This is a genomic window from Pseudosporangium ferrugineum, from assembly GCF_003002065.1.
GTDB lineage: Bacteria > Actinomycetota > Actinomycetes > Mycobacteriales > Micromonosporaceae > Actinoplanes > Actinoplanes ferrugineus_A.
Genome location: NZ_PVZG01000006.1, coordinates 230,687 through 287,488 on the forward strand (window position 1 = coordinate 230,687; position 56,802 = coordinate 287,488).

General features: G+C 72.2%; 54 protein-coding genes and 2 riboswitches (2 of these 56 only partly in view). Of the genes, 32 read left to right on the top strand and 22 right to left on the bottom strand.

Annotated features, from left to right (window positions below):
• A protein-coding gene (locus CLV70_RS15130; RefSeq protein WP_106127117.1) for a TetR/AcrR family transcriptional regulator crosses the window boundary here: on the bottom strand, positions 1-570 show its 5' portion. It extends 75 nt beyond the left edge of the window; 570 of the gene's 645 nt are visible here — the first part of the coding sequence; it begins with the start codon at positions 568-570; its stop codon lies off the left edge, out of view.
• Positions 567-1,133 carry a sugar O-acetyltransferase gene (locus CLV70_RS15135; protein ID WP_106127118.1) on the bottom strand — a complete coding sequence of 189 codons (567 nt, stop codon included), beginning with the start codon at positions 1,131-1,133 and terminating at the stop codon, positions 567-569. Before CLV70_RS15135 ends, CLV70_RS15130 begins: the two co-directional genes overlap by 4 nt.
• A gap of 64 nt (positions 1,134-1,197) precedes the next feature.
• Between CLV70_RS15135 and CLV70_RS15140 the strand changes: the two genes are divergently transcribed.
• Positions 1,198-2,331, top strand: a complete 1,134-nt coding sequence (locus CLV70_RS15140; RefSeq protein WP_106127282.1) for a geranylgeranyl reductase family protein — start codon at positions 1,198-1,200, stop codon at positions 2,329-2,331.
• A 180-nt stretch (positions 2,332-2,511) separates the two neighbouring features.
• On the opposite strand, the gene CLV70_RS15145 is transcribed toward CLV70_RS15140, so the two are convergent.
• Both CLV70_RS15145 and ku read right to left on the bottom strand, forming a co-directional pair.
• Positions 2,512-3,000 carry an NUDIX domain-containing protein gene (locus tag CLV70_RS15145; RefSeq protein ID WP_106127119.1) on the bottom strand — a complete coding sequence of 163 codons (489 nt, stop codon included), beginning with the start codon at positions 2,998-3,000 and terminating at the stop codon, positions 2,512-2,514.
• 9 nt (positions 3,001-3,009) lie between these two features.
• Positions 3,010-3,909, bottom strand: coding sequence for a non-homologous end joining protein Ku (gene ku / locus CLV70_RS15150; RefSeq protein ID WP_106127120.1), 900 nt, complete (start codon positions 3,907-3,909; stop codon positions 3,010-3,012).
• Positions 3,910-4,002: 93 nt separating this feature from the next.
• Here ku and CLV70_RS15155 point away from each other — a divergent pair, with 93 nt between their 5' ends.
• The 4 genes from CLV70_RS15155 to CLV70_RS15170 are packed head-to-tail and all read left to right on the top strand — an operon-like array spanning position 4,003 to position 7,300.
• On the top strand, positions 4,003-4,950 hold the full coding sequence (locus CLV70_RS15155; protein WP_106127121.1) for an ATP-dependent DNA ligase: 948 nt from the start codon (positions 4,003-4,005) through the stop codon (positions 4,948-4,950).
• The gene (gene ligD, locus CLV70_RS15160) at positions 4,943-5,845 is read left to right on the top strand and encodes a non-homologous end-joining DNA ligase (RefSeq protein WP_106127122.1); all 903 of its coding nucleotides are present in this window, start codon (positions 4,943-4,945) and stop codon (positions 5,843-5,845) included. Before CLV70_RS15155 ends, ligD begins: the two co-directional genes overlap by 8 nt.
• A gap of 40 nt (positions 5,846-5,885) precedes the next feature.
• A complete protein-coding gene (locus CLV70_RS15165; RefSeq protein WP_106127283.1) occupies positions 5,886-6,227 on the top strand; it encodes a PadR family transcriptional regulator in 342 nt (113 codons plus the stop codon).
• A complete protein-coding gene (locus CLV70_RS15170; RefSeq protein ID WP_106127123.1) occupies positions 6,224-7,300 on the top strand; it encodes an HAAS signaling domain-containing protein in 1,077 nt (358 codons plus the stop codon). The genes CLV70_RS15165 and CLV70_RS15170 overlap by 4 nt, the downstream gene beginning before the upstream one ends.
• Positions 7,301-7,363: 63 nt before the next feature.
• On the opposite strand, the gene CLV70_RS15175 is transcribed toward CLV70_RS15170, so the two are convergent.
• Entirely contained in the window at positions 7,364-9,025 is a 1,662-nt protein-coding gene (locus tag CLV70_RS15175; RefSeq protein WP_106127124.1) for a DNA repair helicase XPB, read from the bottom strand.
• Between the two features lie 148 nt (positions 9,026-9,173).
• A complete protein-coding gene (locus tag CLV70_RS15180; RefSeq protein ID WP_106127125.1) occupies positions 9,174-11,603 on the bottom strand; it encodes a helicase-associated domain-containing protein in 2,430 nt (809 codons plus the stop codon).
• A gap of 84 nt (positions 11,604-11,687) precedes the next feature.
• Between CLV70_RS15180 and CLV70_RS15185 the strand changes: the two genes are divergently transcribed.
• The 3 genes from CLV70_RS15185 (at position 11,688) to CLV70_RS15195 (ending at position 12,971) form a co-directional block, all read left to right on the top strand.
• Positions 11,688-11,897, top strand: coding sequence for a hypothetical protein (locus CLV70_RS15185; RefSeq protein WP_106127126.1), 210 nt, complete (start codon positions 11,688-11,690; stop codon positions 11,895-11,897).
• Positions 11,894-12,523, top strand: a complete 630-nt coding sequence (locus CLV70_RS15190; RefSeq protein WP_281260458.1) for an HAD family hydrolase — start codon at positions 11,894-11,896, stop codon at positions 12,521-12,523. Before CLV70_RS15185 ends, CLV70_RS15190 begins: the two co-directional genes overlap by 4 nt.
• Positions 12,524-12,584: 61 nt before the next feature.
• Complete coding sequence (locus tag CLV70_RS15195; protein ID WP_106127127.1) at positions 12,585-12,971, top strand: cold-shock protein; 387 nt, start codon at positions 12,585-12,587, stop codon at positions 12,969-12,971.
• Positions 12,972-13,122: 151 nt separating this feature from the next.
• On the opposite strand, the gene CLV70_RS15200 is transcribed toward CLV70_RS15195, so the two are convergent.
• The 3 genes from CLV70_RS15200 to CLV70_RS15210 form a co-directional block, all read right to left on the bottom strand.
• Complete coding sequence (locus CLV70_RS15200) at positions 13,123-13,941, bottom strand: 1,4-dihydroxy-6-naphtoate synthase (protein WP_106127128.1); 819 nt, start codon at positions 13,939-13,941, stop codon at positions 13,123-13,125.
• 173 nt (positions 13,942-14,114) lie between these two features.
• The gene (locus CLV70_RS15205; RefSeq protein ID WP_245908236.1) at positions 14,115-14,777 is read right to left on the bottom strand and encodes a futalosine hydrolase; all 663 of its coding nucleotides are present in this window, start codon (positions 14,775-14,777) and stop codon (positions 14,115-14,117) included.
• Positions 14,778-15,022: 245 nt separating this feature from the next.
• Entirely contained in the window at positions 15,023-16,858 is a 1,836-nt protein-coding gene (locus CLV70_RS15210; protein WP_106127130.1) for an MFS transporter, read from the bottom strand.
• 210 nt (positions 16,859-17,068) lie between these two features.
• On the opposite strand from CLV70_RS15210, the gene CLV70_RS15215 reads away from it, so the two are divergent.
• A complete protein-coding gene (locus tag CLV70_RS15215; RefSeq protein WP_106127131.1) occupies positions 17,069-17,911 on the top strand; it encodes a DUF3027 domain-containing protein in 843 nt (280 codons plus the stop codon).
• A gap of 160 nt (positions 17,912-18,071) precedes the next feature.
• Here CLV70_RS15215 and CLV70_RS15220 read toward each other — a convergent pair whose 3' ends face one another.
• A complete protein-coding gene (locus CLV70_RS15220) occupies positions 18,072-18,296 on the bottom strand; it encodes a DUF2530 domain-containing protein (protein WP_106127285.1) in 225 nt (74 codons plus the stop codon).
• A gap of 371 nt (positions 18,297-18,667) precedes the next feature.
• Between CLV70_RS15220 and CLV70_RS15225 the strand changes: the two genes are divergently transcribed.
• The 3 genes from CLV70_RS15225 (at position 18,668) to CLV70_RS15235 (ending at position 22,101) form a co-directional block, all read left to right on the top strand.
• Positions 18,668-20,146, top strand: coding sequence for an NCS2 family permease (locus CLV70_RS15225; protein WP_106127132.1), 1,479 nt, complete (start codon positions 18,668-18,670; stop codon positions 20,144-20,146).
• A 100-nt stretch (positions 20,147-20,246) separates the two neighbouring features.
• A complete protein-coding gene (locus CLV70_RS15230) occupies positions 20,247-20,690 on the top strand; it encodes a MarR family winged helix-turn-helix transcriptional regulator (protein WP_106127133.1) in 444 nt (147 codons plus the stop codon).
• Positions 20,691-20,760: 70 nt separating this feature from the next.
• Positions 20,761-22,101, top strand: coding sequence for an MFS transporter (locus CLV70_RS15235; protein WP_106127134.1), 1,341 nt, complete (start codon positions 20,761-20,763; stop codon positions 22,099-22,101).
• On the opposite strand, the gene CLV70_RS15240 is transcribed toward CLV70_RS15235, so the two are convergent.
• The 3 genes from CLV70_RS15240 to CLV70_RS15250 are packed head-to-tail and all read right to left on the bottom strand — an operon-like array spanning position 22,098 to position 24,756.
• A complete protein-coding gene (locus CLV70_RS15240) occupies positions 22,098-23,537 on the bottom strand; it encodes a WD40 repeat domain-containing protein (protein WP_106127135.1) in 1,440 nt (479 codons plus the stop codon). The genes CLV70_RS15235 and CLV70_RS15240 overlap by 4 nt on opposite strands.
• The gene (locus CLV70_RS15245; protein WP_106127136.1) at positions 23,534-24,043 is read right to left on the bottom strand and encodes a SigE family RNA polymerase sigma factor; all 510 of its coding nucleotides are present in this window, start codon (positions 24,041-24,043) and stop codon (positions 23,534-23,536) included. Before CLV70_RS15245 ends, CLV70_RS15240 begins: the two co-directional genes overlap by 4 nt.
• Before the next feature lie 50 nt (positions 24,044-24,093).
• A complete protein-coding gene (locus CLV70_RS15250; protein ID WP_106127137.1) occupies positions 24,094-24,756 on the bottom strand; it encodes a FadR/GntR family transcriptional regulator in 663 nt (220 codons plus the stop codon).
• 23 nt (positions 24,757-24,779) lie between these two features.
• Between CLV70_RS15250 and CLV70_RS15255 the strand changes: the two genes are divergently transcribed.
• The 3 genes from CLV70_RS15255 (at position 24,780) to thpR (ending at position 26,998) form a co-directional block, all read left to right on the top strand.
• The gene (locus tag CLV70_RS15255; RefSeq protein ID WP_211303765.1) at positions 24,780-25,979 is read left to right on the top strand and encodes a CynX/NimT family MFS transporter; all 1,200 of its coding nucleotides are present in this window, start codon (positions 24,780-24,782) and stop codon (positions 25,977-25,979) included.
• 74 nt (positions 25,980-26,053) lie between these two features.
• Entirely contained in the window at positions 26,054-26,497 is a 444-nt protein-coding gene (locus CLV70_RS15260; protein ID WP_106127139.1) for a hypothetical protein, read from the top strand.
• Positions 26,498-26,506: 9 nt separating this feature from the next.
• Entirely contained in the window at positions 26,507-26,998 is a 492-nt protein-coding gene (gene thpR / locus CLV70_RS15265; protein WP_106127140.1) for an RNA 2',3'-cyclic phosphodiesterase, read from the top strand.
• Position 26,999: 1 nt separating this feature from the next.
• Here the strand turns inward: thpR and sepH are convergent, their stop codons facing one another.
• Entirely contained in the window at positions 27,000-28,079 is a 1,080-nt protein-coding gene (gene sepH / locus CLV70_RS15270; protein WP_106127141.1) for a septation protein SepH, read from the bottom strand.
• 190 nt (positions 28,080-28,269) lie between these two features.
• Between sepH and CLV70_RS15275 the strand changes: the two genes are divergently transcribed.
• Positions 28,270-28,707, top strand: coding sequence for a GNAT family N-acetyltransferase (locus CLV70_RS15275; protein WP_106127142.1), 438 nt, complete (start codon positions 28,270-28,272; stop codon positions 28,705-28,707).
• On the opposite strand, the gene CLV70_RS15280 is transcribed toward CLV70_RS15275, so the two are convergent.
• From CLV70_RS15280 to CLV70_RS15290, 3 genes are all read right to left on the bottom strand, one after another.
• The gene (locus CLV70_RS15280; protein WP_106127143.1) at positions 28,708-29,967 is read right to left on the bottom strand and encodes a pyridoxal phosphate-dependent aminotransferase; all 1,260 of its coding nucleotides are present in this window, start codon (positions 29,965-29,967) and stop codon (positions 28,708-28,710) included.
• A gap of 62 nt (positions 29,968-30,029) precedes the next feature.
• Positions 30,030-31,151, bottom strand: a complete 1,122-nt coding sequence (serC, locus tag CLV70_RS15285) for a phosphoserine transaminase (RefSeq protein WP_106127144.1) — start codon at positions 31,149-31,151, stop codon at positions 30,030-30,032.
• 27 nt (positions 31,152-31,178) lie between these two features.
• On the bottom strand, positions 31,179-32,285 hold the full coding sequence (locus CLV70_RS15290) for a citrate synthase 2 (protein ID WP_106127145.1): 1,107 nt from the start codon (positions 32,283-32,285) through the stop codon (positions 31,179-31,181).
• A gap of 205 nt (positions 32,286-32,490) precedes the next feature.
• Between CLV70_RS15290 and pdxH the strand changes: the two genes are divergently transcribed.
• From pdxH to CLV70_RS15325, 7 genes are all read left to right on the top strand, one after another.
• Entirely contained in the window at positions 32,491-33,117 is a 627-nt protein-coding gene (gene pdxH, locus CLV70_RS15295) for a pyridoxamine 5'-phosphate oxidase (RefSeq protein WP_211303786.1), read from the top strand.
• The gene (locus tag CLV70_RS15300; RefSeq protein WP_106127147.1) at positions 33,114-34,427 is read left to right on the top strand and encodes an MFS transporter; all 1,314 of its coding nucleotides are present in this window, start codon (positions 33,114-33,116) and stop codon (positions 34,425-34,427) included. The genes pdxH and CLV70_RS15300 overlap by 4 nt, the downstream gene beginning before the upstream one ends.
• 10 nt (positions 34,428-34,437) lie before the next feature.
• Positions 34,438-35,367, top strand: a complete 930-nt coding sequence (locus CLV70_RS15305; RefSeq protein ID WP_106127286.1) for an aldose 1-epimerase family protein — start codon at positions 34,438-34,440, stop codon at positions 35,365-35,367.
• Between the two features lie 3 nt (positions 35,368-35,370).
• Positions 35,371-36,000, top strand: coding sequence for a nitroreductase family protein (locus CLV70_RS15310; protein WP_106127148.1), 630 nt, complete (start codon positions 35,371-35,373; stop codon positions 35,998-36,000).
• Between the two features lie 121 nt (positions 36,001-36,121).
• Positions 36,122-36,418 (top strand): type II toxin-antitoxin system VapB family antitoxin, encoded by a 297-nt coding sequence (locus CLV70_RS15315; protein WP_106127149.1) that lies wholly within the window; start codon positions 36,122-36,124, stop codon positions 36,416-36,418.
• Between the two features lie 18 nt (positions 36,419-36,436).
• Positions 36,437-37,606 carry an acyl-CoA dehydrogenase family protein gene (locus tag CLV70_RS15320; RefSeq protein ID WP_106127150.1) on the top strand — a complete coding sequence of 390 codons (1,170 nt, stop codon included), beginning with the start codon at positions 36,437-36,439 and terminating at the stop codon, positions 37,604-37,606.
• 72 nt (positions 37,607-37,678) lie between these two features.
• Positions 37,679-38,455: a DUF4230 domain-containing protein gene (locus CLV70_RS15325; RefSeq protein WP_106127151.1), complete on the top strand. Its 777-nt coding sequence runs from the start codon at positions 37,679-37,681 to the stop codon at positions 38,453-38,455.
• A gap of 57 nt (positions 38,456-38,512) precedes the next feature.
• Here the strand turns inward: CLV70_RS15325 and CLV70_RS15330 are convergent, their stop codons facing one another.
• Positions 38,513-38,695 (bottom strand): PspC domain-containing protein, encoded by a 183-nt coding sequence (locus CLV70_RS15330; protein WP_106127287.1) that lies wholly within the window; start codon positions 38,693-38,695, stop codon positions 38,513-38,515.
• Between the two features lie 218 nt (positions 38,696-38,913).
• On the opposite strand from CLV70_RS15330, the gene CLV70_RS15335 reads away from it, so the two are divergent.
• From CLV70_RS15335 to CLV70_RS15365, 7 genes are all read left to right on the top strand, one after another.
• Positions 38,914-40,929 (top strand): DUF5941 domain-containing protein, encoded by a 2,016-nt coding sequence (locus tag CLV70_RS15335; RefSeq protein ID WP_106127152.1) that lies wholly within the window; start codon positions 38,914-38,916, stop codon positions 40,927-40,929.
• Positions 40,926-43,100: a bifunctional glycosyltransferase/CDP-glycerol:glycerophosphate glycerophosphotransferase gene (locus CLV70_RS15340; protein WP_106127153.1), complete on the top strand. Its 2,175-nt coding sequence runs from the start codon at positions 40,926-40,928 to the stop codon at positions 43,098-43,100. The genes CLV70_RS15335 and CLV70_RS15340 overlap by 4 nt, the downstream gene beginning before the upstream one ends.
• 213 nt (positions 43,101-43,313) lie before the next feature.
• A complete protein-coding gene (locus tag CLV70_RS15345; RefSeq protein WP_106127154.1) occupies positions 43,314-44,612 on the top strand; it encodes an ABC transporter ATP-binding protein in 1,299 nt (432 codons plus the stop codon).
• 106 nt (positions 44,613-44,718) lie between these two features.
• A complete protein-coding gene (locus CLV70_RS15350) occupies positions 44,719-45,621 on the top strand; it encodes a hypothetical protein (protein ID WP_106127155.1) in 903 nt (300 codons plus the stop codon).
• Positions 45,622-45,682: 61 nt separating this feature from the next.
• Positions 45,683-46,171, top strand: a complete 489-nt coding sequence (locus tag CLV70_RS15355; RefSeq protein ID WP_106127156.1) for an ATP-binding protein — start codon at positions 45,683-45,685, stop codon at positions 46,169-46,171.
• Between the two features lie 109 nt (positions 46,172-46,280).
• Positions 46,281-47,021, top strand: a complete 741-nt coding sequence (locus CLV70_RS15360; protein WP_106127157.1) for an HAD family hydrolase — start codon at positions 46,281-46,283, stop codon at positions 47,019-47,021.
• Between the two features lie 45 nt (positions 47,022-47,066).
• Positions 47,067-49,433: a glycoside hydrolase family 65 protein gene (locus CLV70_RS15365; RefSeq protein ID WP_106127158.1), complete on the top strand. Its 2,367-nt coding sequence runs from the start codon at positions 47,067-47,069 to the stop codon at positions 49,431-49,433.
• 971 nt (positions 49,434-50,404) lie between these two features.
• Here the strand turns inward: CLV70_RS15365 and CLV70_RS15370 are convergent.
• Complete coding sequence (locus tag CLV70_RS15370; protein ID WP_106127159.1) at positions 50,405-51,424, bottom strand: coiled-coil domain-containing protein; 1,020 nt, start codon at positions 51,422-51,424, stop codon at positions 50,405-50,407.
• A 4-nt stretch (positions 51,425-51,428) separates the two neighbouring features.
• Positions 51,429-51,565, bottom strand: a riboswitch (cyclic di-AMP (ydaO/yuaA leader).
• A 281-nt stretch (positions 51,566-51,846) separates the two neighbouring features.
• A riboswitch (cyclic di-AMP (ydaO/yuaA leader) is annotated at positions 51,847-51,984 on the top strand.
• Between the two features lie 39 nt (positions 51,985-52,023).
• Here CLV70_RS15370 and CLV70_RS15375 point away from each other — a divergent pair.
• Positions 52,024-53,070, top strand: coding sequence for a coiled-coil domain-containing protein (locus CLV70_RS15375; protein ID WP_245908237.1), 1,047 nt, complete (start codon positions 52,024-52,026; stop codon positions 53,068-53,070).
• A 42-nt stretch (positions 53,071-53,112) separates the two neighbouring features.
• Here the strand turns inward: CLV70_RS15375 and CLV70_RS15380 are convergent, their stop codons facing one another.
• Positions 53,113-53,883, bottom strand: a complete 771-nt coding sequence (locus CLV70_RS15380) for an ABC transporter ATP-binding protein (RefSeq protein ID WP_106127161.1) — start codon at positions 53,881-53,883, stop codon at positions 53,113-53,115.
• Positions 53,876-54,772 (bottom strand): ABC transporter permease, encoded by an 897-nt coding sequence (locus CLV70_RS15385; RefSeq protein ID WP_106127162.1) that lies wholly within the window; start codon positions 54,770-54,772, stop codon positions 53,876-53,878. Before CLV70_RS15385 ends, CLV70_RS15380 begins: the two co-directional genes overlap by 8 nt.
• Positions 54,773-54,943: 171 nt before the next feature.
• Here CLV70_RS15385 and CLV70_RS15390 point away from each other — a divergent pair, with 171 nt between their 5' ends.
• On the top strand, positions 54,944-55,543 hold the full coding sequence (locus CLV70_RS15390; RefSeq protein WP_106127163.1) for a TetR/AcrR family transcriptional regulator: 600 nt from the start codon (positions 54,944-54,946) through the stop codon (positions 55,541-55,543).
• Here the strand turns inward: CLV70_RS15390 and CLV70_RS15395 are convergent.
• A protein-coding gene (locus CLV70_RS15395; RefSeq protein WP_106127164.1) for a glycoside hydrolase family 76 protein crosses the window boundary here: on the bottom strand, positions 55,540-56,802 show its 3' portion. Its footprint extends 174 nt past the window's final position; only the last 1,263 of its 1,437 coding nucleotides appear in the window; its start codon lies off the right edge, out of view; the stop codon is at positions 55,540-55,542. The genes CLV70_RS15390 and CLV70_RS15395 overlap by 4 nt on opposite strands.

Genomic DNA, 56,802 nt, shown 5'->3' on the forward strand with positions numbered 1-56,802 from the left:
CCCGGAGGTGGTGGCCAGGACCTTGTGCATCACGAGGCCCTCGATCAGGGCGTCGACGCCGCGGGCCGTGGTGGGGTCGGTGAAGCGTTCGAGGACGGCGCGGCTGGTGCGCATCCAGGACTCGGTGACCTCGCGCAGCGCCGGGTCGCGCAGGGCGGCGAGGTAGAGCTCGTAGGCCACGGCCCAGTCGTGGGAATCCGCGTCGGCGTCGCTGTGGATCAGGTCCGTCACGGCCTCGATGAACTCGGCGCGGGTGCGTACCTGGGCGAACGCCGCCGCGTAGGAGCGGGACATGCGGTCCGCGTGCCGGCGGAAGGCCTGGGCCAGCAGGTCGTTCAGGCCGTCGAAGTGATAGGTCAGCGACCCCAGGGGTACGTCGGCAGCCGCCGCGATGCGCCGGTGGGTGGTGCCGGCGAGGCCGTGCTCGGCGATGATCTCCACGGTGACGTCGACGATCCGGGACTTGCGCTCGGGATCGTGCCGCCGGGCCGACCGCGCCGGGGCGGGCACGGCCGGGCGCGCCGCAACCGGGGGAGAAGCGGCGGGGAGCGGGCCCGCCGGGCGGGTCATGGCTCCACCTCGCGGACGATGCGGGCCGGGTTGCCGACCGCTACCACGTTCGCCGGGAGGTCGCGGGTCACGACGGAGCCCGCGCCGACGACGGTGTTCTCGCCGATTGTCACGCCCGGGAGCACTATCGCGCCGCCGCCCAGCCAGACGTTGTCGGCGATGGTGATCGGGCGGGCCGCCTCCCACTTGGCGCGGCGGGGGCCCGCGGCAACCGGGTGGGTCGGGGTGAGGAGCTGCACGTTCGGGCCGATCTGGACGTCGTCGCCGATGGTGATGCGGGCGACGTCGAGGCAGAGCAGGCCGAAGTTGGCGAAGGTGCGGGCGCCGATGAACGTCTGGTAGCCGTAGTCGCAGTAGAACGGCGGGCGGAGCTCGCTGTCCTCGCCGAACGCGCCCAGCAGCTCGGTCAGCACGGCACGCCGGCCCGGCCCGTCGGTGGGATCCATGGTGTTGTGCCGGTGTCTGAGCGCGGTGGCGCGCTCCATGTCCCGGAACAGCTCGGGGTCGTCGGCGATGTAGAGCTCGCCGGCGAGCATCCGGTCGCGCATGCTCGGCTCCGTCATGTGTACGAGCGTACATACTATGTGTACGCCTGTACACACCGGCGCTGGATAGACTCCGCTGGTGGTGGCGGAATGGGACGTGGCCGTGGTCGGCGGAGGTCCGGGCGGTCTGGCGGCGGCGCGGGCGGCGGCCGCGGGCGGGGCACGGACGATCGTGCTGGAACGCGCGGAACACCCGCGCTACAAGACCTGCGGCGGCGGCCTGATCGGCACCTCGCTGGCGCTCGCCGGCGCGGCGATCACGGTGCCCGCACGGGACGCGGTGGACGCGATCACGTTCACGGACCGGGGGCGCCGGGCGTTCACCCGGCGGGCGGGCCGGCCGTTGCTGACCATGGTCCGGCGCGACGACTTCGACCTCGCCTGGTACGGGGCCGCCGTCGGCGCGGGGGCGACCGTACGCCAGAACGCCCAGGTCCGCGCGGTCGACCAGGACGCGGACGCCGCGCGGGTGACGCTCGCGGACGGAGCGGTGATCACTGCCCGTACGGTGATCGGCGCCGACGGGTCCGCGGCGATCACCTCTCGCTACGTCGGCGTCACCTTCGAGCAGCAGGATCTGGGGCTGGAGGTCGAGCTGGCCGCCACCGCCGAGGACCGGGCCGCGTACCGGGGCCGGGTCTTGCTCGATTGGGGTCCCGTGCCGGGGTCCTACGGCTGGGTGTTCCCGAAGGACGACGAACTGACCGTGGGCGTCATCATGGCGAAGGGTAAAGGCGCCGAGACGAAGCAATACCTCTCGCGGTTCGTGGAGCAGCTCGGGCTGACCGGCCGGCGGGTGGTGCGCGACTCCGGTCACTTGACCCGCTGCCGTGATGCCGCCGCGCCGCTGCGTCGTGGGCGGGTGCTCGTGGTCGGCGACGCCGCCGGCCTGCTGGAGCCGTGGACCCGCGAGGGCATCAGCTACGCACTGCGCTCCGGCTCCTGGGCGGGAGAGGCCGCGGCGCGGGCCCGGACGCCCGAGGACCTCGCCGGGTACGAGCAGCTGGTCGCGGAACGGCTCGTGCCCGAGATGCGGGCCGGCCGCCGGCTGCTGCACGTGTTCTCCCGGCACCCCCGGCTGGTGCACGCGGCGATGCGGACGCCGCTGGGCTGGCGGGCGTTCCAGTCGTTCTGCCGCGGCGAGCTGTCGATGGCCGAGGTGCTGCACCGCAGGCCCATCCACCTGGCCGTGGCCGCGGTCGGCGGCCGGCCCTGAGAGAGCGACCGGTCCTGAGAGAGCGCCGGTCCTGAGAGAGCGGCGGCCCTGAGAGAGCGGCGGCCCTGAGAGAGCGGCGGCCCTGAGAGAGCGACCGGTCCTGAGAGAGCGCCGGCCCTGAGAGAGCGCCGGCCCTGAGAGAGCGGCCGCGCCGGGGAGAGCAGCGCGGGAGGCGGGGCGCTACTTCAGGATCAGGCGGCCGGTGCGCTCGAAGGTCGCCAGGTCCGCCAGCGTCTCCTCGATGATCAGCGAGCGGGGCCCGGGCAGCGCGTCCACCGGGAAGAAGCCCGCGTCGACCGACTCGTCCGTGACCTTCTGCAGTTCGCCCTCCCAGGTGTGGATCCGGAAGGACATCAGGATCTGCTGGTACGAGTGCCCCCACTCGTTGGTGTACGTGGCCGAGCTGTGGAACGCGAACGGCGTCAGGGACGTGGCGCGCAGGCCGGTCTCCTCCCACACCTCGCGGATCGCGCACTGCTCCATGCTCTCGCCGAGCTCCATCGCGCCGGCCGGGATGGCCCAGCGGTGGTTGTCGGAGCGCTGGATCAGCAGGAGCCGTCCCTGTTCGTCGAGGATCACGCCCCGCGCTCCCACGAACAGCAGGGTGTCGGCGTCCCCGACACTGCTGCGTACCCGACCCAGATAAGACTCAGCCCACGTCAACGCCACACCACAAGACTAGGACGCCTTCTTCGTCGCCTTCTTCGCCGGTGCGGCCTTCTTGGCCGCGGTCTTGGCGGCGGTCTTCTTGGCGGGTGCCTTCTTCGCGGGAGCGGCCGGGGCGGACGGGCCGGACTCGCCGCGGGCCTTCTTCGCCCGCTCGACGGAGGCCTTCAGCGCCGCCATCAGGTCGACCGCCGCGGCCGGTGCCTCCTCGGCCTCCTCCGGCGCGACGACCTCGCGGCCCTCGACCTTGGCGTCGATGACCTCCTGGAGCGCCGCCCGGTAGTTGTCGGTGAACTCGTCCGGCTTGAAGCTGCCGGCCATCGAGTCGATCAGCGAGGACGCCATGGCGAGTTCGGCCGGGCGGGTCTCGATGTCGTCGTCCAGGAAACCGAAGTCGGGGGTGCGTACCTCGTCGGGCCAGAGCATCGTGTTGAGCACCAGGACGTCGTCGTGGACGCGGAGGGTGGCGAGCTGCTCCCGCTGGCGGATCGCGATCTTGACGATGGCGACCCGGTCGGCCTCGGTGAGGGCGTCGCGCAGGAGCACGTACGGCTTGGCGGCCTGGCCCTCCGGCTCGAGGTAGTACGCCTTCGCGAACAGCAGCGGGTCGATCTGCTCCGCCGGCACGAACTGCAGCACGTCGATCGCCCGGGACGTGGTCAGCGGCAGCTCGGCGAAGTCCTCGTCGGTCAGGATGACCATCTCGCCGCCGCCGATGTCGTACCCCTTGGCGATGTCGTCGTAGCTGACCACCTCGCCGTCGATGGAGCACGTGCGCTGGTACTTGATCCGGCCCCCGTCGGTGCGGTGCACCTGGTGGAAGCGGATGTCCTTCTCCTCGGTGGCCGAGTACAGCTTGACAGCGATCGACACCAGGCCGAACGAGACCGCGCCCTTCCAGATCGCCCGCATTGCCGCCTCCTACCCCCGTGAGCTGCTGCTCGATCAAGGATTGCATTACTGAGACGCCTGCGTAAGGTGTTCGTCCCTGCCTATGGTGATCAGGTGCCGGATGCGCCGTTGTCTCCGATGCTCGCGATGGCGGGGCCGCTCCCGCTCGGCGCGGGCTGGAGCTACGAGTTCAAGTGGGACGGCGTCCGCGTCCTCTCCTCGTTCCCGGGCGGCCCCCCGCGGCTGTGGGCCCGCTCCGGCACGTCCGTGACCCTCGCGTACCCGGAGATCGCGCCGCTGTCGCTGCCACCCGGCTCCCTGCTGGACGGCGAGATGGTCGTCCTCGACGCGGCGGGACGGCCGTCCTTCACCGCCCTGGCCGAGCGCATGCACGTGCGCGACCCCGGCAAGGCGGCGCGCCTGGCGGTCACGCTGCCGGTCACCTACATGATCTTCGACCTTCTCCGGTACGCGGGTGAGCCGCTTCTCCACCTCCCGTATTCCGAGCGGCGCGCCCGCCTCGAGCGCCTGGACCTGGGCGACGGGCCGTGGATGGTGCCGCCCGCCTTCACCGACGGTTCCGCCACCGAGGCCGCCGCGCGGGAGAACCACCTGGAGGGCGTGGTCGCCAAGCGGCTCGACACGCCGTACGTGCCCGGCGCCCGCTCGCCCGACTGGGTCAAGGTGAAGTTCGACCGGACCGGCGACTACGTCATCGGCGGGTGGCGGTCGGGCGCGCGGCGGCTGGGCGGCCTGCTGGTGGGGGTGCCGGGACCGGGCAGCGGGCTGCTCTTCCGGGGCCGGGTCGGCGGCGGGATCGGCGCGGCGGCCGAGCGTGAGCTGCTGTCCGTGCTCGCACCGCTGGCGGCGGCCAAGTCACCCTTCGCCGCCGGGGCGGTGCCCCGGGAGGATGCGCGCGGCGCGCACTGGGTAAGCCCGGATGTGGTGGTCGAGGTGCGCTACGGCAACCGTACGCCGGACGGCCGGCTGCGGTTCCCGCGCTTCCTGCGGCTGCGCCCGGACAAGTCGCCCGAGGAATGTGCCGAGGAGGACGATGCCTGAGCGATTCCCGGTCCAGATCGAGGGCCGCGACCTCGAGTTGTCGAACCTGGACAAGCTGATGTACCCGGCCGCGGGGTTCACCAAGGGCGAGGTCGTCGACTACTACACGCGGGTCGCGCCGGTGCTGCTGCCGCACCTGCGCGGCCGGGCGCTGACCCGGATCCGCTACCCGAACGGCGTCGACGGTGCCCACTTCTTCGAGAAGAACGCGCCGGGCGGAACCCCCTCCTGGGTACGCCTCGAGACACTGCCGGTGCCGGGGTCCACGAAGGCGCGCGAGACGATCGACTTCGTGGTGGTCGACGAGCTGGCCACGCTCGTGTGGGTTGCCAACCTGGCGTCGCTGGAGCTGCACACCCCGCAGTGGCGGATCGGCGAGCACCCCGACCTGATGGTGGTCGACCTCGACCCGGGCGCGCCGGCGGGGCTTCAGGAGTGCTGCGCGGTGGCGATGCTCATGCGGGATCGGCTCGGCGAGGACGGGCTGAGCGCGTACCCGAAGACGTCCGGGAAGAAGGGCATGCAGCTGTGCGTACCCATCTCCGGTATGCAGGATTCGGAGGCGGTGTCCGGCTACGCGAAGCGGGTGGCGGAGGAGTTGTCCGCGCGGGTGCCCGGTTCGATCACGGCGAAGATGGCCCGTGCGATCCGGCCCGGCAAGGTGTTCATCGACTGGAGCCAGAACGCGGCGGCGAAGACGACGGTGGCGCCGTACTCGCTGCGCGCCCTGGCGGAACCGACCGCTTCCACGCCTCTGACCTGGGAGGAAGTGGCGGCGATGGCGCTCGGGGACGAGCCCGCACGGCAGTTCGGCGCCGCGGAGGTACTCGAGCGCGTCGATGCGTACGGTGATCTGCTCGAGGATCTGCTGCGCCCCGGACCGGCTCTGCCCTGACGTCTTGAGGTACCTTGCGACGCAAGGTACCGTGTGCCGCATGGCAGAGGTGGCGCAGCTGTCGACCGGCCTGAGACGCGGCACTTTGGAGTTCTGCGTCCTCGCCATGGTCGAGCACGAGGACCGGTACGGCACCGAGATCGTGCGATGCTTCGGCGCCGAGACCAACCTCGCCGCCTCGGAAGGCACCATCTACCCGTTGCTGTCCCGGCTGCGCCGGGTCGGCTGGCTCGATAGCAAATGGAGCGAGTCGCCGTCGGGGCCGCCGCGGCGCTACTACGCCCTGACCGACAGCGGCCGGTCGGCGCTGGAGCACTTCCGTACGGAATGGGTTTCGTTTCGACAGACTGTCGACCGTCTCGTGGGGACCGGTGGGGAATGAGCAGCGACCGATTCGACGTAGTCGTCGCCGAGTACCTGCGCGAGGTCGAGCAGCGGCTCTCGGGCCTGCCCGTCCTGCAGCGCCGGGAGTTGCTCGGCGACCTGGAGGCACACATCGCCAACGAGCGCGCCGAGAGCGGCGTGTCCTCCGAGACGGAGTTGCTCCAGGTCCTGGAGCGGCTCGGCGCCCCCGAGGTGGTGGCCTCGGCGGCGTACGAGGAGGCCGGCCTCCCGGAGCCGACGATGCCGGTCCCGGTGGTGTCGGTGGGCGCGGTCCCGATGCCGGATGCGGTCGCGGCGGCGTCCGGCGGTCAGGTGTTCGCGGGGACGGTGACGTTCGCGGCGTCGTCGCGGTTCAGCGGGCGGGCGGAGCGCACGGCCTTCGTCGACACGTCCGAGGTCGCGGCGATGGTGGCCGCCTCCGACCCGGCCGCTCCCGCTGCTCCGGCTTCTGGGGCCCCGGCTTCTGGGGCTCCGGCTTCGCCTGGTCCGTTCTCGTCCGTGGCGGCGGTCGCGGCGCCGGGGTCCGCGCCGCCGGCCTGGGTGCCGCCCGCTCCCACCCCGCAGGCCTACCAGCCGCCGCCCTCGCCCGCGGTGATCCCGCCCCCCGACGACCTGCTGCGGAAGCGGCCCGGGCCCTACCCGCCCAGCGGCCCCGGACGCGCCTCGGCCGGCGCGATCCCCGGGTCCTCGCAGCCGGGATACTCCTCGGGCGTGCCGCCGTTCGGCCAGCCGCCGTACGTGGGGGGCCCGCCGCTCGCGCCGCCGCCCGCTCGATCCGGCAGTAGTCTGGGCTGGCTGCGCGCGGCGATCGCCGGTGTGGCCGTGCTCTTCTTCCTGGTCGCGCTCAGCTGCGTCGGCGGCGCGTTCCTGATGCGCAGCGGCTCGGTGGAGGAGGCGCCCGCCGTGGGCGTTCCCGTCCAGACCTTCAGCCAGGAAGCGACGGACGAGCCCACGGTCGCGGACACCACCGACGCGGTCCCGCCGCCCGGCGTCACCACCCCGCCGACCCAGCCGCCCACGCCGGAGGCCCCCACCACGCCCCCGCTGCCGACCGCCACCGCGACGGAGTAGCCGCGGCCGTGGCTACCACGCCGCCTGCGTGACAGCCACGCCCGCAGGCGGTAGCGCGCCCTGTCAGTCGATCTGCGGGAGGGGCGGGCCGAGCACGTCGTCCGCGTCGACGATCGTGTACGCGTAGCCCTGCTCCGCCAGGAACCGCTGGCGGTGCGCCGCGTACTCGGTGTCGATCGTGTCGCGGGAGACCACCGTGTAGAAGTGGGCCTGGCGACCGTCCGCCTTGGGGCGCAGGACGCGGCCCAGGCGCTGGGCCTCCTCCTGGCGGGAGCCGAACGTGCCCGACACCTGGATCGCCACCGCCGCCTCCGGCAGGTCGATGCTGAAGTTGCCGACCTTCGAGATGACCAGGGTGCGCAGCGTGCCGGCCCGGAACTCGTCGAACAGCCGCTCGCGTTCCTTGTTGGTCGTGGAGCCCTGGACGATCGGGGCGTCGAGGTATTCGCCCAGCTCGTGCAGCTGGTCGATGTAGCCGCCGATGACCAGCGTCTGCTCGCCGGCGTGCTTCTCCACGAGCGCGCGGACCACGGGCAGCTTGGTGCGGGCGGTGGCCGCGACCCGGTAGCGCTCCTCGGCGTCGGTCACGGCGTACGTCATCCGCTCGGCGTCCGTGAGGGTGACCCGGACCTCGGTGCACTCGGCCGGGGCGATCCAGCCCTGCGCCTCGATGTCCTTCCACGGCGCGTCGTAGCGCTTCGGGCCGATGAGCGAGAAGACGTCGCCCTCGCGGCCGTCCTCGCGCACCAGCGTCGCGGTCAGACCGAGCCGGCGGCGGGCCTGCAGGTCCGCGGTGAAGCGGAAGATCGGCGCGGGGAGCAGGTGCACCTCGTCGTAGATGACCAGGCCCCAGTCGCGGGCGCCGAACAGGTCCAGGTGGGTGAACGCGCCGCCGCGCCGGGACGTCAGCACCTGGTACGTCGCGATGGTGACCGGGCGGATCTCCTTGCGCTCGCCGGAATACTCGCCGATCTCGTCCTCGGTCAGCGACGTGCGGGCGACGAGCTCGCGCTTCCACTGCCGGCCCGCGACCGTGTTGGTCACCAGGATGAGCGTCGTCGCCTTCGCGGTGGCCATCGCCGCGGCGCCGACCAGCGTCTTGCCGGCGCCGCAGGGCAGCACCACCACGCCGGAACCGCCGGCCCAGAAGCCGTCGACCGCCTCCTGCTGGTACGACCGCAGCGTCCAGCCGTCCTCCGCCAGGTCGATCTCGTGCGCCTCGCCGTCCACGTACCCGGCGAGGTCCTCGGCGGGCCAGCCCAGCTTGAGCAGCGCCTGCTTGAGCCGGCCACGCTCGGAGGGGTGCACCACGATCGTCTCGTCGTCGATGCGGGCGCCGAGCATGCCCGCGAGCTTCTTGCTCTTCGCCACCTCCACCAGCACGATCTTGTCGAGCCCGCGCAGGACGAGCCCGTGCGTCGGGTCGTTGGCGAGCTGGAGGCGGCCGTACCGATCCATGGTGTCGGCGACGTCGACCAGCAGCGCGTGCGGCACCGGGTAGCGGGAGAACTTGATCAGAGAGTCCACGACGCTCTCGGCGTCGTGGCCGGCGGCGCGGGCGTTCCACAGCCCGAGCGGCGTCAGCCGGTAGGTGTGCACGTGCTCGGGTGAACGCTCCAGCTCCGCGAACGGCGCGATGGCCATCCGGCAGGCCTGGGCGTCGGGGTGGTCGACCTCCAGCAACAGGGTCTTGTCGGACTGCACGATCAGGGGTCCGCCGCTCACCGAGGTGCCCTTCCACGAACGAAAAAGACCCTCCAGTGTGACACGGCTCCGGGCGTACCCGGGGAGGGTTGACCGGCCGTGCCACGCTTTCGCAGAGGTCGGCGAAGGATCCGCGCGCGACGGGGGAAACGGGGGCGCGCGGTCCCGATCATTCCTCCAGGACGGCCGCGGTGACCCGGTGCAGGGCGAACGTGTGCAGCGTCTCGGTCCGTTCGTCCTCCGCGCGCAGGTAGCCGGCGCTCAGCGACACCGGGCGGACCAGCCGGGACAGCGTCGCACCGTGCGCGTCCACGTAGCCGACCCAGACCCGCGCCTTCTCCCGCACCGCCTGCTGCAGCACCGCCATGGCCTGAGTGTGCGCCTGCACCGATGTGAGACCGGGCACACTCTGACCGTTCGCGGCCCGCACCGTGACGGGTGCCCGCCGGGCCGCGCGGGTGGCGATGTCGCCGCGCCGGATCTGCTCCACGACCCCGGCCAGTCGCGGGCCGGCCAGCAGCGGCCCGGCGGGCTCGGCGAGGCGGGCGGAGACGGGGGTACGGCTGGGAGCCCGCCGGGCCTTGGGGCGGGACAGGACGGCGGCGCCCGCGGAGTCCTCGGCGACCGGGGCGAACCCGGCGTCCCGCAGCGAACCCAGCAGCCGGGCCAGTTGCAGGGGGCTGACCAGCACCGTGGGGGCGAGCCGGCGCAGCGCCGCGTGGCCCAGCCGCTTGTCCGCGAGCACCTCGGCGACCAGCGCCTCGTCGTCGCTGCGCACGTAGGAGCCGGCCGAACCCGCGCGCAGCCCGCCGTGCTTGCGCGCCGCGTCGTCGATCAGATAGGTGAGGGCCTGCGGGATCGGCGTGCGGGATCGGCGGCGGAAGAGGGCGTGCAGGTCGGTGGCGGCGTACCCGACGTCGAGGGCCCGCCGGACGCTCGCCGCGGTGACCCGGTGCACGCTGGCACCGCCCGCCGACTCCAGCTCCGCCACCACGTCCAGCTCGGCCGCCAGCTCGGGCTCGGGCGGGCCCGGCACCACCACGGACAGGTCGGCCTGCACGAGGACGTGGTCGACCGGGGCGGGCAGGAGCGCGTCGAGCGCGCGGACCGGCTCCGAGGCGCCGGGCAGGCGTTCGCCGCCCGGACCGGTGCCCAGCGGATCGCCGCCGGGTTCGTCGTCGTCGCTCTCCAGGAGCCTTCCGTACGACGTGAGCGCCCCGAGCCCGGTCAGGCCCAGCATCGCCGCGCCGGTCAGGGCGTCCCGATGCGCCTGCTCCCGGCCCCGGGCCCGGCGCGGTGCCTGCCAGGCGAGCAGGGCCAGCACGTCGTCCGCCCGCGGCGCGGTGCCCGGGGGCATGCCGGCCAGCGCCGCCAGCACCTCCCGCCGGGCCTGCGGTGCGCCCGCCCGTTCGGCGTCCGGTGCCAGCGCGTTGATCGGGCGGTCGCGGTCGTCGCGCTGCCCGACCAGGCCGGGCTGGCGGGTCATCGCCAGCCACGCCGTCGCCAGGGCCGACCAGCGCTGGGCGGTGCTCAACGCCCGCCACAGGTCGTACGTGCCGGTGGGCAGGAAGATCTCGTCGGCCGTGCCGGTCGCGCGGCTCGTCGACACGCCCCGGCCGGTGCCCGCGACGTCGGACTCGCCGAGCAGGCCGGCGGCGTGCGCCACCTCCAGCAGCAGGGCCGTGGCGGGCTCCTCCAGGCCGACCGCGCGGGCGAGACGCTTGAGGTCGCGTACGCCGAGACCCCCGGTCTTGAGCACGGCGGCGGGCTCGACCGCCAGGGCCTCCAGCAGCGACTCCGTGGTGCGCACCGCCTCCATGACCTGGCCGGCCCCCGCCGAGTCGACGGACTTCGGGTCGCGGACCTGGCCTTCCGGGGCCGGCGGGAACGGCCGGAGCGCACCCAGCGGCCCCGAGTCGCGGCGCAGCAGCAGCCCCACCTCGCGCGGCAGCTCCACCAGCTCGCCGTCGGCCCGGGGAGCCCGCCCCGCGTCGGAGACCGGGACCAGGATGTGGTTGTCGATCAGCCACCGCACCGGCTCGGCGACGCTGCCGCCCGAGCCGAGGGTGCCGACCGGCGGGCCGGCCGCGAGCCGGTCCAGCACGGCCCTTGCGCCCGGAGGAGCGGCCAATACCGTACGGCGGAGCTTGGCCTTGTCCGCACACAGCGCCGCCGCCTGAGCGTCCAGGTAGTCGGCGGGACGGCCCAGCCCCGCCGGGTACGGCGACGTCACCTCGTCGACCGCACCGACCACCTGCAGCGCCTCCTCGGGACCGTGCAGCAGGAACCGGGCCCGCAGCCGCCCGACGGCCACCCGGACGTCCTCGGGGTCGGCGGCCGGGGCCAGCGCCAGGATCGCGGCGACCGAGGTCAGCGCGGAATCCTCGGCCCGGCTCAGCCGCGCGGCGTCGAGCACGGCCAGGGTGAACTCGTCCAGGCCGTCCAGGCACCGGGCCACCGAGCCGCGGGACTGGGCGCGTACGGCGAGGGCGGAGACGTCGGACGGCACGGGCACGACGAGATCGGGGCGCAGCTGGATCAGCGCGCCCAGGGCGTCGTCGGACAGGGACCGGAGCTGGTCGGCGAATGCGGTGGCCATCGTCGTCAACGCTAGCCGCCGTGGGACGATTGGCGGGGGTCCGGGCCGTGACCGGATTGACAGAGCGACCAAGGGGAGTGACCTGTGGGGGCGGACAACAAGATGCCGGGTACGGCCGTGGAGGCCGGGGCGGCCACCCAGAAGCCGGGCCGTCAGTCCTCGATCAAGGAGGGGCACCTGGCCGTCTCCGAGCTGATCAGCGACCGTGCGGCGGCGCCTTCGCCGTTCGGCGACGACCAGACCTTCCCGCTGCCGGTGGAGCGCCTGACGTACACCCCGACCACGACCCCGTGAGGCCCGGCGCGGGCGGGCGCCCGGCCGTCGGGTTCGACCTGGACATGACCCTGATCGACTCGCGGCCCGGCATCCGGGCGGCCTACCTGGCGCTGACCGAGCGCACCGGGGTGCACGTCGACGCCGATCTGGCGGTCAGCCGGTTGGGGCCGCCGCTGCGGACGGAGCTGCGCGAGTGGTTCCCCGAGGCGGACGTCGAGCAGGCGGTCGACACCTACCGGGCGCTGTACCCGGACTACGCCATCGCGCCGACCGTTCCCATGCCGGGGGCGGTCGCCGCGCTGGCCGCCGTACGGGAAAAAGGTCTCCGGGTGGTGGTTGTCACATCGAAGCTCGGCCGGCTCGCGGAGCTCCACCTCGCCCACCTGGGCCTGGACTACGACGAGCTGGCCGGTGACCTCTTCGCGGAGGGCAAGGCCGCGGCGCTCGCCGAGCACGGCGTGCGCTGGTACGTCGGCGACCACACGGCGGACATGATCGCGGCCCGCACCGCGGGAGTTCCCGGCATCGGCGTGGCCACCGGCCCCTGCTCGGCGGAAGAGCTGGCCGGGGCGGGGGCGGCGCACGTGTTGCCGGACCTCACCGGCCTGCCCGTTCTGCTGCGGGAGATAACGGTTGGGACCTGACCCGGCCGGTCGATAACCTTGCCGTGAGCAGTTGAGTCCATTGAGTGAGTTGAGGTCAGCGGTGCCCACGGGTCGAGTGAAGTGGTACGACGCGGCGAAGGGGTTCGGGTTCGTCACCAGCGATGAGGGCGGGGACGTGTTCCTGCCCAAGGGCGCCCTGCCGTCCGGGGTCGCCGACCTCCGGGCCGGTCAGCGGGTCGAGTTCGGCGTGGTCGACAGCCGTAAGGGCGCCCAGGCGCTGGGGGTGAAGGTGCTCGACGCCCCGCCGTCGGTGGCCGAGCTCCGACGCCGCCCAGCCGACGAGTTGCACGGCATGGTGGAAGACATGATCAAGGTGCTCGAGGCGAAGGTCCAGCCCGACCTGCGCCGCGGGCGCTATCCGGACAAGCGGACGTCCCAGAAGATCGCCCAGCTCGTGCACGCGGTGGCGCGCGAGCTCGAGGTCTGACGTAGCCGAAACGAAGGCCGCCTCCGGGCGGCCTTCGTCGTCATTGCACCTTCGTCCACGTGGCGAGTCCGGCAGTGCCCGCCGCCGGTCGACGGCGCGGCAGCGTCGGGCTCGATGTCAGGTGGAAAGAGGGTTCACCGGTGGCGGTCTGTCAGGTCAGGAGGCTGGGGACCGGCGGGGTCAGGCCGGCCGCGGCCGCGCGTCCGAGGAGGGCGTCCGCCGCCGCGAGGCCCTCCTTGCCGAGGTCCAGGGTGAACTCGTTGACGTAGAGCTCGATGTGCTGCTTGACCACGTCCGGCTCCATCTCCTGGGCGTTGGCCAGCACGAACTCGCGGCTCGCGTCCGGGTCGGCCCAGGCCATGCTCACCGAGGTGCGGATCCACTCCGCCGCCTCCTGCGGGTCGACGGCGCCCTTGCGGGCCAGGATCGCGCCGAGCGGGATGGGCAGGCCGGTGTCCGACTCCCACCACTCGCCGAGGTCGGCCAGCGCGGTCAGCCCGAACCGGGGGTAGGTGAACCGGGCCTCGTGGATCACCAGGCCGGCGTCGAACGTGCCGTCGGCCACGCCCGGCATGATCTGGTGGAAGGGCACGACCTCGATGCGCGCCGGCGGATTGTCCTGCGACCAGAGCCGGAACAGCAGGTAGGCCGTGGTGCGATCGCCGGGCACGGCCACCGTGGCGCCGCTGAGGTCGCCGTCGTGGCCCTCGCGGGTGAGGACCAGCGGGCCGCAACCCCGGCCCAGCGCTCCGCCGCACGGCAGCAGCTCGTAGTCGCCGAGCAGCCAGGGCAGCGCCGCGTAGCTGACCTTGACCAGGTCGAACTCCCCGCGCTCGGCCGCGGTGTTGGTCACGTCGACGTCCGCGAACGTGAGGTCGACCGTCTCGGCAGCGGGGATCAGGCCGTGCACGAGGGCGTGGAAGACGAAGGTGTCGTTGGGGCAGGGCGAAACCGCCAGAGAAAGCGCCACGCCCTCACCGTATCGACGGCGGCGGTGGGATACCCCTTCGCGGCGGTGTCTGCATTGCCACACGTTGCCTGCCCCACACCGGGGCAACCCGCGGCGCCCGTGATCGTTCCGCGCGCGGCGCGGGGACTTCGCCGGTGTCGATCCGCTGCTCGGCAAGCTTCCTGTCCACAGGGTTATCCACAGGCCTTCGCGGTGGCCGTGGTGAGGGCGGAGAATGCTTCCGCGAGACGCCAGGCGGCCCGGTCGCGGGGGCCGACCGGGTTGGAGATCGTGCGCAGTTCGGCGAACGGCACACCCGCGTCCCGGGCGGCGCACGCCACGCCGAAGCCCTCCATCGCCTCGGCCACGGCGGCGGGGAAACGGCTGCTCAGGGCGGCCGCGGTCGACGCTGTGCCGGTCACCGTGGCGAGGGTGAGCACGTCGCCGACGACGGCGTGCGGCAGAGCGGAGGCGAGGGTGGCGAGCAGGGCCGCGTCGGCGTCGGCGACGCTGCTGCCGAAGCCGAGTTCCTCGACGGCCAGGAAACCGCCGGGGGCCTCGGCCCCCAGATCGGCGGCGATGCTGCGGGCACCGAGCACGGTCGCGCCCACCTCGGCCCGCCCGGGGAAGCCACCCGCGATGCCGGCGCTGAGCACCGCCCGGTAGGGGTGACCCCGCGCCTCGGCGAGGGCGAGCAGGCGGGCGGTGCCGGCGGCAGCCGCGGCGGGACCCACCCCGACCGGTACGACGTGGACGGTCAGGGGATCGGCGCCGGCCCGGACCGCTTCGGCCTCCGCCTCGACAGCGGTGACAACGAGCAACCGCCCCGGCCCGGCCTCGGCGGGGCGAGTCGGCAAGCCCGCTTCGGCCGTGGGCCGCGCCGGCAGTCCCTGGCGGGCCGGGGTGTGCGCGGGACTGGGGGTGGCCGGGGTGTGCGCGGGGCTGGGGGCCGCCGGGGGCTGCGCAGGCTGCGGGGAGGCTAGGGCCTGCGCGGCGCGCGGGGAGGCTGCGGGCTGCGGGGAGGCTGGGGCCTGCGCGGGGTGGAGGGCGGCCGGGGTAGGGGCGGGGCGGGGCGGGGAGCCCGGTTCGGTCTCCGGCGGGGTCATGGCTTTGCTTCGTCCTGGTGGGGGCCGTTGCCGTTCGTGGCCGAGGACGGGCGGTAGATGTGGAACCCGGGCGGTGCGAGCTGGTCGTCGTCGTGGGCGCTGCCCGGCGTCGGCGGGGGTGTCACTTCCGCCGTGCCGTTCGCGGACGGGGGAGAAGGCGGCGTGGTCGCCGGCGGCGGCGGTGCGGGCTCCTGGGACTTGGCGCCGGGCCGGGAGAAGAGCCGGCGCTTGCGCGGCTCGGGTGGCAGCGAGCCCGCCGAACCGATGCCCGGAGGAGCCGGTGGCCCGGGAGGGGTCGGCCCGAGCGGGCTCGGCCCGGGAGGGGTCGGCCCGAGCGGGCTCGGTCCGGGTGGGTTTGCCGGGGGGCCGGCGGCGGCCGTGGTGCCGGGTCGGAGGGCGGCGCCCGCGGGGGCCGGGGATGTCGGGATGCTCTCGGCCTCGGTGGGCGGGGTGGGTTCCGCTGCCGCTACGTCCGGGCGTCCGTGGAGGCGTTCCTTGTGCAGGCGGCCGGCCACGATTGTGCCGCGTACCGCCGCTGCCACCGCGAAGGCCGCGGCCACGGCGATGCCGATGCGGCCGTCGAGGGGGATGATGCCGACCGCGCCGCCGACGACCCAGGCGATCATCAGGACGGTTTCCGAGTGGGCGAAGGCGCTGGCCCGCAGGCGTTCCGGCACGCGTTCCTGGATGCTGGCGTCGACCGCGAGCTTCGAGATGCCGCTGAAGACGGAGGCGACCAGCGAGAGCAGGGCCACCATCGGCAGGGTGAAGAAGATGGCGGCGAGGACCGCTACGCCGGCCGTGATGGTCAGGCCGCTCGATTGGAGGGCCACCGGGCGGCGGATGCGCAGGCGGGTGCCGACCGCGGTGGCCAGGAACGTGCCGACCGCCAGGGCGCCGCCGACCAGGGCCACCGCGCCCTGGCTGCCGATGTCGCGGCCGAAGAAGTCCGTTCCCAGGCCGCCGGCTTTGACGGCGAACGCGAGGTAGAGCAGGAGGAAGCCGTACAGGCAGCGGAAGCTGGCGCTGCCGATCAGCGTGTTGATGACCAGGCTGCCGGACAGCGGGCGGTCCGGGCCGCGGCGCAGCCTCAGCATGGCGCGGAACGGCCGCGGCACCTCCTCCGGCGGGTCCGAGTCGGCGCGGGGCGGCAGGCGCAGGGAGATGACCATGCCGACCAGGAAGATGATCGACGCGACGCGCAGCGGCCATTGCGGACCGAACTTGAACGCCAGCAGGCCGATGGGGGCGACCACCGCGCCCGCGAAGGTGCCGTAGACGCTGGCGCGGGCGCCCACCTGGGAGAGACCCACGCCGTCCGGCAACAGGCGGGGGACTGCCGCGGAGCGGGCCACACCGTACGCCCGGGAGAGCGCGAGCACCCCGAAAGCCGCCGGATACAGTCCCCAGCCGAGCAAATTGTCCGAGATGACGTACGCCAGGAACGCCCGGCCGAGCATCGTCACGGCGAGCGCATACCGGCGGCCGTGGCGGAAATGGTCCAGCAGCGGTCCCACCACCGGGGCCAGCAGCGCGAACGGCACCATCGTGATGAGCAGGTAGAGGGCGACCTTGCTGCGGGCCTCGCCCAGCGGCACGTTGAAGAAGATCGTGCCGGCCAGGCCGATGGCGATCAGCGTGTCGCCGGCGCAGGAGATCGCGTGGAGGTCGAAGAGGCGGATCATGCCGATCTCGTTGGCCGCGCCGCGGGCCCGGGCGTTGCCCACCCGCCGGGTCGCCCAGGCGCTGCCGCGCAGCCCGCCTCGCACCAGCATCCGCATCGCCTTGACGCCGGTGCCGACGGTGCGTCCGATCGTGGGAAGCAGCGGCATCGTCCCATCCTGTCGCATCGGGGCGACCCGCGTCGCCTCCCCCCGGCCGTGAGATGCGCCGGACACGCCGCGCGCCCGGCGCTGGCGGGCCTCGCCGTGGGCGCCGATGCCACAGGCGGCCGGCGGAGACGATTCGGCATCCCCGCCGAGCGGGCCCTGCGCGAGGCCCGCGGACGTATCTGGGGGAGTCGTTGTCACGGGGCCCGGTCGGTGGGGGACAATGGCTCGGTGACGACCAGGACCGCCGCGAACCGTGCCGCTCGACTCGACCAGGTCTGTGCCGATGCGGTCGGTGTGGCCCGGGGTGCCATCACCGATGTGGACGCCGCCGACATCGGCGAGCATCTCGAGGCGGTGGCCGAGGGCGACCGGCTCGTGACCCACTTCTTCGAGAGCCACCTCGACGGCTACAAGGGCTGGCGCTGGGCGGTCACCGTGACCCGGGTGCCGCGCTCCCGGCACGTCACCGTCTGCGAGACCGTGCTGCTGCCCGGGCCCGACGCGCTGCTCGCCCCCGGTTGGGTGCCGTGGAACGAGCGGGTGCAGCCGGGCGACCTGGGCGTGGGCGACCTCATGCCGACCGCCCCCGACGACGAGCGGCTCGCGCCGGGCTACGTGCTCAGCGACGACGCCGCCGTCGAGGAAACCGCCTGGGAGGCCGGCCTCGGCCGCCCGCGGGTGATGTCGCGCGAGGGCCGCATCGAGACGGCTCAGCGCTGGTACGACGGCGACTCCGGCCCGGAGGCACCGATCTCCACCGCGGCGCCGCGCACCGCCCGGTGCGGCACGTGCGGGTTCTACCTGCCGCTGGCCGGGTCCATGCGCGCGATGTTCGGCGTCTGCGGCAACCTGTACGCCCCGGACGACGCCCGCGCGGTCAGCGCCGACCACGGCTGCGGCGCCCACTCCGAGGCGCTCGTGGGCACCCCCGAACAGCCGGTCGAGGAGCTTCCGACCGTGTACGACGACAGCGAGGTCGAGGCGGTGGCGGTCAGCCGCGCCCCGGGCTCGGTGGAGGCCACGGAGCCCGCCGAGGACTACGGCCACAGCTGAGAGCCCACGCCGGGCGCACGAGTATGCGACCGGCGAGGTGCAGCGGCCGAACGGAGCACGTGGCGCGGACCGGGCGGGCGGCTGACTGGGTCGGGACGGCCCGCGCGGGGATGAAGCGGACCGGGACGCGGCCGCGGCCGGGGCCGGTCAGTCGGGCCGGTCAGTCGGGGTCGCGGTCGGGGTCGGTGACGGTGAACTCGGGGTGGCTCAGGGCTCGGCGGCGGCGCCGGTTGGCGTCGTGGCGGAGCATGGTGATCAGGCCCGGGATGCCGGCGAGGAGGCCGGCCAGGCAGGTCCACAGCCAGTCGTCGGGCGCGTCGGCGATGAGCAGGATCACGCCCGCGACGGCGAAGGCCGCGATGCCGGCGAGCGCGAACGGGACCATCGGCGGGTCGAGCGGTTCGGGCCGGGGCTTGGTGCCGGCCACCGCGTCCAGCCCGGGCACATGCCGTTCCGGAGATCCGGCGCCCTGAGACCCAGCGCCCGGAAGCCCGGCGCCCTGAGCCCCGGCGCCCGGAAGCCCGGCGCCCTGAGGCCCGGCGCCCGGGGACGCGGCGCCCTGAGGCGCGGGGTCCGGAGACGCGGTGCCGGGCGCGTGCGGGGTGGGGGACAGGTCGGCCACGTCATGAGGGTACGTCCCGGGAGATCCTCGGTGGGGGCTCGTGACGGTTGTAACAGTTCCGATCTTTTACCGAGGTCAGTGGTCTGATTCGATGCCCGTAACACCTGCTGCCGATTCCCCCTGGAAGGGCTCCGATGTCCACTGCCTCCGCTGATGCGAATGTCAGCCCGTCCGGGCGTACCCCGGGGAATGGTTTTGATCGTTTCTTTCAGATCTCGGCGCGCGGCTCGACCGTCGGCCGGGAGGTGCGGGGCGGGTTCGCCACCTTCTTCACGATGGCCTACATCGTGGTGCTCAACCCGCTGATCCTCGCCGCCGGTGTGGACGCCACCGGTGCGAAGTTGCCGATCACCGCACTCGCGGCCGGTACGGCGCTGGTGGCGGGCGTCATGACCATCCTCATGGGGGTCGTGGCGCGGTTCCCGTTGGCGCTCGCCGCCGGGCTCGGCGTGAACGCGCTGGTCGCGTACGAGATCGCCCCCGAGATGACCTGGGCCGATGCGATGGGCCTGGTGGTGATCGAGGGCGTGCTGATCGCCGTGCTGGTGCTGACCGGGCTGCGTACGGCGGTGTTCCGGGCCGTGCCCACCGAGCTCAAGACGGCGATCGGGGTCGGCATCGGCCTGTTCCTGATGATCATCGGGCTGGTGGACGCCGGGTTCGTGCGGCGTATCCCCGACGCGGCGGGCACCACCGTGCCGGTGGAGCTGGGCATCGGCGGCAAGCTGACCAGCTGGCCGCTGCTCGTCTTCTGCCTGGGCCTGCTGTTCACGCTGGTCCTTTTCGTACGCCGGGTGAAGGGCGCGATCCTCATCGGCATCCTCGGCACGACGGTGCTCGCCATCGTCGTCGAGGCGATCGGGAAGATCGGGCCGTCCTTCGTCGACGGCAAGCCGAACCCGGCCGGCTGGTCGCTGAACGTGCCGACGCTGCCGGACAAGATCGTGGACACGCCCGACCTGTCGTTGCTGGGCAAGTTCAACGTGCTGGACTCGTGGGGCCGGGCCGGCTGGCTGGTCGTGCTCATGTTCGTCTTCACCCTGCTGATCACGGACTTCTTCGACACGATGGGCACGATGGTCGCCGTCGGCCAGGAGGGCGGGCTGCTCGACGCCGAGGGCATGCCGCCGCGGACGCGGGAGATCCTGCTCGTCGACTCGGTCGCGGCGGCGGCCGGCGGTGCGGCGAGCGTCTCGAGCAACACCTCGTTCATCGAGAGCGCGTCGGGTGTCGCGGAGGGTGCGCGTACCGGCGTGGCCAACCTCGTGACCGGCACGCTCTTCCTGCTCGCCATGTTCCTGGCCCCGCTGGTCACGGTCGTGCCGTTCGAGGCGGCGTCGACCGCGCTGGTCGTGGTCGGCTTCCTGATGATGATGGCGGTGCGGCAGATCGACTGGACCGACTACGAGATCGCGATCCCGGCGTTCCTGGCGATCACCCTGATGCCGTTCACGTACTCGATCTCGAACGGCATCGGCGCGGGCATCGTCTCGTTCGTCGTGATCAAGCTCGCGGTGGGCAAGGCCAGGGCAGTTCACCCGCTTCTGTACGGCGTAGCAGCCCTCTTCGTCCTCTACTTCCTGCGCGGCCCGCTGGAATCGGTCGTGCTCTGACGTCGTCGTGGTCACCGGGTGCGCTACCGTGCCCGGTGACTACGGTCATAGGCGGAGAAGATGTCGTTAGCCAAGCTCATTAGCTAGGCTAAGTAACGTGATGGAGCGGTCGGTGGCGGAGCGCAGTTCAGCCGAGCAACTGGCCGTCTCGCTGCGCGAGTCGATCACCCGGCTCAACCGCCGGGTGCGCCAGGAACGCCCGGTCGGCGATCTCACGTTCAGCCAGCTCTCCGCCCTGACCAGCCTCCAGCTGGCCGGCGCGCTGACGCCGCGGGAGCTCGCCGACACCGAGCGGGTGCAGCCGCCGACGATGACCAAGATCGTCGGCAAGCTCGAGGAGCGCGGCCTGGTCGCGCGCACGCCCCACCCGACCGACCGCCGCCAGGTCATCCTGGCCGCGACCGAGCAGGGCCGGATCGTGTACGCGCAGTTCGAGAAGGCGCGCAACGAGTGGCTGGCCGAGCAGCTGGCCGAGCTCACCCCGGACGAACGCGACACGCTCGCCCGGGCGGCGCGGATCCTCCAGCAGGTCGCCCGGGCCTGAGCGGGCCCCGCCTCCTGTCGTTCCGTCACACGGTGATGACGCGTACGACCCAGAAGGAGGCGCAACCCGAGTGCGGGCAGTGCTGAGCACGACATTCCGGTCCCTGCAGGTCCGTAACTACCGGTTCTTCGCGACCGGTCAGCTGATCAAGCTGATCGGCGTGTGGATGATGTTCACCGCGCAGGACTGGCTGGTGCTCGATCTCTCCGGCAACTCCCCGGGCGCGCTCGGGGTGGTCACCGCGCTGCAGTTCCTGCCGGTGCTCCTGCTGACCCTCTGGGGCGGCAAGCTCGCCGACCGCCACGACAAGCGCAAGCTGCTCATCGTCGCCAACGCGGTCTTCGCGATCACGGCGATCGTCTTCGCCGTCCTGGTGGCGAGCGGCATCGTCGTGCTCTGGCACGTGTTCATGTTCGCGCTGCTGCTCGGCGTGGCCAACGCCGTGGAGACGCCGGTGCGGCAGGCGTTCGTCTCCGAGCTGGTCGAGCTGCCGCTGCTGCCCAACGCGCTGGCCCTGTCGGCGGCGGCGTTCAACAGCGCGCGGATCGGCGGCCCGGCCCTCGCCGGCATCGCCCTGGCCCTGTTCGACACGGGCCCGGTGTTCCTCATCGCCACCGCCCTGTCCATCGCGCCGATCTTCAGTTACCGGTGGATGCGCGCGGGTGAGCTGTACCGCTCCGAGGAACGCGCCAAGTCCGGCGAAACCAAGATTGTGGACGGCCTCAGGTACGTCCGGAAGCGGCATGACCTGTTGCTGCCGATCGGGCTGATGGCGGCGATCGGCATGATCGGCTTCAACTTCCCGGTCACCCTCGCGGCCCTCGCGAAGATCAATTTCCACGCCGGCCCGTCCTCCTTCGGGCTGCTGACCACGGCCCTGGCGGTCGGCGCGCTGGGCGGGGCCCTGGCCGGGAGCGCGCGCCGCAGCCGGCCGGGTGCCTACCTGGTGCTCGGCGCGGCGCTGGCCTTCAGCGTCTTCGAGATCGCGGTCGGTTTCGCCCCCACCTTCCTGGTGGCGATGATCCTGCTGGTGCCGACCGGCTTCTTCTCCATCTACCTCGCGCAGGCCGCCAACCACCGCGTCCAGATGGGTGTCGACGCCGGCTACCGCGGCCGGGTGATGGCCCTCTACGTGCTCGTCTTCCTCGGCACGACCCCCGTCGGCGCCTCGCTCGCCGGCTGGTGGGGTGAGCACTTCGGGGTGCCGTCGAGCATCTGGGCGGCGGGCATCGTGTGCCTGGTGGCTTCGGTCGTCGCCCTGCTCTGGCAGCTGCGCACCAGCGGAGACCGGCTGAGCGTACGGGTAGGTCCGAGACCACGGCTGACCCTCGTGCGGACCGGCGCGGAGGACGACACCCTCGTGGACGAGAGCGGGCCGGCCCGGATGCCGGCCCGCAAGGTCGCCGCCTAGCGAAGCGGGGCTGTGCCGGCGGCGCGGCGGCGGGCGCGTCGCCGGACGTGGCGGATGCGCAGGACCAGCGTCGCGACGGCGAGGACGGCCAGCAGTTCGAGCACCTGGCCGACGGGCCAGAGCCAGGCGAGGGCCCGGCGTGCCGCGCCCTCCACGCGGTTCGGTGCGGGCCCGCCGAACTGGTCGAGGAGGCCCGCCGGCACGTCGACGAAGCCGGCGCCGCCGGGCAGGTCGACCAGCCGGCGCCGACCGCCGTCCGGCCCGAAGGCGGACAGTTCGACGCCCCCGACGGTCCAGTAATCGGTCTCCAGCCACGGCGCGTCGTCCGGGTCGAGGCGGGCTCCCCGTTCCGGGGAGTGGACGGCGACCACGGCGGAGCCCTCGCGTTGCCAGCCGAGCATTCTGACCGCCAGCCCGCGGGCGGGGTCGAGGCGCGGCCCGTCGGCCGGTTGCCCGGTGCCGGCGTCGAGGTAGCGGACCCGGAACTCCCGCTGCCGGAGAGCCGCTTCGTCGCAGCCCGTGCCGTCGACGCAGCCGGTGATCGAGTACATCGCGATCCGCCGGCCGTCCGGCAGCCAGGCACCCGGGCCGGCCAGCCGGTCCCGGTCGGTGAGGCCGGTGATCTCGGTCCGGGTGTTGCCGGCGAGATCGAAGACCTGGAGCGCGGTGGTGGTGGCCACGGCGAGCCGCTTGCCGTCCGGGGAGAAGGCGGCGACGTTGCCCGGGAGGAACTCACCCTCGGCGCGGGGCAACGGCTGCTTCCGGCCCGTGGCCACTTCGAGCAGATGCATCGAGTACAGCGAGTGATCGGTGTTTCCGGACGAGCCCCGTACCAGGATGAAGCGGCCGTCGGGCGACCAGGCCATCGGGTCGCCGCCGCCGTACTGGCGCACGGTTCCCGTGGTGAGGTCGAGCACCCCGGTCTGCGGGTCGCCCTCGGGCGGGTAGTCGACGCCCTCCATCGACAGCCCACCGGCCAGGTACCGGCCGTCCGGCGAGAGCAGCAGGCCGTCCGCCGTGCCGGCGCTCATCTCGCCGACCGAGCGGGCCAGCCGGTAACCGCCGCTCCGGCCGACCAGCAGGCTGCGGCCCTCGAAGCCCCAGATGTCACTGCCGCGCAGCTCGCGATCGCCGGCGACGAGGATCGCGGCCGGGCCGGGCGGCGACTCGAGGACGGTGTCCTCGCCCGTCACCGGCGGATACACCGTGGACGGCACCACCGGCCGGGGCGAGTCGGCAGGCGTGGGGCTCTGCCCGCCGTGGCCGCCGAGGACCAGCGGTACGGCCGCCACGACGGCGACCGCGGCCAGGACCCCGGCGGCCATCCGCGTCCGGCGGCGGCGCACACCCCGTCGCCAGGTGTCGGGGGCAAGCCGTGCCGGGCGGGCGTCGTCGGCGATGATCGTCAGTACCTCGGCGAACCGCGATTCGGTCACGACTGCACCTCCAACAGGTCGGCCAGCTCCGGAGCGAGGACGCGCAGCCGCGCCAGCCCGTCGCGGACCTGGCTCTTGACGGTGCCCACCCGGCATCCGAGGACCTCGGCGGTCTGCGTCTCGGAGAGGTCCTCGAAGTAGCGCAGCACCAGGGCCGCCCGCTGCCGCGGGGCCAGCCGGGCCAACGCCTGCTGCACGGCGACCGCCACGGCCACCGGGTCGGTGGAGTCGGGCATCGACCGGTCCACCGCGGGCGCGGCCACCTCAGCCCTTCGTCGCGCCCTGCGCCACCAGGAGACGTGCTCGTGGTAGAGCGCCTTGCGGACGTACGGGTCCGGATCGCCGGAGGCCACCACGTGCCGCCACCGGCCCGCCATCTTCAGCAAGGTCTGCTGGACGAGATCCTCGGCCAGGTGATGATCGCCCGTGAGCAGGTACGCGATCCGCGACAGGCTCACCTTCCGATCCCGCACGTACTGCTCGAACGACAATTGACCGGCATCCACACGCAACCTCCTGCCCACCTACACGCCGCAGACGGGTCCGCCGGAGGGGCTCACCGGCCGGAGGTGTACGACGAGGCCTCGGCGGTGGCCGCCACGGGGTCGCCGGCCCGGATGGCCGCCAGCAACCGGCCGTGGTCCATGTGCTCCTCCGGCCGGAGCGACGCCCCGATGTGCCCGCTCAGCGACTCGCGGATCACCTCGCCGAGGTCCGCGTAGAGCTCGGTCAGCACCTCGTTGTGCGAGGCCGCCACGACGGCACGGTGGAAGGCCGCGTCCGCGTCGACGAAGGCATCCCGCCGGCCGGTGGACCAGGCCTGCTCGCGCTGGGCGTACAGGGTGTCGAGGCGGTGCAGGTCCTCGCCGGTGCGGCGGCGGGCCGCGTAACCGGCGGCTGCCGCCTCGAGGGTGCCGCGCAACTCGCGCACCTGCCCGGGGTCGGCGTCGGCGAAGCGGCGCTGCATGACGCCGGCCAGCTCGCTGGTGGCGACCACGTATGTGCCCGAGCCCTGCCGGATGTCCAGCAGCCCGTTGTGGGCGAGGGCCCGCACCGCCTCGCGCACGGTGTTGCGGGCGACCCCCAGCCGGGCCACCAGCTCCGGCTCGGTGGGGATGCGGGAGCCGACCGGCCAGGCCCCGGAAGTGATCTGCTGGCGCAGCTGGGCGATCACCCGCTTGGACAGGCTTTCGGCGCGCACGACCGGACCCAAATTCATCCCATGATTCTATGATGGGTTCCATGGCCCTCACCAGCACCGAACGCACCGGGCGCCGGGTCGGCTACCTCGCGGTGGCCGGTCTGGTGCTCGCGGCGATCAACCTGCGGCCCGCGGTCACCAGCCTCGGGCCGGTGCTGGCCGAGGTGCGCGCCGGCCTCGGCATGAGCGCCACGGTCGCCGGGCTGCTGACCTCCCTGCCGGCCGTCTGCTTCGCGGCGATCGGCTCCACCGCGCCCCTGCTGGCCCGCCGCTGGGGCACGGGCGGGGCGGTCGCCGCCGGCGTCGCGGCGCTCACCCTGGGCCTGGCCGTACGCCCCTGGGCCGGCGGCACCCCGCTCTTTCTGGCCCTGACCGCCCTCGCCCTGGCCGGGATCTCGCTCGCCAACGTCCTGCTGCCGGTGGTGGTCAAGCAGCGCTTCCCCGACCGGGTCGGCGCGATGACCGGCCTCTACTCCGTGGCACTGAACCTGGGCGCCTCCACTGCCGCCGCCGTCACCGTGCCGCTGACCGGAGCCTTCGGCGGCGACTGGCGGCTCGGCATCGGGGTGTGGGCGGTGGTGGCCGCGATCTCCCTGCCGTCGTGGATCCTGCTCGCGCGCGACCGGGCGCGAGAGGCGCCGGCCGGTGCCCCGGTGGCCGCCGATCCCGGCCTGCGCCTGCGACATCAGGGCGTGGCCTGGGCGCTCGCCGTCTACTTCGGCCTCCAGTCGACCTCCGCGTACGTGATGATGGGCTGGCTGCCGCAGATGTTCCGCGACGCCGGCCTGCCCGCGGGCACCGCCGGGCTGCTCTTCGCGGTGACGTCGCTGCTCGGTGTCCCGTTGTCGTTCGCCCTGTCCGCGGTGGCCGGCCGGCTGCGGCGGCAGAGCGGGATCGCCGTCGCCGTCGGGCTCTGCGGCCTGGCCGGGTACGCCGGGCTCTGGGCTGCCCCCGCCGCCGCCCCCTGGGCCTGGGCGATCCTCCTCGGCATCGCCAACTGCTCGTTCCCACTGGTGCTCACGATGATCGCGATGCGGGGCCGGAGCGCCGCCGTCGTGGTACGCCTGTCCGCGTTCGCGCAGAGCGCCGGCTACCTGCTCTCGATCCCCGGCCCGATCGTCGTCGGCGCGCTCTATCAGCACAGCGGCGGCTGGCGGGTGCCGCTGGCCCTGATGGTCGCCCTGATGGTGCCGCAGATGATCGCCGGATTCCTCGCCGGTCGCGACCGGCAGATCGGCTGAGCCCGGAATCCTGGCAGACCGGGTCATCCGAACGGCTGTCTCGGTTCGCCTCCCGGAAGCCTTAGCGTCATGCCGTGGCAATCTCGCACATCGTGGTGCTCGTGGCGGCGCTGACGGCGCTGCTGTGCCTGCCGTGCGCCGTCGCGATCGTCGCCTGCGCGGACGGGCTGCCGGCCCGGCGGATCTGGACCCGGAGCGGCCGGCGGGAGATCCGTGCCCTGCGCTGCCTCGACCGCCGGCTGAGCATCGACGGCTCGATCGTCGCGCTGCCCGACCCGGACCTCGACGAGCTGGCCGCCGAGCTGCGGCGGCTGGCACACCAGCGGTGCACCGGGCCGACCGTCGGGTCCGCCGTGTGGCTGACCGCGGTGCAGCGGGCGTACGATTTGCGGCTTTTGATGGCTAGCGAGACCCTCGGCGTGCCGCACCATCTCGCCTCGCTCGACGGCATGGATCTTGATCTGGAACGGATCCGGGTCGAGGAGAAGCTGCGCGCGGCGGGCCTGCGGCTCCGCTAACGTCGCTGCGTGCGGCTCTTCGTGGCGGTGTACCCGCCGGACGACGTGCGTCGCGACCTACGGCGGCGGCTCACCGAGGCGGTGGCCGGTCGCCGCGTGCGCCTGACCGCCGTGGAGAAGTGGCACGTGACGCTGGCGTTCCTCGGCGAGGTGCCCGCCGAGCGCCTGCCCGCCCTGGAAGACGCGCTGGGCGGGGTGACGGTGCCGCGCGGCCGGGAGCTGCGGTTGCGCGGTGCCGGTGGCTTCGGAGGCCGGGTCACCTGGGCCGGGGTCGAGGGTGACCTGGCCGGCCTGAGCGAGCGGGTGCGCGCCGCGGCGAGGCAGGCCGGCGCGCCGCCCGACGAACGGCCGTTCACCGCCCACCTGACCGTCATGTACGCGCACGACGCCGCCGTCAGCGAGGCGCTGGCCGACTATGCCGGGCCGCCGTGGGCCCTGGACGGGATCGCGCTGGTGCGCAGCGACCCGGGCGGCGCCTACACCACCCTGCGGACCTGGTAGCTCAGGAGCTCTCGCGGGCCGCCGGACCGCCGCCGAAGAGCACGTCGTCCCAGCTCGGCAGGCGCTTGCGCGGCTTCGCCGCCTCCTCGGTCTCCGCCTCGCCGGGCTGTGCGCCGACCGTGCGCCGGGGCCGCAGGACGGCCAGGCTCGGCACCGCCGGAACCTCCTTGGGCAGGTCGGCGTCGTCGTCGAACGCCGAGCCGGCGCCGCCGCCGAGCAGCGCCGCGGCGCCTCCGGCGACCGGGCGGCGGGTCTCCTGGGCGGCCGGTTCCAGGCCGCGGCCGGGACGGTCGTTGCTGAGCGGACGGTCGAGCGAGGCGAGCAGCGCGTCGCGGCCGGCGCGGATCGGGTCCCGGGTCGGCCGGGGCGAGTCCGCCGCCGGCAGCCCCCGGCCGCCACGGGCCGGCTCGGCCGCGCGGGACGGGCCCGGCAGGCCGTGGCCGCCGCGCTCGTGGGCGCCGCGCTCCGGGGCCGGCTCCTGGCCGAGGATCTGGGTGGGCCGCTCGGCGCAGAGGTACTGCGCCATGTCGTCGTGCGGCGAGACGACCTGGCGACCCTTGTCGAGGTCCCAGACCGCCTGCGCGGTGGCCTTGCCGGACGGCCAGGTGGCGACGATGCGCCAGGTGCCGTCGTCGCGGCGGAACGCGTCCCACGAGATCTTCTCGGTGTCGATCCCGTGCTGGGCGAGCCGGCCGTCGACGACCTCGGCCAGCGGCGCGCCGGAGTCGGAGGTCTTCAACCGGGTGCGGCGGGCGTGCTGGGCGAGCATGGCCCGCTCCTGCAGCACCGGTCCCGCGTAGCGCAGGACGCGGTCGACCGGGACGCCGGCGACCCGCGCCACGTCCTCGGCGGACTCGCCCGAGCGGATCCGGGACTGGATGTCACGCGGGGAGAGCGTGGCCATGGTCTCGGCGTTGGCCAGCGCGACGGCGTTGCCCGTCGTCGCCACGGTGGTGCCGCCCTCGTGGAGGACGCTGCTCACCCGGTCGTCGATGGGGAGGGCCAGGAGCCGGCCGACCTCATCGGCGAGCACCAGTGCCTGACCGTCCTCGGAGAGGGCGACGAAGCGTACCGGCCGCATGCGATGCCTCCGTCCCGTCGCTGGCCCGCGCTCGGTGAGAGTCAGCCACCCGGGCGCGTTTCGACAACACGGTACGCGCCCCGGTCACTCGATGGTGGTAAGCCACGCCGTCCAACTTATTGACCTGCGGAGATGATCTTCGGTCGATAACCCGTTGCCCCCGTACGGCCGGGGGCCTACAAAGGGCGGCATGACCGTCGAACTGCGCCCGGTGACCCGGGACAACTTCCGTGCCGTCATCCGGCTGGAGGTCGGCCCCGATCAGGACGGCTTCGTGGCGCCCAACGTGGTCGGGATCGCTCAGGCGTACGTCCACCCCGGCAGCGAGCCGTTCGCCGTCTACGCGGACGACGAACTGGTGGGCTTCGTGCTGCTCCAGCCGGGCGAGCGGGCCGGCGACCACGTGCTGGTGCGGCTCATGATCGACCACCGGTTCCAGGGCCGCGGCTTCGGCCGGCAGGCGCTCGAGGCGGCCGTGGACCACGCCGCGCGCGAGCACAAGGCCGAGGTCGTACGGCTGAGCTTCGTGCCCGCCAACGATCGCGCCCGCGCGCTCTACCTCTCCGCGGGCTTCCTCGAGACCGGGGAACTCGACGACACCGAGATCGTCATGGCCCGGCGGGTGTAGCTAGCCGTTGGCGGCGCGGCGGGCGGCGTACTCGGTCGTGCGGTGCGAGGGGTACTGGATGAGGTTGTCCGGCTCCTCGTCGGCGGTGCTCCAGCCGCGCCGGGTGTCCAGCAGCGGGTCCTCCTCGTACGCCGGCCGCACCCGGAACTGCCGTCCGTAGTCCATCATCCCGTCGAGCAGCCGGTCGACGTCCCGGGCCGGCCGCACCACGAGGCGCATGAACTGGCTGGTCATGCCGAGCTTGTTGCCGCACTCGCGGGTGTAGACGCCGTGGTTGGCGACCAGGTAGTCGCGCAGCGCCACGCCCGACCACTCGGTCGGCAGCTTGACCAGGATGAAGTTGCCCTGCGACGGGAAGACCGTGAGGCCGGGGACCCGGGACAGCTCGCCGGCCATCGTCCGGCGGTCGCGGCTGAGCAGGCGCAGGCTGTCCTCGTACTCGGCATCGTGCTCCTGGATCATGTAGACGACCTTCTCGGCCAGCGAGTTCAGGTTCCACTTGGGCAGCGCCTTGCCGATCCGGCCGGCGATGGCCGGGTTCGCCATCAGGTAGCCGAAGCGGATGCCGTGCAGGCCGAAGTTCTTGCCCAGGCTCTTCAGCACCACCGTGTTGGGGCGGATGACCGCGTCCGGGCCGACCGACGGGTACTGCTCGGCGTCGGAGAAGTCGATGAAGGACTCGTCGATCACCACCAGGTCCAGGTCGCCGAGGGCGTCCATGAACCGGATGACGTCGCGGCGGGCCAGGTAGCCGCCGTCCGGGTTGTTGACGTTGCACACCACGGCGACGCGGGAGCCGCGGTCGCGGATGAAGCGGACGTAGTCGTCGAGGTTGAGCCGGAAGGCGTCGCGTTCCTGCAGCGGGAACATGTCGACCCGCTTGCCGGTCTCGAGCGGCTGGTCGGTCCAGCGGCCGAACGTGGGGATCGGGATCGCCACGCTCTCCTTGATCAGCAGGTGGTCGATCCAGGTGATCAGCTCGGTCGAGCCGTTCGCCATCGCCACCGTCTGCGGGTGCAGGCCGAGCACGCTGGCCAGCTTGTTCGTGATGCTCTGGGAGTCGCTGGGGTAGTACTTCAGGATGTTCCGGAGGTCGCGGGACAGCTCGTCGAACATCTCCGGCGTGGGGAAGTACGGGTTGCACGGGATGCAGAAGTCGACGATCTCCGCGCCCTCGCCCATGCTTCGGGAAAGATCGAAATAAGAGGCACTGTGCGCGCCCTTGTGCAGGATCGAGGTGTCGATTCCGGTCCGTGCCATGACGACTCCTTCTCCCGGGGCGACATTGCCGCCCGTCAGTACGGGCGGCGCCGCCGAGAAGTTCAGAGTCGTTCGACGAGGTAGTCGATGCAGCGGGTCAGCGCCTCGACGTCCGCGGGGTCGACGGTGGGGTAGAGCGCCACGCGGAGCTGGTTGCGGCCCAGCTTGCGATACGGCTCGGTGTCCACGATGCCGTTGGCCCGCAGCGCCTTGGCCAGCGCCGCCGCGTCGATCCCGGCGGCGAAGTCGATCGTGGCCACCGCGTGCGAGCGCAGTGCCGGGTCGGTCACGAACGGTGACGCGAAGGGGGAGCGGTCGGCCCATCCGTAGATCGCCGCGGCGCTCTCCGCGCTGCGCTTGCTGGCCCAGCCGAGCCCGCCCTGCGCGTTCATCCAGTCGACCTGCTCGGCGGCGAGGAAGACGGTGGCCAGCGCCGGGGTGTTGTACGTCTGCTCGAGGCGGGACTGCTCCACGGCCGTGACCAGGTCGAGGAACTGCGGGATGTACCGGCCGGACTCCTTGATCCGGTGTGCCCGCTCGATCGCCGCCGGGGACATCAGCGCGATCCACAGTCCGCCGTCCGAGCCGAACGCCTTCTGCGGCGCCAGGTAGTAGACATCGGTCTCGGTGAGGTCGACGTCGAGGCTGCCGCCGCCCGACGTGGCATCGGTCAGCAGCAGCGCGCCCGGGTCGGCGCCCGCCACCCGCTTGACCGGCACGGCCACCCCGGTCGACGTCTCGTTGTGCACGCTCGCGTACGCGTCCACGCCCGGCTCGGCGGTCAGGTAGGCCGCGCTGCCCCCGGGCGCCCGGTGCACCGTCGGCTCGGCGAGGAACGGCGCGTCCCGGACCGCCTTGGCGAACTTCGCGCCGAACTCGCCGAACTCGGCGAACTGCGCCTTCTCCCGGATCAGCCCGAAGGTGGCGGTCTCCCAGAACGCGCTGGTGCCGCCGTTGCTGAGCACCACCTCGTAACCGTCCGGCATCGAGAAGAACTCCGCGATGCCCCGGCGCAGGCGGGCGACCTCGTCCTTGACCGTCTTCTGCCGGTGCGACGTGCCCATGAAGGTCTTCGCCACCCGGGAGAGCGCCTCGAGACCCTCGGGGCGGACCTTGCTCGGCCCGGAACCGAACCGGCCGTCGACGGGCTTGAGGTCGTCCGGGATGCGGATCGGGTCAGTCACGGGGGTCCTTCCGGCGGGGGCGAGCGGTTACAGATTATGCGGGACGGCGTCCCAGCCCTCCACGTCCTGCGGCTTGCGGGAGGCAGGGCCCACATAACGCGCACTGGGGCGCACGATGCGACCGAGTTTCTTCTGCTCCAGGATGTGCGCGCTCCAGCCGGCCACCCGGGCGCAGGTGAACATCGAGGTGAACATGTGCGCCGGGACCTCGGCGAAGTCGAGCACGACCGCGGACCAGAACTCCACGTTGGTGGCCAGCACCCGGTCGGGCTTGCGGGCCTTCAGCTCGGCCAGGGCGGCCCGCTCCAGCGCCTCGGCGACCTCGAAGCGGGGGGCGCCCAGCTCCTTGGCCGTCCGCCGCAGGACCCGGGCGCGGGGGTCCTCGGCCCGGTAGACCCGGTGGCCGAAGCCCATCAGGCGCTCGCCGCGGTCGAGCACGCCGCGGACGTAGCCCTCCGCGTCGCCGCTGCGCTCGACCGCCTCGATCATGTGCAGCACCCGGGACGGCGCGCCGCCGTGCAGCGGCCCGGACAGGGCGCCGATGCCCGAGGAGATGCAGGCCGCGGCGTCCGCGCCGGTGGAGGCGACGATGCGCGCGGTGAAGGTCGAGGCGTTCAGCCCGTGCTCGGCGGCGGAGATGAAATACGCGTCGACCGCCTTGACGTGGCGCGGGTCGGGCTCGCCGCGCCAGCGCTTCATGAAGCGCTCGACGATGGTCTGCGCCTTGTCGATGTCCTTCTGCGGCACGGCCGGCAGGCCGAGGCCGCGGGCGGCCTGCGCCACGAACGACAGCGCGGTCACCGAGACCCGGGCCAGGTCGGTGCGGACCTGGTCGTCCTCGATGTCCAGCAGCTGGGACAGCCCCCAATACGGCGCGAGCATGGCGACCGCGGACTGCACGTCGACCCGGATGTCGCCGGAGTGCACGGGCACCGGGAACGGCTCGGCCGGCGGCAGCCCGGGACCGAACCGGCCGTCGACCAGCAGCGCCCACACGTTGCCGAAGGACACCTGGCCGATCAGGTCCTCGATGTCGACGCCGCGGTAGCGCAGGGAGCCGCCGTCCTTGTCCGGCTCGGCGATCTCGGTCTCGAAGGCGACGACGCCCTCCAGGCCCGGCTTGAAATCGGACACGACGCCTCCTGGGGATCCTGCTCGGCGAAAGCCGTGGATGCTTCATCTTGCCCGCCCGGCGACCGGCAGGTCGACCCGCGGAAATGTGCTGTCTGTGACACCTATCCTCGCTGAGGGGACGGGCCGGTGTCCGGGACTTAGGTTCGTTGGGTCGATCTCGCCAGAAGGAACGCATGTGACGCCCGAACAACCGTCGCCAGCCGCCATGCGGCGCGACTACACCGAGCGCGGCGAACTGCTCGAGCCGCATCTCGCCGCCACCTGGCCGGAGCAGTTCGCCCGCTGGTTCACCGATGCGCTGGAGTACGCGCTCCCGGAGCCCAACGCGATGATCGTGGCGACCGCCGACGCGGCCGCCCGGCCCAGCGCGCGCACGGTCCTGCTCAAGGGCTACGACCAGCGGGGATTCGTGTTCTTCACCAACTACACGTCGCGCAAGGGGGCGGAGGCGCTGGAGAACCCGTACGCCAGCCTGGTCTTCCCGTGGTTCCCGATGCAGCGGCAGGTCATCGTCTGCGGTGCGGTGGAGCGGGTGAGCCGCGAGGAGACCGAGGCCTACTTCGCCACCCGCCCGCGCGGCTCGCGGCTCGGCGCCTGGGCCAGCCCGCAGAGCCGGGTGGTCCCCGGACGCGACGCCGTCGAGGCCGGGCTGGAGGCGGCGGTCGAGCGCTTCGGCGCCGACGGCGAGGTGCCCGCGCCTCCGCACTGGGGCGGCCTGCGGGTCGTGCCGGAGACGGTGGAGTTCTGGCAGGGCCGCAGCAGCCGGCTGCACGACCGGCTGCGCTACCGCCGGGACGGGCAGAGCTGGGTCGTCGAGCGGCTCGCCCCGTGAGCCAGGAACCCGTCGAGGCCGCCGAGCAGGCCGTCGAGGAGGGCGGGCGCAAGAGCTGGGTGATCGACGTACGGCCGCTGCGCGGGGTCGCGTACCGGCGGATGTGGATCGGCAACGGCGTCTCGTACTTCGGCTTCCAGTTCACGTCGGTGGCCGTACCGGTCGAGATGTTCTCGATCACGCACTCGTCCGCGTGGGTGGGGCTGCTCGGCATCGCCGGGCTCGTACCGTTGCTGGTCTTCGGCTTGTGGGGCGGCGCCGCCGCGGACGTGGTGGACCGCCGCAAGCTGCTGCTCGCCAGCTCGACGCTGGCCTGGCTGTCCACGGTGGGGCTGCTCGTCCAGGCGCTGCTCGGGGTGCGCAGCGGCGTGCTGCTGCTGGTGCTCACCGCGGTGCAATCGGCCGGGTTCGCGGTCAGCTCGCCGACCCGCCAGGCGATCATCCCGCGGCTCGTGCCGGCCGCCCTGGTGCCGGCGGCGAACACGCTCTCGTACACCACGACCACCGCCGGCGGCGTCCTCGGACCGCTGGCCGCGGGCCTGATCTTCGGCGCCTGGTCCACCGGCACGGGCGTCACCATCGCGTACGCGGTGGACGCCGCGCTGTTCACCATCTCCTTCTGGGCGGCCTACAAGCTGCCGCCCATCCCGCCGATGCACGACGACGGCGGGACCGCGAAGCCGACCGCCGGCCTCCGGGGCATCGTCGACGGCCTGCGCTTCCTCGTCACCCAGCCGGTGCTGCTGCTGTCGTTCGCCGTGGACATCGTGGCGATGGTGTTCGCGATGCCGCGGGCGCTGTTCCCGGAGATCGCCGAGGACCGGTTCGGCGGCGGCTCGGCGGTGGGCTGGCTCTTCGCCGCGATCGCGCTCGGCTCGGTCGTCGGCGGCCTCACCTCGGGCTGGATCGGCCGGGTGCGGCGGCAGGGGGTGGCGCTGGTGCTGGCGGTGGTGGGCTGGGGGGTGGCGGTCGGCTTCGCCGGCCTCGCGTCCTCGCTCTGGCTGATGGTGCTGCTGCTCGCGGTCGGCGGCGCCGCGGACCTGGTCAGCGCGGTCTACCGGCAGTCCATCCTGCAGGTGTACGCCCCCGACCGGCTCCGCGGGCGGCTCCAGGGCGTCTTCACCGTCGTGGTGGCCGGCGGCCCCCGGTTGGGTGATCTCCGGGCGGGCGCGACCGCCGATCTCACCGGGCCCACCGCGTCGTGGGCGGGCGGCGGCTTCGCGGCGGCGGGCCTGGCCGTCGTGCTGGCCCTCGCCTTTCCCGCTCTGGTGAAGTACCGTCCCCCCGCCGGCACGGAGGCGAACAGCTAATGTGGCGCGCATGACAGACGTCGTGGCCGCGAAGAGCGGGACCCAGTGGACGATCGAGGCGGACGGCCACCGGGCAACGTTCGCCGAGGTCGGGGGCGTGTTGCGGGGGTACGCCGTGGGCGCCCGCGAGGTGGTGGACGGCTTCGGCGCGGACGAGATCTCGCCGGCCTCGGCCGGGCAGATCCTGGCGCCCTGGCCGAACCGCATCCGCGACGGCCACTACACGTTCGAGGGCACGACCTACCAGCTCTCGCTCACCGAGCCGGCCCGGCACAACGCGATCCACGGGCTGACGAACTGGTCCCGGTGGCGGCTCGCCGAGCAGGCCGCGGACGCGGTGACGCTCGAGTTCGACCTGCCGCCGCAGATCGGCTACCCGTGGTCGCTGACGTTGCGCACCCGGTGGAGCGTCTCCGCCGACGGGCTGCGCGCCGACCAGGAGGTCACCAACACGAGTGACAGCAACGCGCCGTGGGGCTTCTCGGTTCACCCGTACGTGCAGCTTCCCGGGGTGGCCGTGGACGACACCCTGCTGCGGGTGCCGGGTCGCAGCAAGATCCTGGCCGATCAGCGGCTGCTGCCGATCGGTGCGGTCAAGGTCGCCGGCACGGAGTTCGACTACACCGAACCCCGTCGCATCGGTACGGCCGTCCTCGACACCACCTGGGGTGACCTGGTCCGGGACGCGGACGGCGGCTCCTCGGTCACCATCGCCGCGCCGGACGGCAGCCGGTCCGTCACGGTCTGGGGCGACGAGACCTTCAAGTGGTGGCAGGTGTTCACCGGCGACACGCTGCACGGCGAGCGGTTCCGCCGGTCGCTGGCGATCGAGCCGATGACCTGCCCGCCGGACGCGTTCCGGTCCGGCCGCGACCTGATCGTGCTGGAGCCGGGCGGCACCTGGCGCGGGTCCTGGGGCATCCGGCCCTCGGCGGCCTGACCGGTGGAGTTCGACGAGGTCCTGCGCCGGCGGCGGATGGTGCGCACGTACGACCCGGACCGGCCGGTGCCGCCGGAGCTCGTCGACAAGCTGATCAGGCACGCCCTGCGGGCGCCGTCCGCCGGGTTCTCGCAGGGCTGGGGCTTCCTGGTGCTCCAGAAGCCGGAGGACCGGGACCGCTACTGGTCGGTGACCGCCCCGGACGGCCCGGCCGACTCCTGGCTGGCCCGGATGCGTACCGCGCCGCTGCTGATCGTCGCGCTCTCGAACAAATCGGTCTATCTCGACAGGTACGCCCAGCCCGACAAGGGCTGGGCGGATCGGGACGAGACCCGCTGGCCGGTGCCGTACTGGGACGTCGACACCGGGTTCGCGGCGCTGCTCATGCACCTGACCGCGGTGAACGAGGAGTTGGGCTCGCTGTTCTTCGGCGTACCGGCCGAGCGGGTCGCCGCCTTCCGGGAGGCGTTCGGCATTCCGGACGAGTTCACCCCGGTCGGGTCCCTGGCGGTGGGCTACCCGGCGCCGGACAAGAGGTCACCGTCACTACGCCGCGGCCATCGGCCGGTGGACGAGGTGGTGCATCATGGCCGATGGACAGCCGCGGGCACGCCCTCCGCGAGCGACACCTGACAACGGGTGACGCCGTCGAGGTCGAAGCCGGTCGCTAGGCTGGCGGCTCGCTAGGCTGACAGGCGTACAGGCCCGTCCGCCCGGGTATGGCCGACGTGAGACCGGAGGGGAGCGTGCCGTCGTGATCTTCAAAGCGGTACGGGACGGAGCGCCGTACCCCGACCATCACACGACACTGAAGAGATGGTCGGAGATCCCGCCGCGCCCGATCCGGCTGGCCGACCTCATCACCACCAAGCGCGAGCTCGCCCTGGACAAGCTCCTGGCCGAGGACTCGACCTTCTACGGCGACCTCTTCCCGCACGTCGTGGAGTGGAACGGCGGTCTCTACCTCGAGGACGGGCTGCACCGGGCGCTGCGGGCCGCGCTCCAGCAGCGCAACCAGATCCACGCCCGGGTGCTCGTCATCGACAACTAACGCTGTTAGTTTCGAGGCATGGCTGTCTCACCGCTGGACCTGCTCGACGTCGACGACCTGCTGACCGACGACGAGCGCGACGTCCGGGAGCTCGCCCGCCGGATCGCCGCGGACCGGGTACGCCCGCACATCGCCGACTGGTACGAGCGCGGCGAGGTCCCCGTCCGCGACCTGGCCCGCGAGTTCGGCAAGCTCGGCTTCCTCGGCATGCACCTGACCGGGTACGGCTGCGCCGGCGCCACCGCGGTCCAGTACGGCCTGGTCTGCATGGAGCTGGAAGCCGCCGACTCCGGGGTCCGCTCGCTGGTCTCGGTCCAGGGCTCGCTCGCCATGTACGCGATCTGGAAGTTCGGCAGCGAGGAGCAGAAGCAGCGGTGGCTGCCCGGCATGGCCGCGGGCGACCTGATCGGCTGCTTCGGCCTGACCGAGCCGGACCACGGCTCCGACCCGGCGAACATGGCCACCCGGGCGCGCCGCGACGGCGACGATTGGGTGCTGCGCGGCGGCAAGATGTGGATCACCAACGCGCCGCTCGCGGACGTGGCGGTCATCTGGGCGCGTACCGACGAGGGCGTGACCGGGTTCGCCGTGCCCGCCACGACGCCGGGCTTCTCCGTGCGCGAGGTGCGCAAGAAGCTCTCCCTGCGGGCTTCCGCGACGGGTGAGATCACCCTGGACGACGTGCGGCTGCCCGACTCCGCGCGGCTTCCGCTCGCGCGCGGCCTCAAGGCCCCGCTCTCGTGCCTCACCGAGGCCCGCTTCGGCATCGTCTGGGGCGCGCTGGGTGCGGCCCGGGACTGCCTGGAGACCGCGATCGCGTACGCGACCAGCCGCGAGCAGTTCGGCCGCCCGATCGCCGGCTTCCAGCTCACCCAGGCGAAGCTGGCCGACATGGCCCTCGAACTGCAGAAGGGGTATCTGCTCGCGCTGCACCTCGGCCGGCGCGGCGACTCCGCCGGGCTGCGTCCGGAGCAGGTCAGCGTCGGCAAGCTCAACAACGTGCGCGAGGCCATCAAGATCGCCCGCCAGTGCCGCACGATCCTGGGCGGCAACGGGATCAGCGGGGAGTACCCCGTCCTGCGCCACGCCAACAACCTCGAGAGCGTCCTCACGTACGAGGGAACTTCCGAGATCCACCAGCTGGTCATCGGGCAGAAATTGACGGGTCTGAACGCTTTCGGGGGCTGAGCCGCTGCGAGTGTCGTACCCCTTCCGTACCGTAGGTGGCAGGTACCCGCTACAGGAGGGGGTGTTTCGACGATGGCCAACTCGCATGACGTCGACGAGCCGACCAGGGAGTATCCGTCCGTCGAGGAGCCCGCGACGCCGGCCGTGCCCGGTGCCGCCGCGCCGGCCGATCCGGTCGCGGCCGAGCCCGACCGCTCACCCGGCCTGGGCGGCCTCGCCCGGGTGGTGATCTTCACCGGCGTGGTGTTCGCGGTCATCGTGGCGATGTGCCTCGGGCTGCGCGCGATCAACGTGCTGCCCAGCTTCGACAACCCGTTCGGCGACAAGACGACGGACCGCAGCCAGCCCGTCCTGCTCCAGTCGATGCGCGACCTGAGCCGCTACGTCGCCGCCGACGGCACCTTCCAGGTCATCGTCGACCTCCAGGAGAACAAGGACAACATCCCCGACTTCCTGGTCAACAAGCGCACGCTGTTCGTCGGCTCCGGCACGGTCGAGGCGTACGTGGACTTCGGCCAGCTCGCGACGGGCGCGCTGACGGTCGACGAGGAGAACAAGTCGGTCCAGCTCAAGCTGCCGCCGCCGCAGCAGGGCCAGGCCGCGCTCGACATGCAGCGCAGCTACGTCGTGGCCGAGGAGCGCGGGCTGTTCAACCGGATCGGCGACGCGTTCGCCAAGGATCCCAACCAGCAGCAGCGGGTCTACCAGCTCGCCCAGCAGCGGATCACCGAGGCGGCGCAGAGCAGCGGCCTCGATCAGCGGGCCCGGGAGAACACCCAGAAGATGCTCACCAGCCTGTTCCAGCGGCTCGGCTACACCAAGGTCACGGTGGAGTTCACCAATCCGTGACGAGATCGTGAGAAAGGCCGGCGCCCCGGGCGGGGACGCCGGCCTTTCCCGTCCGGGTCACTCGTTGGGCAGCATCACCCAGAGGACCAGATAGATCAGGAACTGCGGTCCGGGCAGCAGACAGGACACCACGAAGATCAGGCGCATCATCCCCGAGGAGATGCCGAACCGGCGGGCCAGGCCGGAACACACGCCGGCGATCCATCGGTCGTCGCGGGGCCGGGCCAGTCGGCGAGCCATGGTCATCCACTCCTTCTCCTACGGTCCGGCGAGGTGCCTGACCTGCGCTCAACGGTACGGGCGCGGCGGCCGTCCGCCCTCGGTCCAGAGAGGGATAAGCGGGCTCACGTTCCCGTAAGGGCACCCCGTACCCGTCACCGACCCGCTGTTAACATCGGGGCACATTCCGCCCCTACTCTCTGTGATCGCGGGCGGCTTCTGGTGGGAGGGATGTCGCGGTGACGCTCGCCGTTCTGTGCGGCAGCACCGGCAACGACCTCGACCCGGCCGCCGCCGGCAGGCTTGCCGACGAGCTGACCGTCGGATTGACCGCCGCCGGTGCGTCGGCCGTCCTGACCGCCGACGGTGGCGACATCCCGGCGCAGTTGCGGGACATCGCCCGGATCGCGGCCGGCGCCGACGGGCCCCTGCTGCTCTGCGCCGACGACCTCGTCGCCCACCCCAGTCTGCTGTGGACGCTGGCCACCGAGCCGGCCGGGCGCAGCACCGCGCTCGTCGTCGCCACGGAGAGCGGCGCCGGCGGTGACCTCCGCGAGGACCGTGGCCGGCTCGTGCCGGCGGTCGACGGGCCCACCCGCTTCCTCGGCGCGCTCTGCCTCGCGCCGGGCGACCTGCGCCTGGTGGCGACCGCCGTCGAGGAGGCGATCGCCGCCGGTGACCCCGGCGCGCCGATCCCCGGGGCCGACCTGAAGGTCCGCGGGCCGCGGACGGCGGGCAACGCGCTCGAGGTGCTGCTGCCCGCCCTGCTCGCGGCCGGCCTGGTGCCGATCGCGACCCGGGTGCGGCTGCTGCACGCCGAGCGCGTGCACGCCGCCGACGAGCTCGACGCGGCCCGGGCGGCCGTCGCGGCGGTCGACGAGGACAAGGCGCTGCTGCGGCTCGCAGTCAAGGAGAAGGACGACTTCTTCACCACGTACGCGGTTAGCTCCTGGTCACCGCTCGTCACCAAGCTCTGCGCGCGGGCCGGCCTGACGCCGAGCGGGGTCACGGCCCTGTCGGTGCTGTTCGCGGTGGCGGCGGCGCTCGCGTTCTGGCAGGCGTCCCGGCCGGCGATGGTGGCCGGCGCCGTCCTGCTCTACCTCGGCTTCGTGCTCGACTGCGTCGACGGCCAGCTCGCCCGCTACACCCGGCGCTTCGGGGCGTTCGGCGGGTGGCTCGACACCATGGCCGACCGCGCCAAGGAGTACGCCGCGTACGCCGGGCTCGCCGCCGGGGCGGAACGCGTGGGCCTGCCGTACGCCTGGCCGCTGGCGATCACCGCGATCGTGCTCCAGACCGCCCGGCACATGACCGACACCTGGTACGGCGCCCTGCACGACGAGGCCGCCGCGCGTCAGGCGGTGGGCACCGCCGGCAACGCGGACGCGGGCGGCGGCGTCGGCGCCCGGCTCAGCCGCGCCTCGAACAAGGTCCAGGCCGACACCGGGTCGGTCGCGTACTGGCTGAAGCGGATCGTCGTCTTCCCGATCGGCGAGCGCTGGGCGCTCATCGCCGTCCTCGCGGCGCTGACGAACGGGCGGACCGCCCTCGCGGCCGTGGTGGGGTGGGGACTGCTCGCCGCGGCGTACACCCTGGGCCTGAGGTCGTTGCGGTCGATCTCGATGCGCGTCGGCGTGCTGGAGACGGTCGACACCTCGCGGCACCGCGACGACGGCCGGCTCGTGCGCGGCACCCTGAGCGCCGCCGGCCTGTCCCGCCCGCTGCTGTGGGCGGCGGTCGCGGCCGTAGCGCCCCTGGCCCTGATCGGGGCCGTGGCGGCCGGCTGGGCGCCGCGCGGCACCCGCTGGGACGGCGGACCGGTCGAGCTCGTCCGCACCGGCGAGGCGACGGTCTGGCTCGTGGTGACCGCGCTGCTGGTGCTCGGCGCCGGCCTGGCCGCCCGCTCGTCGCACGCCGGCCCGCTCGACTGGCTGGTGCCGGCCGGGCTGCGCGCCGCGGAATACCTGATGGTGGTGGCCGTCGCGCAGATCTGCGACGTGCCGCCGCCGGTGCTGTTCGCGCTGCTCTTCGTGCTGGCGCTGCACCACTACGACCTGACCGCCCGGATGGAGAAGGGCGCTCCCGACGCGGGCGGCAGGCGGGCGGTGCTCGGCTGGGACGGCCGGCTCGTGCTGCTCGTGGTCTTCGCGGTCGCGGGGGCCGCCACCGCCGGGGAACTGCTGCTCGTGGTCTGGGTGGGGGTGCGCTTCCTCGCCGGGGCCGTCCGGGACTGGCGAAGCGGGGGAAGCCGATGACGCTGCTCAGTGTGGTGCTGCCGGTGTACAAGGTGCAGGGCTACCTGCGCCAGTGTCTGGACTCGCTGCTGGAGCAGTCGTTCACCGACTTCGAGATCGTGGCGGTCGACGACTGCTCGCCCGATCACAGCGGCGCGATCCTCGCCGAGTACGCGGCCCGCGACCCCCGCGTCCGCGTGGTCACGCTCGAGAGGAATTCCGGCCTCGGCCGGGCCCGCAACGCCGGCCTCGACCACGCCGCCGGCGACTACGTGTGGTTCCTGGACAGCGACGACTGGCTGTCCCAGGGCGCGCTGACCGCGGTCGCGGACCGGCTCGCCGCCACCGCCGCGGACGTCCTGATCGTCGGGTTCGACCGGGTGCACTGGGACGGGCGCGTCACCGTCTCGGGCGCCGGCCGGCTGCTCGACGAGGCGCCCGAGACCTTCTCCGCGGAGCAGTGGCCGCGGGTGCTGAACATCCTGCACGTGGCCTGGAACAAGGTGGTCCGCCGTGACCTGCTGCTCAAGCTCGGCTTCCGCTTCGAGGAGGGCTGGTACGAGGACGTCTCGTTCAGCTTCCCGCTGCTCGCGGCGGCGCCCCGGATCGGCGGCCTGAGCCGGGTCTGCATCCACTACCGGCAGCGCCGTACCGGGGCGATCACCCGGACGCTGGACGACCGGCACTTCGAGATCTTCGACCACTGGCACCACGCGATGGCACTGGTGGACGAGCACTGCCCCAACGCCGAGGCGCTGCGCCCGGTGCTCTTCCAGCGCATGATGTGGCACTACCTGACCGTCCTGCGCAACGCCGAGCGGGTGCGCAAGGTGTCCCGCAAGCGCTTCTTCGACCGGATCACCGAGGACTACCACCGCTACCGGCCCGCGGGCGGCTACGAGCTGCCGGGCGGGGCGATGAGCCTGCGGCACAAGCTCGTGGCCCGGGGCGCCTTCCTGCCGTTCCGTGCCATGCAGCGGGCCATCGGCGCGGCCCGGGCGGTGAACCGGGTCCGCAAGGTGCCGGTGGTCAAGGCGAAGGGGGTGGCCAAGCGGCTGCGCCAGGCGGCGTACCAGGCTTACTACAAGGTGCAGTTGCGTCTGCCCGTGGACCGCAACCTAGCGCTGTACGCCGCGTACTGGTATCGCGGGGTGACCTGCAACCCGGCCGCCATCGCGGACAAGGCCGCCGAGCTCGCGCCCGGGATCCGCTCCCTGTGGGTCGTGGGCCGGGGACGCACGGCCTCGGTCCCGCCCGGCACGCGGTACGTGATCGCCGGCTCGCTGCCCTACTACCGCGCCCTGGCCCGGGCCCGGTGGCTGGTCAACAACGTGAACTGGCCGAACTGGGCGGTCAAGCGGCCCGGCACGACGCACGTCATGACCCACCACGGCACGCCGCTGAAGATGATGGGCATGGACCAGGCCGACCACCCCGCGGCCGCCAAGGACCAGGACTTCCACGCCCAGATGCGCCGCGCCGACCGGTGGGACTTCAGCATCACCGCGAACGCGCACACCACGATCGCGTGGGAGCGGGCGTACCCGTGCCGGCACGAGACGCTCGAGGTCGGCTATCCGCGCAACGACCGGCTGGTGCGCGCGTCGGCGGTCGACGTCGCCGCGGTCCGGGCCAGGCTCGGCATCCGTACGCACGAGCGCGTCGTCCTCTACACGCCGACGCACCGCGAGTGGCTCCCGCTGGGGCAGCAGGTGCTGGACGTCGAGGCCTTCGCCGACACGCTGGACCCGGACACCGTGCTGCTGGTCCGCGCGCACTACTTCTACGTGCCCGCCGGTCAGCAGGCGCAGGCGCGCCGGGGGCGGATCGTGGACGTGTCGGCGTACCCGGTGGTGGAGGACCTGTACCTGGCCGCGGACGTGATGATGACCGACTACTCGTCCGCGATGTTCGACTTCGCCGTGCTCGACCGCCCGCTCGTGATCTTCGCGCCGGACTGGCCGGCGTACCGGGAGCTCCGCGGGGTGTATTTCGACCTGATGGAGCTGCCGCCGGGCGAGGTCGCGACGACCTACGCCGGCCTGGTGGAGGTCTTCGCGTCCGGGGCGTACGAGGGCGCGTCCGCCGCGGCGAAGCGGGCCCGCTTCCGGGAGCGGTTCTGCTACCTCGACGACGGCGGGGCCGCCGAGCGCGTGGTGCGCCGGGTGCTGCTCGGCGAAACCGCCAGGTAAATTTCCGATCTCGCCCTCTCCGGGCGCCTTCCCTGCTCAGAGCCCGTTTCCGGGTCGTCACCTGGGGCAACGTCGACCATCGTCGATCTTTCCGGGTATTCACAACTGTGACGATCCGGTAACTCGCTGCGAATGGCCGTTCACCCGATGGCAGACATCGATGTGTGTGGTCACGCTAAGCCATCGTCGCAGCTCAAACGCAGGAGGTTGGCGGTGTCCACCGTCGCGCTCAAGGATGTCACCAAGGTCTGGCCCGACGGGACCGTAGCGGTCGACCGGGTGAGCCTCGACGTGCAGGACGGCGAGTTCATGGTGCTGCTCGGCCCCTCGGGCTGCGGCAAGTCCACCATCCTGCGGATGATCGCCGGCCTGGAGGACCCGTCGGCCGGCGCGATCCTGCTCAACGGCGAACCGGTGATGGACCTGGCCCCGCGCGACCGCCGGATCGCCATGGTGTTCCAGGACTTCGCGCTGTACCCGCACATGACGGTCGGGGACAACATCGGCTTCCCGCTCAAGCTCTCGGGCATCGAGCCCGGCTCGCGCGGCGAGCGGATCGGCGACGTGGCGAGCGCCCTCGGCATCGGTGACGTGCTCGGTCGCAAGCCGGCCCAGCTCTCCGGCGGCCAGCGGCAGCGGGTGGCCATGGGCCGGGCGATCGTGCGGCGGCCCGGCCTCTTCCTCATGGACGAGCCGCTCTCCAACCTCGACAGCGGCCTGCGCGCCGAGCTGCGCGCCGAGATCACCGGCCTGACCCGCGAGCTCGGCGTCACCACGATGTACGTGACGCACGACCAGGCCGAGGCGCTCACCATGGCGGACCGGGTCGCGATCATGCGCCGCGGCGTGCTCCAGGACCTCGGCACCCCGACCGAGGTGTACGGCCGCCCGGCCACCCTCTACGTCGCGGCGTTCCTCGGCTCGCCCCGGATGAACCTGCTCGAGGCCTCGGTGTACGTGCACCTCGACCGCTACATCGCCCTGAACCTCGGCGAGCAGGCGCTGTACCTGCCGTGGAGCGACATCCGCGCGCGGGCCATCTCGCACTACCACGGCGAGCGGATCGTGATCGGCATGCGGGCCGAGGCGCTCACGCCGGTCGCGCCGGACGCCCCCGGCGACGTGCTCCAGGGCCGGATCCGCTACCTCGAGCACCACGGGCACGAGTCGCTGGCGTTCCTGGACATCGGTGCCACCGCCATCGTCGTCGACGAGCTCGGCAAGGGCGTCACCGACCCGGCGCCGGCCGGGGGTGCGCTGCGCCGGTTCGGGGGTGCGTTGCAGCGGCTGGCCGGCCGTGGGGACCGGGCGGTGCTCGAGCGGGAGGACCCGGAGAAGACCTCGGTGCTCAGCGACCCGGGCCGGCACCACCGGCGGCCGGCCGAGCTGGCCGTGCGGCTGGCGCCGTACCCGGCCGTGTCGCCGGGGCATCCGCTGGCGATCAACGTACGGATGGACGCCCTGCACTTCTTCGACGAGCGCGGCGATCGCATCGACGTCGGCTGGCGCTGAGCCGAAGAAAATCTTCGCCGTGACGGGTCCGTGTCGTTGACACGGTGCCGTATCGTTCCCCGCACGTCGGTGCGATGGCGTATCGACGCTCCGAAGGGTGGCGACAATGGCGAACGCATCCGGATTGCTGGTGATCGAGAGAATCCTGCGCGACCGACAGGGGATCTGGCAGCAGGTCGTCGAGGACCGGGCCCTGTCGAAGCTCACCGGGCAGATGCTGCTCAGCTCGGTGGTGGCCCTCGCCTGCTACGGCGCGGTGCTCGGCTCCTTCCACAGTATCCTCATGGCGCTGACCTCCGCGGTGAAGCTGCCGCTGCTGTTCCTCGTGACGCTGGCGATCTGTCTTCCCACGCTCTACCTGTTCAACCTCGTCTTCGGGGCGCGGCTGTCCGTACGCCAGTCCGTGGCCCTGGTCATGGTGGCCCTGACGGTGACCGCCATGCTCGCGGTGGCGTTCGCGCCGATCGCGCTCTTCTTCCTCATCACCGCGCCGGACTACAGCTTCTTCAAGCTGCTCAACGTCGCGATCCTGGCCCTCTCGGCCCTGGTCGGGCTCCGCTTCCTGACCGGCGGCATGCGGGTCCTCAACGACCACGGCCTGCTCGCGCCCGAGAAGAAGGAGACCCCGGCTCCCGCACCCGCCCCGGCCGCCGCGCCGGCACCCGAGCCCGCCTTCGTCGGCGCCGTGAACGGTGCCACCACCCCTGCGGCGGCCCCCGCTCCCGCCGCGGCCCCCGCGGTCATCACGGTGGCCGATCTGCCGCCCGGTTACATGGTCACGCGGGCACCCGCGCAGCCGTTCCCGCGCCCGCTCCCGGCGCGACAGCCGGCACCCCCGAGCATGACCCTGCTGTACGTGTGGATCCTGCTGTTCGGCTTCGTAGGCACCCAGCTCGCCTGGACCCTGCGACCCTTCTTCGGCAGCCCCGGAATGAAGTTCAGCCTCTACCGCGACATCGACGGCAACTTCTACGCCGAGATCTTCCGCACGCTCTCCCACCTCTTCTGAGGCGATTCAGGGGGCTTCGACGGCTGCCACGGAGGCGGTACACAGCGTAGGCTGCTCGGCGGTGGAGGAAACCGTGGAGCACGAAGTGCTGCGTCCGGCTCCGGGCAGGGAGCCCTCGGGCGCCGTCCCGTCGCACAAAAATTCGGGTGGAAGCGCCCTGATCGACCGCGTCTTCGGGCGCGACGACATCGCCGTGCTCCGCCACGAGGTCGGCCGGCGGCTGGACCCGGGCCTGCTGGGCGACCGGCTGGACGGCTTCATCCTCGCGGTCAACGAGGTGATCACCAACGTCGTGCTGCACGCGGGCGGCAGCGGGCGGCTCGTGCTGTCCCGCACCGCCGCGTCGATCTGGTGCACGGTCACCGACTCCGGGCCCGGCATCCCCGAGCAGCACCGGCGCCCGCCCGAGGTGCCCGGCGCGTTCGAGGACGGCGGCCGGGGCATCTGGCTGGCGTACCAGCTGTGCGACGAAGTCACCATGGCGACCGGCCCGATCGGGACAACTATCGGACTGCGGATCGACCTGCCCGGCCCTCGGCGACGTATCTGACCTGGTCAACAGGGGTTCAGCGGGCGGTTGAACACGGCATGAAACGCCGTGGAAATGTCGACATCGGCATTCAAGCGTGTTCGCCATCCGAGGCGACTACATTAGGCCGGTGCTCGGACTACCTCCTCACGTGACGGCATGCCTCTTCGACCTCGACGGCGTGCTCACCCAAACCGCCCTGGTCCACAACGCGGCGTGGAAACAGACCTTCGACGCCTTCCTCCAGGCGTGGTCCACGCAGCACGGACAGCCGTTCGTGCCGTTCGACACCGGGGCCGACTACCACCGGTACGTCGACGGCCGGCAGCGTGCCGACGGAGTCCGCACCTTCCTCGCCTCGCGCGGCATCACCCTGCCCGAAGGCACGCCCGACGACGGTCCCGACGCGGAGACCGTCAACGGCATCGGCAACCGCAAGAACCTGCTGGTTCTGCAGAAGATCCAGGAGGGGGCCGTACAGGTCTACCCCGGATCCGTCGACTACCTGCACGCGGTCAAGGACGCCGCCCTGCGCCGTGCCGTCGTGTCGGCCAGCGCCAACTGCAAGGACGTGCTGGAAGCAGCCAAGATCAGCGAACTTCTGGAGGTTCGCGTGGACGGCGTCGTCGCCCGTGCGGAACACTTGCCGGGCAAGCCCGCGCCGGACACGTTCCTCCACGGCGCGAAGCTGCTCGGCGTGCCGCCGGAGAACTGTGCCGTCTTCGAGGACGCCCTTGCGGGTGTCGAGGCGGGCCGGGCCGGTGGATTCGGCATCGTGATCGGCGTGGACCGGGTGGGTCAGGCCGACGCCTTGCGGGAACACGGCGCCGACATCGTGGTGCAGGACCTCGCCGAGCTCCTCGCCCGGTAACACCCCCATCGACTACTTCTCTTCTCAGTTGCGAGAGGCACCACCGTGATCCGTGAACGGGCCTACCCCGTCGACCCCTGGCACATCCGGGAGACCCGGCTGGACCTGGATCTCCTGGCCCAGTCAGAGTCGGTCTTCGCCCTGGCCAACGGCCACATCGGCATCCGCGGGAACCTGGACGAGGGCGAGCCGCACGGCCTGCCCGGCACCTACCTCAACTCGTTCTACGAGTTGCGGCCGCTGCCCTACGCGGAGGCGGGCTACGGCTTCCCCGAGTCGGGTCAGACGATGGTCAACGTCACCAACGCGAAGCTCATGCGGCTGCTCGTCGACGACGAGCCGTTCGACGTGCGCTACGGCGACCTGCGCTCCCACGAACGCACCCTCGACCTGCGCGCCGGCACCCTGGAACGGATCGTCGAGTGGGTCTCGCCGTCCGGCCAGGCCATCCGCGTCCGCACCGTGCGCATGGTGTCCTTCACCCAGCGCTCGGTCGTCGCGTTCCTGTACGAGGTCGAGCCGATCGACTCGACGGCCCGGCTGATCCTCCAGTCCGAGCTGGTGGCCAACGAACAGCTGCCGCCGACCAGCAAGGACCCCCGCGTGGCGGCGGTGCTCGACCACCCGCTGCAGGCCGAGGAGATGCTGGAGCAGCGCACCGGCGGGCTCCTCGTGCACCGCACCAAGGCCAGCGACCTGCGCATGGCCGCGGCGATGGAGCACCTCGTCGAGGCGCCCGGCAAGCACGCGGTCACCACCGAGGGGCACCCGGACTGGCTGCGTACCACCGTGGCGTGCAAGCTCGAGCCGGGGCAGAAGCTGCGGGTCGTGAAGCTGGCCGCGTACGGCTGGTCCAGCAACCGCTCGCTGCCCGCCGTGCGCGACCAGGTCGGCGCGGCCCTCGCCAGCGCCCGCCTGGACGGGTGGGAGGGCCTGATCGAGGCGCAGCGCGAATACCTCGACGAGTTCTGGGACCACTCCGACGTCCGCGTCGAGGGCGACCCCGAGGTGCAGCAGGCGGTCCGCTTCGGGCTCTTCCACACGCTCCAGGCCGGCGCCCGGGCGGAGAAGCGGCCGATCGGCTCCAAGGGCCTCTCCGGCCCCGGCTACGACGGCCACACCTTCTGGGACGCGGAGACGTTCGTGCTCCCCGCGCTGACCTACACCCAGCCCGCGGCGGCGGCCGACGTGCTGCGGTGGCGGCACTCCACGCTGGATCTGGCCAAGGAGCGCGCGCAGACCCTCGGCCTGCAGGGCGCGGCCTTCCCGTGGCGCACGATCCGCGGGCAGGAATGCTCGGCGTACTGGCCGGCCGGCACCGCGGGCTTCCACATCGGCGCGGACATCGCCGACGCCGTCCGCCGCTACGTCTCGGCCACCGCCGACTACGACTTCGAGCGCGAGGTCGGCCTGGAGCTGCTGGTGGAGACGGCGCGGCTGTGGCGCTCGCTGGGCCACCACGACCGGCACGGGCGCTTCCACATCGACGGCGTGACCGGCCCGGACGAGTACACGGCGGTGGTGGACGACAACGTCTACACCAACCTGATGGCGCAGCAGAACTTCTTCGCCGCGGCGGAGGCGGCCAAGCGCCACCCGGACCTCGCCCGCAAGCTCGGCGTCGACGACGAGGAGTCCGCGTCCTGGCGCGACGCGGCGGCGGCCGTGCACATCCCGTACGACCGCGAGCTCGGGGTGCACCAGCAGTCGGAGGGCTTCACCCGGCTCCAGGAGTGGGACTTCGAGAACACGCCGCCGGAGGCGTACCCGCTGCTGCTGAACTACCCGTACTTCGACCTGTACCGCAAGCAGGTGGTCAAGCAGGCCGACCTGGTCATGGCCATGTACGTCCGCGGCGACGCCTTCACCCCGGACGAGAAGGCGCGCAACTTCGCCTACTACGACGCCCGTACGGTCCGCGACTCGTCGCTGTCGGCCTGCATCCAGGCCGTCATCGCGGCGGAGGTCGGCTTCGTCGAGCTGGCCCACGACTACCTGGGCGAAGCGGCCCTGATGGACCTGCACGACCTGCACCAGAACGCCCGCGACGGCGTCCACGTGGCGTCGCTGGCGGGCTCCTGGATCGCCCTGGTGGCGGGCCTGGGCGGCATGCGCGACTACAACGGCCAGCTCTCGTTCGCGCCGCGCCTGCCCAGCCGGATCAGCAACCTGGAGTTCTCGCTCCTGTGGCGCGGCCTGCGGCTGCGCGTCGAGGTCGCCCCGGAGGAGGTCACGTACTCCCTCCGCAACGGCGGCGGCCAGGCCCGCCTCGACCTGATCCACCACGGCAAGGAGGTCACGGTCACCCAGGTGAAGCCGGTCGTCCTCCCGATCCCACCGGCCCCGCCGACCGGCCCAGCCCCGACCCAACCGGCCGGCCGCGCACCGGTACGCAGGGCCTCGGGCCTGTAAAGACGGACGAGGGCCCGGCCCACCCACGGCTCCGCGCCGCGGGCGGGCCGGGCCCTCGCCTCGTCCATGGCTTCGCGCCGCGGGCGGGCTGAGCCCTTGTCTCGCTCATGACTCCGTGGGCTGAGCCCTTGCCTCGCCCAGACTCTGTGGGCTGGGCCCTTGCCTCGCCCAGACTCCGTGGGCTGGGCCCTCGCCTCGCCCAGACTCCGTGGGCTGAGCCCTCGCCTCGCCCAGGCTCCGCGCCGCGGGTGGGCCGAGCCTTCGCCTCACCTCGGGACCCGCCGGGGTTGCGCCCGGCCCGAGACCACGGCACGCCTCGACGGGCGTCGGCCGGCACCACCACGCGCCATCAGACGCCCGAAGCGCCGCCGGAAGTGACCGTCGGCGCCTTTTCAGCGACGCTCAAGTTCCACTTCGCACGCTGCCCCCGCTCCGCCGGTCGCGCCGCGGGTCGGCCCGGCGACCTGGGCGGTCGGGGGTCTGGCGGGGAGTGGGGGCGGTGGGAAGGTTGCCGGGCGGTCAGAACTCGGCGGCTCGTCGGCGGTCTGGGTCCGGCGGGAGTGCCGGTGCTGCGCAAACCGCCGGCCGCGTCGCTGTCGGTCCGGCCGCGCCGCTGTCGGTCCGGCCGCGCCGCCGTCGACCCGGCCGCGCCGCCGTCGATCCGGCGGACCGTGGGCGGGTCGGGTGTGGCGGGCTTGCCGTCGTGGGGAGGCCGGCCGTGTGCGGGTCGTCGTGGGGAGGCCGGCCGTGCGGGGGTCGTCGTGGGGAGGCCGGCCGTGTGCGGGTCGTCGTGGGGAGGCCGGCCGTGTGCAGGTTGCCGCGCGGTCGGGGTCGGGGTTCGCGGATGGCCGGGGGCTGACGGGCCCGGTGCCTCGGGTGCTGGTGCCGGATACGCGGGAGCCCTCGTTCCCGGCCGTCCTCCAGCGGGAGGGCGCCGGGGAGCGAGGGCTCCCGTGTGCGTGGGGCGGCTGCTACAGCATCGACACGTGTACGTGGTCCGTGTGGTTGCTGGGCCCGTGGTAGTTGTTCCATTGCGTCGCCGGGAACCAGATCATGCGGTTCCAGATGACGTAGAGGATGCCTAGGCGTTCGGCGTTGCGGACCAGGAAGGCCATGAGGTTGTTGCCGTACTCGCGGGTGTCCTGGTTGTGCCAGGGTGCGAAGCCTCGCTTCTGCAGCGACCAGTCGCAGGCGCGGCCCTTGGGATGTTCGAAGGGGCCGCCGTCGCGGTGACAACCGACGAATCGGTTGAAGCCCGCCTTTTTCACCTCTTTGTACATGTGGAGGGTGCGGGCGGTGATGCAGCCGTTCGTCGTCGGGTCGTTGACGTTGCATGACTCGGGGCCGAACTCGCCGTCGGAGTTGCGGGGTGCCGGCGCGGCCACCCGGGACTTGGCCAGGACGAAGCCGCCCGTCACCTTGTCGCCGCCGACCAGGGCGAGGGCCTTCTCCGCGGACTCCTTCTGCTTCTTCATCAGCTCGAGGTTCTGCTTCTGCGCCTTGACCTCCTGGTCGAGGCGCGCCTTCGCCGTGGCGACCTCGTCGATCGCGGCGTCGAGCTCGCGGAGCTTGCCGTCGTTCAGGGCGTTGATCTCCTCGAGGGAGACCGCCTTGTCGATGAAGTTGCTGGGCGAGCGCACGTTGAGCAGGAAGCCCATGGTGGACAGGCCGCCCGTGCGGTACTGCTGCGCCGCGACCGCGCCGACCTGGGGCAGCAGTGCGTCGCGCTTCGCCTCGGCGTCCTTGACCTTCAGGGCGAGCGCCAGCTGGGTCTTGGTCGACTTCGCCACCGCGGACTTGGCGGCCAGGTAGCGCCGGCCCGTGTTGTCCAGGACGTCGTTGAGCATGGGGTTGTCGTCGCCGTCGTCGGCGGTCGACGAGTTGCCGCCGCCCGGCGCCGCGCTCGCGGGTGCGCCGGGGGATGCGATCAGGGTGATCGCAACGAGCGGTGCCAGGGCGATGGCAAGCCACCGGCGGGGTCGTGCCGTCATCCAGTTTCCTTCCGTGTTGCCGCCGACCGGGTTAGCTGACGGGTTCGGGACGGAAGCGATCCCTACCGCTGGTCCAGCGGATTCACCCCATTACCAGGTGGTTCCCCGATTCGCCTCACGGCGATTGAGCGGTGGGCCGCCGGCACCTTGGGGGCGGTGCCTTCTTTGGCGGTGACCGGCGGAAAGCTTACCTGACTCGGGCGGCCACTTCAGCGCTCGCGACGACGGCAAAAGTGTTACCGGGCAACGACTTTCCGTCACCACTCGATGGAATGACGCAGCTCCTGGGCCGCAACCACCCATCAATGTGAGTCGTTGCATTCTCTCCGCGAGAATTTGACCCTCGGTGGCGGCTCGAATGCGTAGAGTGCGACACCTGTCTATTCATGAATTCCGTGGGTAGTCTTCGTCACGGTTCCATCACGGAACCGCCGCCTAATCGCCTGACGGCGAGCCGGGGACCCATCCGGTAATGGGGTGAATCCGCAGTTCGCTGCGGTAGGGATCACTTCCGTCCCGAACCCGTCAGCTAACCCGGTCGGCGGCCGACGGAAGGAACGCACGTGAGGCTCGACCCTGTCCGCCGGCGATTAGCGACCGTGCTCGCGGTCCTCGTCGCCACCTCGGGGCTGGCGCTGGTCGCCCCGGCCGCGGCGACCGCCGCGCCCCGCCCGCTCGCCGCGCCGGGTGACTCCGGCGACGACGGGGAGGGCGGCTCGAAATCCCTGGTGGAGCAGCTCGAGGCGGCCTCGAAGGGCTTCGTCGAGGCCAAGGAGGCGCTGGAGCGCTCGAAGAAGCGCCAGCTGGAGCTGGCCGCCCGGCTCAAGGAGATCGACGCCGAGCTCGGCCCCCAGCAGAGCGCGCTCGACGACGTCGTCCGGCAGTCGTACCGGACCGGGCGGCTCGGGCCGATGGGCGCGCTGCTCAGCGCGGACTCCGCCGGCGGCCTGCTCGACCGCGCCCAGATGCTGCAGACCGTGGCGGTGAAGCAGGAGCGCACGATCCGCGAGCTGAAGGACACGCGGACCAAGCAGGAGCAGGCCAAGGTCGCGATCGACACCGAGATCCGCTCCCAGCAGCGCCAGCTGAACATCATGGCCAAGCGCAAGTCCCAGGCGGAGAACGCGCTCAAGGCGGCCAACGCCGCGGCGGCCGCCGATGATGAGACGGACAGCTCAAGCGCGAGCAGCGGCAGTGGTTCGGGCGGGAACAGCAGCCGGGCGGCCGCCGCGCGGCGCAACTCGGACGGCTCCCTGCCCGACGAGTCGTGCAGCGTCAACGACCCGACGACGAGCGGCTGCATCACGCCGCGCACGCTGCACGCCATGAAGGAGGCCCAGAAGGACGGCTTCACCCGGTATGTCGCGTGCTTCCGGCACCAGAACAGCGGTGAGCATCCGAAGGGCCGGGCCTGCGACTTCGCCGCGGACCGGAACGGCTTCGGCGGCGTCGCCACGGGCAGCAGCCGGGACTACGGCAACCGGCTGGCGAACTACTTCATCAACAACGCGAGCCGGCTCGGCGTGCTCTACGTCATCTGGTTCCGGCGGATCTGGCTGCCGAGCAGCGGGTGGAAGGCGTACTCCCGAGGCCAGGGCGACCCGTCCAGCGATCACACGAACCACGTGCATCTGTCCATGCGGTGATGGGGCACAGCGAAAGGGGCGGCCGGAAGGCCGCCCCTTTCGTCACTTCTTCACGTACGCCTCGTACTCCTTGAGCACTTCCTCGGTGGGCCCGTCGCCGCGGATCAGCCCGGACTCGAGCCAGATGCAGCGCTCGCAGGTGTCCCGGATCGACTGCTCGCTGTGGCTGACCAGGAACACCGTGCCGGCCTCGGCGCGCAGGTCGCGGACCCGCTGCTCGCTGCGCTTGCGGAACTTGGCGTCGCCGGTGGCCAGCGCCTCGTCGATCAGCAGCACGTCGTGCTTCTTCGCCGCGGCGATCGAGAAGCGCAGCCGGGCGGCCATGCCGGACGAGTACGTCCGCATCGGCAGCGAGCTGAAGTCGCCGCGCTCGTTGATCCCGGAGAAGTCGATGATCTCCTTGACCTGCGACTTCACCTGGGCCGGGGACATGCCCATGGCCAGGCAGCCGAGGACCACGTTGCGCTCGCCGGGCAGGTCGTTCATCAGCGCCGCGTTGACGCCGAGCAGCGACGGCTGGCCGGCCGCGTAGATGGCGCCCTTCTCGACCGGGAGCAGCCCGGCGATGGCCCGGAGCAGCGTCGACTTGCCCGAGCCGTTGGTGCCGATCAGACCGATCGCTTCGCCCTTGTACGCGACGAAGCTCACGCCCTTGATCGCGTGCACCTCCCGCAGCGTGGCGGGTTTGGCGCCGGTGACGATCCGCTTGAAGCTGGCGAGCGGGCTGCCCGTACCGGCGCTGCCGGCCTGGTGCACCCGGTAGACGACGTGCGCGTCGTCCACGATCACGGTGGGTTCGCGCTGGTCAGCCACGGCCGTAGCCCTTCTCTCCGCGCCAGAAGTAGACGTATCCGCCGAGGCCGGCCACCAGGGTCCAGCCGATCGCCTCGAGCCACAGCACCAGCGGCGACGCGGCCAGGTGCACGTCCTCCATCAGGGCGTGCCGCATGAGGTCGATGAAGACGAGCAGGGGGTTGGCCTCGACCACCGCGAGCTGCCAGCCGTCGAGCTTCTCGGCGAACTTGCTCACCGGGTAGAGGACGGCTGAGCCGTACAGCCAGATCCGCATGATGAACGGCACCAGCTGCTTGAAGTCGGCGACCTTGGAACCGAGCCGGGCCGCCGCCATGGCGAGGCCGGCGTTGAAGATCGACTGGAGCAGGAAGATCGGCACCACGAGCAGCCACTCGACGGTGATCGGCTCGCCGAAGGCCAGCACGATCACCATGAGCACGCCGAGGGACGCGATCATGTTGCGGACCTCGACCATGGTGATGGCGAGGGGGAGGCTGGCCCGGGGGAAGTGCAGGGCCCGGATCAGCCCGAGGTTGCCGCTGATGGCCTGGATTCCGGCCTGCACCACCGACTGGGTGAACTGGAAGATGAAGACGCCGGTACACAGGTACGCGACGAAGTTGTCGACACCGCGTGCGGTGCTGAGGACCAGCCCGAAGATCACGTAGTACACGGTCGCGTTGATCAGCGGGGTCAGTACCTGCCAGATCATGCCGAGCCGGGTCTTGCCCAGCGACGACGTGACCTTGGCGTTCGCGTACGAGGCGATGAAGTGCCGGTACGACCACAGCTGGCGCGAATACTCGGGCAGGCTCGGCAGCTTGCCGGCCGCGCTGAGGCCGTGCCGGCGGGCCAGTTCTCTCAGAGGGATGCCGGTGTCGGAATCGGCGACCGCCGTCTGGGACATGGGGTGGCGCTCCGATCTGGTCGGTCCGTCAGGGGTCTTGGACCTGGGTGACTTGCGCGGGAACACACTAAACAGTCTGCCGCGATGAAACGGCGTCGTATCGACGTTGGGCCGAATTTAATCGACCGAACGTCGAAACGCAACCGTTGCGTCCTCGCGTATAGTGGCCCCGTGGCGACAGCAAAACGTGCACCTGCCGGAGCGGCGGTGCTTCGCGGTGACATCACCAAGGCCATCCGGAACGCGGTGATGCACGAGCTGGCCGAGGTCGGTTACGGCCGGCTCTCGATCGAGGCGGTGGCGCGCCGTGCCGGTGTCGGCAAGACCGCTGTCTACCGCCGGTGGAGCAACAAGCTGGAGATGGTCCTCGAGATCGTCTCCGGTGTGGCGGAGCGTAGCGTGCCGATGCCCGACACCGGTAGCTTCGCGACCGATCTGCAGCTGGTGACGTTCATCGTCAGCAAGGCGCTGCAGCACCGGATCGCCTCGCAGATCATTCCGGACCTGATGGCCGAGGCGGCCCGCAATCCCAAGATCGCGGAGACGCTGCAGCGCGCGCTGCGCACCCACCAGCTCGCGGTGGGCGAGAAGATCGTCGGCCAGGCCGTCGAGCGGGGCGAACTGCCCGCGGGGACCGACCCCGACATCGCGGTCGACCTCATGCTCGGCCCGCTCTACTGGCGGCTGGCCGTCGCGCGCACCCCGATCGACGACGACTACCTGGAGAAACTCGCCGCCGCCGTGCTGCGCGCGCTGGGTGCGAAGGCTTAGGGGACGACGTTCAGCAGGTCCAGCACGCTGTGCTGGCAGCTGTGGTTGGTGCTGACGTACGGGCCGGCCCAGTGGCTCCCGTACGCGTCGAACGGGGTCCGGTTCTTCGCGTACGCGGAATCCGCCTGCCGCCGCAGGTAAGCGTCGTAGGGGCGACCGGCGGCGGCGTTGAGCACCCCGAGCCCGCGGACGAACGGGCCCTTGAACGACACCCCGTCGCCGCTGCACTGGTCGGGCTCGTTGGGCTCCCGCAGGATCCCGCCGGAGTTCAGGTACGTGCTGGTCGTCGCCGCGTCCGCGACCCGCCGCGCCACGGTCAGCGCGTTGGCGTCCCCGGTCAGCCGGTTGAGCTGGACCAGCGCGTTGATCAGCACGCCCTGGTTGTAGGTCCAGGTGACGTCGCCGTTGTTGCGGCACGTGCTGAGGTTGATCCCGTCGTTGACCAGGTTCGAGCTGTTGATCATTCCGCTGGCCTGGAACCAGGACCAGCCCGCCTGCGCCCGGCCGCGGTACACCGTGTCGCCGCCGAGGCGCTGCGACAGCGCCGCGTTGAGCTGGATGTAGAGGCTGTTGGGGATCGCGTTCTTCACCGTACGGTCGGTCTTCCAGTAGACGCCTCCGCCGCACCGGGTGTCCCAGTACGCGTGCATGTGGTCCGCGTCCGCCCGGGCGGTGTTCAGATAGCGCCTGTCGCCGGTGCGGTCGTACGCCGCCACCCACGCCAGCCCCCACCACCCGCTGTCGTCGAGGTACTCGTTGCGGAACTGCCCCTGCGCCGCGTTGACCTGCTTGTCGTACGTGGTGGCGATCGCGTAGTCGTAGCTGCGCATGCCGCTGACCCGGCTGGTCTCGATGAGCGCGGTGAGCGCGTTGGCCGACGTCCACCACCCGTTCGTGTCGAACAGGCCGGTGTTCCGGTCGTAGCGCATCATCAGCGCGGTGGCCGCGGCCGTACGCCGGTCCCAGGCGTTCCAGTTGCTGCGCGCCCACTGGCTGCACACCAGCTCCGGGCGGTCACCGGCCTTGCCGCAGGCCCGGAGCACGCCGACGCCCCGGTTGTTCCAGTCGTCGACGTTGAACATCGCCGTACGCCACCCGGTGGACCCGGCCGGGACGGTGGTGTCGCCGAGCCGGCTGTCCCCGCTCCAGCTGCGCCCTCCGTCGAACGAGCGGTCCAGCCACACCTGGTCGCCCGGCCGGCCGTTCTCCACGGTCGCCCAGATCATCGCGTCGGTGTCGTTCACGTGGATTTTGAAGGT

Coding starts and splice junctions, on each gene's coding strand:
- CLV70_RS15135 (WP_106127118.1), bottom strand. CDS start 1,133: ATGACGGAGCCGAGCATGCGCGACCGGATGCTCGCCGGCGAGCTCTAC.
- ku (WP_106127120.1), bottom strand. CDS start 3,909: ATGCGGGCGATCTGGAAGGGCGCGGTCTCGTTCGGCCTGGTGTCGATC.
- ligD (WP_106127122.1), top strand. CDS start 4,943: ATGCCTGAGCGATTCCCGGTCCAGATCGAGGGCCGCGACCTCGAGTTG.
- CLV70_RS15165 (WP_106127283.1), top strand. CDS start 5,886: ATGGCAGAGGTGGCGCAGCTGTCGACCGGCCTGAGACGCGGCACTTTG.
- CLV70_RS15170 (WP_106127123.1), top strand. CDS start 6,224: ATGAGCAGCGACCGATTCGACGTAGTCGTCGCCGAGTACCTGCGCGAG.
- CLV70_RS15180 (WP_106127125.1), bottom strand. CDS start 11,603: ATGGCCACCGCATTCGCCGACCAGCTCCGGTCCCTGTCCGACGACGCC.
- CLV70_RS15210 (WP_106127130.1), bottom strand. CDS start 16,858: ATGCCGCTGCTTCCCACGATCGGACGCACCGTCGGCACCGGCGTCAAG.
- CLV70_RS15220 (WP_106127285.1), bottom strand. CDS start 18,296: ATGGTCCCGTTCGCGCTCGCCGGCATCGCGGCCTTCGCCGTCGCGGGC.
- CLV70_RS15225 (WP_106127132.1), top strand. CDS start 18,668: ATGTCCACTGCCTCCGCTGATGCGAATGTCAGCCCGTCCGGGCGTACC.
- CLV70_RS15230 (WP_106127133.1), top strand. CDS start 20,247: ATGGAGCGGTCGGTGGCGGAGCGCAGTTCAGCCGAGCAACTGGCCGTC.
- CLV70_RS15250 (WP_106127137.1), bottom strand. CDS start 24,756: ATGAATTTGGGTCCGGTCGTGCGCGCCGAAAGCCTGTCCAAGCGGGTG.
- CLV70_RS15255 (WP_211303765.1), top strand. CDS start 24,780: ATGGCCCTCACCAGCACCGAACGCACCGGGCGCCGGGTCGGCTACCTC.
- sepH (WP_106127141.1), bottom strand. CDS start 28,079: ATGCGGCCGGTACGCTTCGTCGCCCTCTCCGAGGACGGTCAGGCACTG.
- CLV70_RS15275 (WP_106127142.1), top strand. CDS start 28,270: ATGACCGTCGAACTGCGCCCGGTGACCCGGGACAACTTCCGTGCCGTC.
- CLV70_RS15280 (WP_106127143.1), bottom strand. CDS start 29,967: ATGGCACGGACCGGAATCGACACCTCGATCCTGCACAAGGGCGCGCAC.
- pdxH (WP_211303786.1), top strand. CDS start 32,491: ATGCGGCGCGACTACACCGAGCGCGGCGAACTGCTCGAGCCGCATCTC.
- CLV70_RS15305 (WP_106127286.1), top strand. CDS start 34,438: ATGACAGACGTCGTGGCCGCGAAGAGCGGGACCCAGTGGACGATCGAG.
- CLV70_RS15320 (WP_106127150.1), top strand. CDS start 36,437: ATGGCTGTCTCACCGCTGGACCTGCTCGACGTCGACGACCTGCTGACC.
- CLV70_RS15325 (WP_106127151.1), top strand. CDS start 37,679: ATGGCCAACTCGCATGACGTCGACGAGCCGACCAGGGAGTATCCGTCC.
- CLV70_RS15330 (WP_106127287.1), bottom strand. CDS start 38,695: ATGGCTCGCCGACTGGCCCGGCCCCGCGACGACCGATGGATCGCCGGC.
- CLV70_RS15340 (WP_106127153.1), top strand. CDS start 40,926: ATGACGCTGCTCAGTGTGGTGCTGCCGGTGTACAAGGTGCAGGGCTAC.
- CLV70_RS15350 (WP_106127155.1), top strand. CDS start 44,719: ATGGCGAACGCATCCGGATTGCTGGTGATCGAGAGAATCCTGCGCGAC.
- CLV70_RS15370 (WP_106127159.1), bottom strand. CDS start 51,424: ATGACGGCACGACCCCGCCGGTGGCTTGCCATCGCCCTGGCACCGCTC.
- CLV70_RS15385 (WP_106127162.1), bottom strand. CDS start 54,772: ATGTCCCAGACGGCGGTCGCCGATTCCGACACCGGCATCCCTCTGAGA.